This is a genomic window from Bradyrhizobium sp. HKCCYLS3013 (assembly GCF_051167615.1).
In the GTDB taxonomy this organism is placed as follows: domain Bacteria; phylum Pseudomonadota; class Alphaproteobacteria; order Rhizobiales; family Xanthobacteraceae; genus Bradyrhizobium.
The window spans coordinates 1-55,765 of sequence record NZ_JBNPTK010000012.1 but is presented as its reverse complement, the minus strand read 5'-3'; the positions used below and the strand labels follow the sequence as shown (position 1 = coordinate 55,765).

Sequence of the window (55,765 nt, the reverse complement as noted above, 5' to 3'; positions counted from 1 at the left end):
AGCGGCTGCGCGAGGGCGGCCATCAGCCATTCGGCAAGTGCGACGGATCGGCTCGCCACATCGTCGCCCTGCATGACGACGACGAACTCGTCGCCGCCCAGGCGGACCGGCAGATCCTCACCGCGGCAGGCGGATTGCAGCAGCGCGGCGATGGCCTGAATGACCCGGTCGCCGGCATCGTGGCCGCGCGCGTCGTTGATGGTCTTGAAGTTGTCGACGTCGATCAGGAGGAATGCGACCCCGCGTCCGGACCGGCACGCCGCGGCGGCCACGCTGCGGAAGTGACTGCGATTGGCGAGCCCGGTGAGCGAGTCCGTGCGAACCAGACGCTCCAGGGCGTGATTGGCCTCGGCCACCGACTCCGCGAGCACCGTCGCTTCGATGGCGGTATTCTGGCTCGCGATGAAGTTGCGCTCGCCGAGCCGCGAGGCGCGGAACAGCATGAAGGTCAGGAACGCGACGTCGGCCGCGACGACGTAGTCGACGTCGCTGCCCGAGATCAGCATCCGCAGCACGGTCGCGCCCATCAGTGGCGCGCCGAAGGCGATCGCCATCGGCGAATAAGCGAGACTCTGGATGATGGCGCCGGTGGTGGTGCCGGCCATGATGAAGACGACGTCGTTGACGTTGTGCGCGCGGGAGAAGGCCGGCAGCGCGATCGGGACGATCGCCCACAGCACGCCGCTGGCGAAGGCCATGATGGTGAGGTTGCGCAGCACGCGCTGTGCATCGCGCTCGATCCGTCCGGATGCCTTCAGGTACGACACCCATCCGGCGCGGAATGCGGCGAAAACGATGGCGGCGCCCAGCCAGCCGAAGATGAGGGTGCCGCCCTCCCTGAGATACAGCAGCAGCGCCAGCGAGGTTGCGATCGCCACGTTGGCAAACAGGGTCAGGGAAATGTTCTGCAGCGAGCTCGCCGCCTGGGCTTTCGCGAGCGCCGCCGCCTTGCACTCGGGGATTGCGGTCTGCATGCGCGGAACGGACAGCCTGCTCGAACAATGACGGAAGCGGGCAGCCATGATGGGGCCCACGCGGCAACGCGCGATCATGCTGAACAGGGGCCTAAGGCGGGGTTAATCCAGTCCATTATACCGCCGGACGGCCGCGCCATTCGGCCAGCGGATCGGGCGGCGGGGCATGCGCGGGCAACAGCCAAAGCGTCGCCGCGCCCAGGGCGACGTCCGCACCAGCTCCGACGACGTGCCGATCTGCTACGGATCGAGCTCGGTGTCCCAATAGAGATAGTCGAGCCAGCTATCATGCAGGTAGTTCGGCGGGAACAGCCGGCCGTTGCGATGGAGCTGGTGGACGGTCGGCGCATAGGGCGCCTGCTTGGGGAACATCTTGGCCTGCTGCGGCGTCAGATTGCCCTTGCGCAGATTGCAGGGCGAGCAGGCGGCGACGACGTTCTCCCAGGTGGTCTGGCCGCCCTTGCTGCGGGGAATGACGTGATCGAAGGTCAGGTCGTCGCCGGAATGGCAGTACTGGCAGGCGAAACGGTCGCGGAGGAAGACGTTGAAGCGGGTGAAGGCCGGATGCGTCGACGGCTTCACGAAGGATTTCAGCGAAACCACGCTGGGCAGCTGGATCTCGAAGGATGGACTTCGGATCGCGCGGTCGTAGTACTCGACGATATTGACGCGATCGAGGAACACCGCCTTGATCGCGTCCTGCCACGACCAGAGAGACAGCGGGTAATAACTCAGCGGCCGGAAGTCCGCGTTCAGCACCAACACCGGCCAACCGCCTTGCGAGACATGTGCGTTCAAGTAACGCTCCTGGCCTCCATAACGGCTGCGAAGCAGCATGCCTTGACATACTACATGCAGCGTGACGGGATTGTGAAGCCCCAAGAATGGCTTGACACATGGTTTGACCTGGCTTCTCCCGCCTTTCGAGCTGCGGTCAAAGCGCGTCAGAACCGTGGCAGAGCGCTCAGCCGCTGCACTGCAAATCAGTTGCATGTCCTCGGCCGGGGCCAGCATCCGCTGGTGGCCAAGGTCAGCCAGGGACGCGCTCCAGCTTCTGCAGACAGCGATGGATCCTGACCTCGTCCGGCATCGGCCGGTCCGGAAAGCTCGTGCTCCAATTGGTGACGCCGACCTCGCCGACATAGATGTCGCCGCGGCTGTCGATCGCGAGGCCGTGCGGCGCCAGGAAACGCCCGGTTTCCAGGCCCGGGCCATGCTCGCCGCCGAGCCGGGCGATGCGCCGGCCGGTGGCGTCGGTGATGGTCAGCCGCGGTCCGAGGTTGGGAACGTTGAGGTTGACCGGCATGCCCGGACCGAGCTCGCCGATGATGAAGGTCTTGCGCCCGGCGCCGCAGGCGCATAGCGCGCAGGGCCGATGCAGATTGTTCCACTGCGTCTCGTAGCGGCCGTCGCCGTCGAAGATCTGGATGCGGTGGTTCTCGCGGTCCGCGACATAGACGAAGCCGTCGGCATCGGTCGCAATGTTGTGAACGATGTTGAACTGGCCGGGATCGGAGCCGGGCTCGCCCCAACTCCTGATGAGCTTGCCGTCCGGCGTGTATTTGTGGACCCGCGCATTGCCGTAGCCGTCGGAGACGTAGATCTCGCCGGATGGCGACAGCGCGGTGTGGGTGCAGCGGTTGAATGGTTCGCCGCTCATGAAGGGCGTCGGACGCTCCGGCAGGCCGATGGTCAGCAGCACCTTGCCCTCGGGCGTGCATTTGCGCACGGTGTGGTCGCCGTCGTCGGTGCAGTAGAGATTATCGTCCGCGTCGATCGACAGGCCGTGGGCGCGGCTGAACAGCCCCTCGCCAAAACTCCTGATGAAATTGCCGTCGCGGTCGAACACGATCATCGGATGGGCGCCGCGATTGAAGGCGTAGACGCGGTCCTTGCTGTCGACGGCAACCGAGGCGACGTCGGTCAGCGCCCAGCCGTCGGGCAGCCTGGCCCAGCCCTTGACGACGCGATAGCTGTGCTCGCCGGAGCCGAGAGTGATGGACATGAAGCAGCCTCCGGGAATGCGCCTGATCTGAGCTGCCGCAAGGCTACACGCGACCGGCACCCGGCGGAAAGCGCCTCATGCCGTCATTGTCAGCATGTGCCCCTGATCCGGCGGAATGCGTCCTTGCAGCGTGTCGAGATAGATCCGCTGCACCGCGTCGGGACCGCGTCCATCCACGATCGTCAGCCAGCCGTCGAGCCGCGGGGAAAAGTCCTGCCACGCCGCGCCGAGCCGCTTTTCGATGCCGCCGGGTCCCCATTCCCTGGCGCGCTTCCTGATCTGGTCGGGCGCGAAGAACCAGGTGGGCCGGGCACCGGGAAGCGCGTCTGCGTCGTCGATGACGTCCTGATGAGTCAGCCCGACACGGCCGGAATAGACCAGGTTGTCGCCATAGTGCCGGTGCAGCGCGGCGCGCAGGCTGGCATTGCCGGCCATGTCGACGAAGGCCGCGCTCGTCCCCGCGTCGAGCCTGTCGACCGCATCGTAGGTCACCACCTCGTCATAGCAGCCGAGCGAGCGGACGAAGGCTGCATTCGATGGCGAGGTCAGCCCGATCACGCGGATGCCCTGGCGCCGCGTATGCAAGAGGTGCGCGAGGCCGAACGCGGTCTTGCTCGAGGCCGAGGACAGGATGACGGTCGTGGCGCCGAAATGCGCCTGTTCGGCGAGGAAGTCGTCGACCAGGAACGAGAGCATGAACAGCGGGCGCAGCAAAGCCTGATAGTCGCCTTGCCGTCCGGCGAACGCCGGATCGTCGCCGACCCGCGCATAGGCGTTGTAGACCGGCGCGACGCCCTGGCGGTGTGCGGCCGCGTCGCGCAGGCCGCGCTTGCTCACATCGGCGGCCTCGATGACGAGATGCGTCGCTATCGGGAAGTAGCCGAACAGGCGCTCGCCTTCCGCCACGGCAGGATGGCGAGAGGCGATCACGTCGCCGAAGCCCCACACGGGGATGATGCCGAAGCCGCCGGGCGCAGGAAACAGTTGCCAATATTTCAACTGCTCGCCGAGCAGGGCATAGGTGATGTTGTTGGCGGTGAAGGCGAAGCGGTCTACCTTGACCAGCAGCGCGTCGGCCGGAAGCGCGTCGCTGCCGGGAAGCTCGGTGACGATCGTCTGGCACTGCTGCAGATCGCTGCGTGCGACGATGAAATCGGACGATTGCATGATGAAGACCCCGGCCATGCGATGATGTGCGTCGTGGTGCGATCCTGGCCGACATCGATGACCGTTTTGCAACCCCAACTTTGTTTGAAACGGCGTTCACCGAAGTTGTTAGTTCGCCTGCGTGATGACGCCCTCGCGTTTCTTGAGCACGCGGTAATAGCTCCACCACAGATGCGCGGCCGCGCCGCGCAGCGGCCGCCAGCCTTCTGCAAGCGGCATCATCTGCTTCGCCGTCGGCCGCGCCGCAAGGCCGAGCCCGACCTTGACGGCCTCCTGCACGGCGAGGTCGCCCGCCGGCCAGGCATCGCCATGGCCAAGGCAGAACAGCAGGTAGACGTCGGCTGTCCACGGCCCGATGCCGGGCAGCGCGGTGAGGGTTGCATGCGCGGCGTCGGCGTCCTCATTGGCGAGAACGTCGAGATTGAGGCGCTCGGCGCCGAGTTCGCGCGCAATGTGCTTCAGCGTCTTGATCTTGGCCGCTGAGAGCCCGAGCCGGCCCAGCCGGTCGGCACGGGCGCGGCGGATCGCGTCGGCATCGAACGGATCGAACGCCGCCTGCAGCCGGCCCCAGATCGCCGCCGCGCTCGCGGTCGACAATTGCTGGCCGCAGACGATGTGCGCGATCCCGGCAAAGCCCGGCTCCCGCCGCCGCAACGCCGGCATGCCGGTGGCGGCGAGGATCGGAGCGAGGCGGTTGTCCTGCTTCACCAGCTCGCGGACCGCGTCCTCGAGAATGTCCTGGCTGTCGAGATGGAGGGTCATGTGTCTAAAGCTTTCTGCGTCGTCATGCGCGGGCTTGACCCGCGCATCCATCTCGGATCGAACGTAATTGAAGGATGATTGTCGGATCGCGCCAGCTCAAGTCCGGCAATGACAAGATGTCATGCCACCCGTTTTCCGATTTGCCCCCAGTCCGAATGGCTATCTGCATCTCGGCCACGCTTATTCGGCGCTGTTGAACGTCCGATGCGCGCAGCAGAGCGGCGGCCGCTTGCTGCTGCGCATCGAGGACATTGACCCCACCCGGTGCCGGCCGGAGTTCGAGCAGGCGATCTATGAAGACCTCGCCTGGCTCGGCATCACCTGGGAGCAGCCGGTGCGGCGGCAATCGGAGCACCTTGCCGAGTACCGCGCTGCGCTGGAGCGGCTGCAGGGTATGGGGCTCGTCTATCCGAGCTTCGAGAGCCGGGCCGAGATCGCGCGGCTGGTCGCACAGCGGGATGCGGACGGAGCCTGGCCGCGCGACCCCGACGGGGCGCCGCTCTATCCGGGGACGGCGACCTCGCTTTCCGAAGCGCGACGTGCGGGGCTGATGGCCGGTGGCGTGCCCTATGCCTTGCGGCTGGACATGGCCGCGGCGATCGCGCGCGTGGGCAGGCTGGCCTGGGACGAGCACGGCGCCGGGCCTTCGGGCGAGAGCGGCAGGGTCGAAGCAAGGCCGGAGGCGTGGGGGGATGTGGTTCTGGCGCGCAAGGAGACGCCGACCAGCTATCACCTGTCCGTCGTGCTCGACGACGTCCTGCAGGGGGTGACTGAGGTGGTGCGCGGCCAGGACCTGTTTCATGCCACCAGCGTCCACCGGCTGCTGCAGGTTCTGCTCGGCCTGCCGGCGCCGGCCTATCGGCATCACCAACTGATTCGCGACGCACAGGGCCACAAGCTGTCCAAGTCCACCCAGGCGACGGGATTGCGCGCCTTGCGCGCGGAAGGCGTCTCGCCGGCGGAAATCCGACACAGGATCGGCATGGTCTAGCCGCGTCCTGCCGCAAGCCCGATGTCTTCCCACGTTTCCGGCGGGGACAACCTCCGGGGCATCGTGACACCCGGAAACGACCGTGCCATGCTGCTCGATGGCGCGGGTAATCGGGAGCTTCAATCGAAAGCGGCACGACGAGACATGACAGTAGAAGTGCCCCTTCGTTTTTCGGAGTTCATGTCACAGGGGCCATGATGAAGCGCGTTCGGAACATGAGTACGGGGCGCCGGGCCCGACCGGCCAAGCCTGCTGCGCCCAGGCCCGCCGCGGCGTCGAGGCCGGCCGGTGGAAAGACGCCCTCTGGAATGGCGCCGTCGAAGGTCTCGTCCAAAGCAGGGAAGCCGAAGACGCCCGCCGCGAAGGCGCCGCCGGTCAAGGAGCGCGCCAAGGCGCGACCGCTCAAGAAGCACGTTCCTCAGGTCACGGCGATGGCGGGGAGCCGGCGCAGCGCGGCCAAGGCCGGATCAGCCAAACCTGGATCAGCCAAGCCCGTCTCGGCGAAAGGGGCGGCGTTCGGGCCTGGCGGACCCGGTGCGGGAGTCGTCGAAGCCGCCTTGGCGGTGTTCGCCCACGAGGTCCGCACGCCGCTGACAGGCATTCTCGCCATCAGCGACCTGCTCGCCACATCCGAACTCGGCGAGCGCGAGCGGCGCTGGGTCGACACCATCAAGGCTGGCGCGGAGCACCTGTCGAGCCTGGCGACCCTGTTCGTCGATGCCGCCAAGCAGGAGACCGCGGGGACGCTGCTGCGCGAGGATCTGTTCGACCTGCGCGTGCTGGCGCGCGCCGCCGGGGACTCGCTGTCCGGCCGCGCCGCCGCCAAGGGGCTGGAGGCCAAGGTCCGTGTCTCCGACGATTTGCCGGGGCTCGTCGTCGGTGACCCCGTGCGGCTACGCGCCGCACTCGAAAATCTGATCGATAATGCGGTGAAGTTCACCGAGCAGGGGGGCGTGGCGCTGGACATCGCGCTGGCCGGCAAGGCCGGGCGCGGCAGGCCGATCAGGCGCGCCGCCAAGGGCAAGGTCGCGGTCGCCTTCCGTGTTTCCGATTCCGGCATCGGCCTGACCCTGCAGGAGATCAAGCGGCTGTTCCGCCCGTTCAGCCAGGCCAATGTCTCGATCGCCTCGCGCTTCGGGGGCGCCGGCCTCGGCCTGTCCTCGGTTCGGCAAATCGCGCGCGCCATGGGCGGCGACGTCGCGGTGGCGCCGCATGAAGGCGGCGGCACGACCTTCACGCTGACCGTGGCGCTGACCGTGGCGGCCGCGCCGCACACCACGGCGGGCGGCTCGGAAGATGGCGTCACCCTGGGGCCGACGCGGCCCTTGCGCATCCTCGGCGTCGAGGACAATCCGTTCGGCCGCGTGGTGCTCAACACGATCCTCAACGAGCTCGGCCACCAGGCGGAGTTCATCGGCCGCGGCGAGGCCGCACCGGAGCGGATCATGGCCGGCAGCTACGATGCGGTGCTGATGGACATGGTGCTGCCCGGCATCAATGGTGTCGAGGCGATTGCCCGTATCCGCAAGCTGGATGCGCCCCACGGCACGATCCCGATCATTGGCGTCTCCGGACGCGGCGAGGACGAGGCGGCCTCGCGCGCCGCCGGCGCCGACGCGTTCCTGCTCAAGCCCGTTTCGCCGCGGGCACTAGCGACTGCGCTTCTTGGAGCGACACGCCGCGCGGCAGCCGCGACTTGATGATCGAGGCGTTCAACTCGCCGCCATACACGAAGATCGCGGCGATGAAATACAGGAACACCAGCGCGATGATCACCGATGCGAGCCCCGCATACATCGTGACGTAGTTGTTGGCGAACCGCGCCAGATACTGGCCGAACACGATGCCCGACACCAGCGAGGCGACGAAGGTGAAGACGATGCCGGGCATGATCTGCATGAAGCTGCGCCGGCCCGCCGGCAGCCAGGCATGCAGGATGAACAGCGCCACGATCAGCGCGCTGATGGTGATGCCGTAGCGCGACAGGTTGACGAAGCGCTCGTTGGCTTCGACCGCAAGCGGCAGGTAGCGCCGGGCGGTGGCCAGCATCAGCGGCCCGAGCACGATCAGGAACGACATCGCCAGCGCCGTGATCGCGGCGACCAGGGTGTAGCCGATCGATTCCAGCCGCAGCCAGTACCAGCGGCGCTGCTCGATCACGCCATAGGCGCGGTTGAGCGCGACCCGCAGCGCCTCGACGCCGTTCGAGGCGAAATAGACCGCGAGCACGGCGCCGATGGTCAGCGCGTCGGTCCGGGTCGTGGTCAGCACGTCGTGGATCTCGCCGGTCAGCGCATCCGCGACCTGGGCCGGCCAGGTCTGCAGCATCAGGGTGGCAGCCTGGTCGGCCAGATCCTTGGAGCCGAGAAAGCCGGCGAGCGAGGTCAGGACGATCAGAAACGGAAACAGCGCCATCAGGGTTGACAGCGCGATATGGCTGGCGATCGCCCAGCCGTCGTCGGCGAGGAAGGTGTAGAACGCGTCCATGACGACGTGGAAGATGTAGCGAAGCGCCTTCACCTGTTCCTGCACTCCGCGAAACGATGTGATTTGTACAATCCGATATTACGGGCCCAAAAGCCAGAAGTTGCAGCCCCTGGCGGTCCGATCCGGCATGGCGCTCCTGCGTCTGCGGTGTTATCTAGCCCGAATGGCTTCACTTCTCGGTAAATTCATCCTTCCCATCGCCGTCGGCGCGGTCGCGCTGGTGCTGTTTCTCGGCCTCGTCAACATGACGCGGGGCGGCTCGCCCAACCTGTCGCAGAAGCTGATGCGCTGGCGGGTGATCCTGCAGTTCGTCGCGGTCGTCATTGCCATGGCGGCGATCTGGGCGATGGGGCGCTGAGACCGAGACGCCGAGGCGTCGAGAAACGGACGTTGAGAACGCAGCATGGTGGTCCTGAATCGCATCTACACGCGGACCGGTGACGACGGCACGACCGCGCTCGGCAATGGCGAGCGGCGTCCCAAATACGATCTGCGCGTCTCCGCCTATGGAACCGTGGACGAGACCAACGCCGCGATCGGCGTGGTCCGGCTGCATCTGGCTGATGCGCCCGAAATCGATGCGATGCTCGGCCTGATCCAGAACGATCTGTTCGACCTCGGCGCCGATCTCGCGGTGCCGCAGCGCGAGGGCAAGGCGGAGCGGCTGCGCGTCGTCGCCAGCCAGGTCGACCGTCTGGAGCGCGACATCGACACACTGAACGAGCGGCTCGCGCCGTTGACCTCGTTCGTGCTGCCCGGAGGGACCGCGGCGGCGGCGCATCTGCATGTGGCGCGTACCATTTGCCGCAGGGCGGAACGGATCATGACGGAACTCGCCGGCAAGCCGGACGAGCCGGTCAGCGAGGCCGCCATTCGTTATATGAACCGGCTGTCGGATTTCCTGTTCGTCGCCAGCAGGGCGGCGAACCGGAACGGCGCCGGCGACGTGTTGTGGGTGCCGGGGCAAAACCGTTAACCCGGGGGCGTGCGGGCCTGCTTTTTTCGCCCGTCGCGCGTTGACCGGGGGGGATGGGCGCTTTAGGTTCCGCGCCCGAAAGGTCAACCCCGGACAATTTAGAGCGAAAGAGGATCGATGAAGGTTCTGGTGCCGGTCAAGCGGGTGGTCGATTACAACGTCAAGGTCCGCGTCAAGAGCGATGGATCGGGCGTTGAACTCGCCAACGTCAAGATGTCGATGAATCCGTTCGACGAGATCGCCGTCGAGGAAGCGCTGCGGCTGAAGGAAGCCGGCAAGGCGACCGAGGTGGTGGTGGTCTCGATCGGGCCCGCGCAGGCCTCGGAGACGATCCGCACCGCGCTCGCGATGGGCGCCGACCGCGGCATCCTGGTCAAGGCCGAAGGCAATGTCGAGCCGCTCGCAGTCGCCAAGATCCTCAAGGCCGTGGCGCAGGACGAGCAGCCGGGCCTGATCATCCTCGGCAAGCAGGCGATCGACGACGACTCGAACCAGACCGGCCAGATGCTGGCGGCGCTGCTCGGCTGGGCGCAGGCGACCTTCGCCTCCAAGCTCGAGGTCGAAGGGTCCGACTTCAAGGTGACCCGCGAGGTCGATGGCGGCCTGCAGACCGTGAAGCTGAAGGGACCGGCGATCGTCACCACCGATCTCCGCCTCAACGAGCCGCGCTACGCGTCGCTGCCGAACATCATGAAGGCGAAGAAGAAGCCGATCGCCGAGAAGACCGCCGCCGACACCGGCGTCGATCTCACGCCGCGGCTCGAGGTGATCAAGACCGCTGAGCCCGCGGGCCGCAAGGCCGGCGTCAAGGTCAAGGACGTCGCCGAGCTCGTCAACAAACTCAAGACCGAGGCGGGGGTGCTCTGATGGCCACGCTGCTGATTGCCGAACACGACAATGCCGCGATCAAGGACGCGACCAACAAGGCGCTGACGGCGGCTGCAGCCCTCGGCGCCGATGTCGACGTGCTGGTCGCGGGTCAGGGCGCCAAGGGCGCGGCCGACGCCGCCGCCAAGCTCGCCGGCGTCAAGAAGGTGCTGCTCGCCGACGATGCTGCCTATGCGCATGATCTCGCCGAGCCGCTCGCGGATCTCGTGGTCAAGCTCGCCGCGAACTACGACGCGATCGTCGCGCCGGCGACCTCGCGCTTCAAGAACGTGATGCCGCGCATCGCCGCTTTGCTCGACGTGATGCAGGTGTCGGAGATCATCAAGGTCGTGGCGCCCGACACGTTCGAGCGGCCGATCTATGCCGGCAACGCGATCCAGACCGTGAAGTCGAAGGACGCCAAGAAGGTCATCACCGTGCGCACCTCCACGTTCGCAGCCGCGGGCGAAGGTGGCAGCGCGTCGGTGGAGACCGTGGCGGCGGCCGGTGATCCGGCGCTGTCGAGCTTCGTCGGCGAGGAGGTCGCCAAGAGCGACCGCCCCGAGTTGACCTCGGCCAAGATCATCGTCTCCGGCGGCCGCGCGATGCAGAGCCGCGAGAACTTCGCCAAGTACATCGAGCCGCTCGCCGACAAGCTCGGCGCCGGTGTCGGCGCCTCGCGCGCCGCGGTCGATGCCGGCTATGCGCCGAACGACTGGCAGGTCGGCCAGACCGGCAAGGTCGTCGCGCCGGAACTGTATGTGGCGGTCGGCATTTCAGGCGCCATTCAGCATCTGGCCGGCATGAAGGACTCCAAGGTGATCGTCGCGATCAACAAGGACGAGGACGCGCCTATCTTCCAGGTGGCCGATTACGGCCTGGTGGCGGACCTCTACCAGGCGGTTCCCGAGCTGACCGACGCGCTCGGCAAGCTCGGCAAGTAACGCTCAAGACACCGGCCGCATGGGACCGCGGCGGCCGGTGTTCTCACTTCCAAGGGCATGGACGGGCGCAGCAGGCGTGCCGTTCGGGTGGATGACAACATGGCTCAGATCAACAAGCTCGGAGTGATCGGCGCAGGACAGATGGGCAACGGCATCGCGCACGTTGCCGCGCTGGCCGGGCTCGACGTGGTGCTCAACGACGTCACCGCCGATCGGTTGAAATCGGGCATGGCGACCATCAACGGCAATCTGACCCGCCAGGTCGCGAAGAAGGTGATCTCCGAGGACGCCCGCAATCAGGCGCTCGGCCATATCTCGATCAGCGAAACTCTCGATGGCCTCGCCGATTGCGATCTCGTCATCGAGACCGCGATCGAGAAGGAGGACGTCAAGCGCAAGATCTTCCACGATCTCTGCGCGGTGCTGAAGCCGGAGGCGATCATCGCCTCCAACACCTCGTCGATCTCCATCACCCGGCTCGCCGCCTGCACCGACCGGCCCGAGCGCTTCATCGGCATTCATTTCATGAATCCGGTGCCGCTGATGGAGCTGGTCGAGCTGATCCGCGGCATCGCCACCGACGACGCCACCTTCGAGGCGGCCAAGGAGTTCGTCGGCCGGCTCGGCAAGCAGGTCGCCGTCTCCGAGGATTTTCCGGCCTTCATCGTCAACCGCGTGCTGCTGCCGATGATCAACGAGGCGATCTACACGCTGTATGAGGGCGTCGGGAATGTCGAGGCGATCGACGCGGCGATGAAGCTCGGCGCGCACCATCCGATGGGGCCGCTGGAGCTGGCCGACTTCATCGGCCTCGATACCTGTCTGTCCATCATGCAGGTGCTGCACGAAGGGCTGGCGGATTCGAAGTACCGGCCGTGCCCGCTGCTGGTGAAATATGTCGAGGCCGGCTGGCTCGGCCGCAAGACGCAGCGCGGCTTCTACGACTATCGCGGCCCCAAACCCGTGCCGACCCGCTGATTTTACCGCTGTCGGGCGCCGCCGATACGCTTCGTTAAGGCTCCTCGGTTAGCGTGCCGGTAGCGAGGTATATGCGTATGGACATGAGCTTGGTGGCTGCGGTCATGGCGCAGCAGGCGAGTGCGACACAGCAGCAGGTCGCCACGTCGGTGCTGAAGCAGAACCTGAACGCCCAGAAGGACGCCGTCCTGACGCTGCTCGGCGGCGCGCAGCAGACGCTGTCGCTCGCCAATGCCGGCCCCGGCGTCGGCGGCAACCTCAACATCGCCGCCTGATAGTCCCTGATTAAAGCCCCGCGGCGGCCTTCGTCGTCGCCGCCTGGATCAGCTTGACCGCGTCGGCGCTGTCCCACTCGGCAGGTCCCGCGATGGTCGCGATCTCGCAGCCCTGGGCATCGACCAGCACCGAGGTCGGCATGCCCAGCGCGCGGCCGACCGCCTTGAGATCCTGGAACACCTTGGCCTTCGGGTCGCTGAAATAGGCGAGCTGCGTCAGCTTGGCGTCGTTCAGGAACGCCCTGGGCTTCTCCGGATCGCGGGTGTCGATGTTGACCGCGACCACCTGGAAGGCGTCGCTGCCGAGCTTGGCCTGCAGGCCGTCCAGCGCCGGCATCTCCTTGCGGCAGGGCACGCACCAGGTCGCCCAGAGGTTCAACAGCACCGTCTTGCCGCGGAAGTCCGACAGCTTCCTCGCTGCCCCCGTGCCGTCCTCGAAAGCGAGGTCCGGCAGTCGCAGCGGCACGGTTGCCGCCGTCAGCGCCGCCACCTCGCCCTTGATCAGCGGCGAGATCCGCTTGGCGGTGGCGACCGCCGCCTGACAGGCCTGGTCGCCCGCCGGCCGTCCCCTGAGCAATCCGCCAAAGGTCACCGCGGCGATGCCGGCCACGGCGACCACCGCCACGGCACCGGCCGCGAGCAGCGTTCGCCGCGAGGATGCGGGGCGGGCAGGGGACGTATCCGGCTTATCGTTTGTCATCTCGGGTCGGTTGCGGCTATCAGAGGCGCGAATTTCGGGAGTCCGGACGGTATGTCCCATCCCGTGGCGATCAGCAAGGTCTTGGAAGCGGTTCAGGCATGAGCAACACGATGTGGGGCGGACGGTTCTCGGAGCGTCCCGACGAGATCATGGAGGACATCAACGTCTCGATCGACGTCGATCGCCACCTTTACGCGCAGGATATCGCCGCTTCCAAGGCGCACGCCGCCATGCTCGCCGCCCAGGGCATCATCACGGCGGGTGATGCGAAAAATATCGGGAAGGGTCTAGACACGATTTTGTCAGAGATCACCAAGGGTTCGTTCGAGTTCAAGCGGGCCCTGGAAGACATCCATATGAACGTCGAGAGCCGGCTGTCCGAGCTGATCGGCCCCGCCGCCGGCCGCCTGCACACCGCGCGCTCGCGCAACGACCAGGTCGCGACCGATTTCCGCCTGTTCGTGCGCGACGAGATCGACGACATCGACGCGGCGCTCGCCGCCTACCAGCACGCGCTCGCCTCCCGCGCGCTCAACCATGCCGGCACGGTGATGCCCGGCTTCACCCATCTGCAGACCGCCCAGCCCGTCACCTTCGGCCACCACCTGCTGGCCTATGTCGAGATGGCCGGGCGCGACCGCGGCCGCTTCCTCGATGCCCGCAAGCGCCTCAACGAATCCCCGCTCGGCGCGGCCGCGCTTGCCGGCACCTCGTTCCCGATCGACCGCCACGCCACGGCGGAAGCGCTCGGCTTCGACCGCCCGATGGCCAATTCGCTCGACGCCGTGTCCGACCGCGACTTCGTGCTGGAGACCTTGTCGGCCGCCTCGATCTGCGCCGTGCACCTGTCGCGCTTCGCCGAGGAGATCGTGATCTGGACCTCGCCGCTGGTCGGCCTGATCAAGCTGTCGGACAAGTTCACGACCGGCTCCTCGATCATGCCGCAGAAGCGCAATCCGGACGCCGCCGAGCTCGTCCGCGCCAAGACCGGCCGCGTCATCGGCGCGCTGAACGCGCTCCTGATCGTCATGAAGGGCCTGCCGCTCGCCTATCAGAAGGACATGCAGGAGGATAAGCAGGGCGCGATGGAGGCGTTCGCGGCGCTGTCGCTTGCGATCCGGGCCATGACCGGCATGGCGCTCGACCTGGTGCCGGACGAGGCCCGCATGAAGGCCGCCGCCGGCGAGGGCTACGCGACGGCGACCGATCTCGCCGACTGGCTGGTGCGCACCCTGAAGATGCCGTTCCGCGAGGCCCATCACGTCACGGGGCGCATCGTCGCGCTCGCCGCCAGGCAGGGCGTGGCGCTGCACGAGCTGCCGCTGACGGCGATGCAGGAGGTCGAGCCCAAGATCACGGCCGACGTGCTCGGCGTGCTCTCGGTCGAGTCCTCGGTGAAGAGCCGCACCAGCTTCGGCGGCACCGCCCCGAAGAACGTGGCCTCCCAGGCCAAGGCCTGGCTGAAGCGGCTGGAAAAGCAGCGGAAGTAGGGCTCGGTCCGAAATTTGATCGCCGCAATTTGATCGTCCTGGCGTGGCACTCCCGCACTCGTCAGGCCGGTTCAATCTCTGTATGGTGCCGCCCGCATGGGGATTTCACACGTGAATCGCGCTCGCCGTCCAACCTCCGCCGCCCGGGTCGTCCTCGTCCTGGGCGCCACAGCCCTTCTGCTGGCCGCCTGCGGCCGCAAGGGCCCGTTGGACCTGCCGGCCAACTCCCCGCCGGCACCGCAGATGTCGGCCGCGCCCACCGACACCGCGACGGACGCCGCCAACAAGCCCGGCCTGTTCAACTCCGGCTACGGCGCTGATGCCGCCCCCGCCGCCACCCGCGGCCAGAAAAAACCCTTCATTCTCGACCCGCTGCTCGACAGCAAATAGCGGCTGCGGCCTTCCTCAACTGACCAGCTGGGCATCCGAGATCGAGCCCGCCTAATTCCACCGTCATGGCCGGGCTTGACCCACGGCTGTCCGGTTCAGACAGACTGGACATGGTGCATGGCGTGGATTCTTCTGCGGTCTTGAGCATCGCCAAATGTTCGAGACACACCAGGAAGGTCCCGCCATGCCGCATCAGAATACAGTATTCCGAGACATTCTGAAGTTGGTCCCCTGGCATCGCTTCGAGGCGCTTGTGGACGAGCATGGCACGGACGCGCGGATTCGACGGCTTTCCACCAAAGACCAATTTGTGGCGCTGCTGTACGGTCAGCTTTCGGGGGCTTCCAGTCTGCGTGAGATTGTCACCGGGCTGTCGAGCCACACCGCGCGGCTTTATCACCTGGGTGGGGGCCCTGTCCGCCGCTCGACTTTCGCGGACGCCAATATGAATCGGCCTGCGGAGATGTTTGCCGCCCTGTTGGCCATCATGATGAAGCAGGCCCATCGCCGGTTACGCCGCAAGCTTGCCGAGACGACGTATTTGATTGATTCGACCAGCGTACGGCTGACAGAAGCCAGCGCTGGCTGGGCACGGTTCTCTACCGGTGTCTGCGGTGCCAAGGTGCATGTGATCTATGATGCCGACGCCGACCGGCCGATTTATGCGGCAATCAGCGGAGCCAACGTCAACGACAATACTGCAGCGCATCAGATGCCCATCGAGCCGGGAGCAACCTACGTCTTCGATCTCGGCTATTATGAATATGCTTGGTGGGCTCAACTGGACGCCGCCGGTTGTCGAATCGTGACCCGGTTCAAATCCAATACGCCGCTGCGGGTCGTGGAGGAGTTGCCTGTCATCGCGGATGGCAACATCCTCTCCGACCGCATCGGCTTCCTTCCACAACGCCAAGCCTACAGCCGCCGCAATCCAATGCAGACTGCGGTGCGCGAAGTGCGCGTCACCTTGGAAACGGGAAAGATCCTGCGCATCCTGTCGAACGACCTCGATGCCAGCGCTCAAGAGATCGCCGACCTCTATCGTCGCCGCTGGGCCATCGAGTTGTTCTTTCGTTGGGTCAAGCAGACCCTCAAGATCACCAGGTTCCTCGGGACTTCTGAGAACGCCGTTCGTATCCAGATCGCCGTTGCCCTGATCGCCTTCCTCTTGCTTCGCCTCGCGCAAGACCTTCAGAAGGCAATCCAAAGCCCCTTGGTCTTTGCCAGATTGGTCCGCACCAACCTCATGCATCGCCGCCCCATCGATCAATTGCTCACGGGGCCACCCCAACTTGCCAAAAACCCACAACAGTTGAGCCTCGCAATATGCGGAAGCTGAACCGGACAGCCGTGGGCTTGACCCGGCCATCCACGTGGTGTGGCATCCTGGGACGGACGTGGATGCCCGGGCCTTCGCCGCGCCGAAGCGGCTACGGCCGCGCAGGCGGGTCAAGCCCGGGCATGACGCCGGAGAGATAGCCGGCCACAAGCGAACTCCGCGGGCGATCGCCCCTCCCCCTCCTCGAGGGGAGGGTGGCACCTCAATTGACAATCCCACCCATTTCCCGGCAATTCGCCGCCACAATCACTCAATCTCGCAGCCCCGCGCGCGGACCCGACCCATGAACCATTTCGACTACCGCGACGGCGTGCTGCACGCTGAGGACGTCAATCTCGCCGAGCTTGCCTCAACCGTCGGCACGCCGTTCTACTGCTACTCCACCGCCACCCTGGAGCGGCACTACCGCGTGTTTGCCGACGCCTTCGCCGGCCAGGACGTGCTGATCTGCTACGCGATGAAGGCCAATTCCAACCAGTCGGTGCTGCGCACCCTCGCCAAGCTCGGCGCCGGCGCCGACGTCGTGTCCGGCGGCGAGCTGAAGCGGGCGCTGGCGGCTGGCATCCCCTCGCGCAAGATCGTGTTCTCCGGCGTCGGCAAGACCGAGGCCGAGCTGCGCGCCGCGCTGGCGGCCGACATCCACTGCCTCAACATCGAGTCCGAGCCCGAGCTCGACCTGCTGGCGCGCCTCGCCGTGGAGACCGGCCACACCGCCCGCATCTCGGTCCGCGTCAATCCGGACGTCGATGCCGGCACGCACGCAAAAATCTCGACCGGCAAGTCGGAGAACAAGTTCGGCATCCCGCTGGACCACGCGCGCCGCGTCTACGCCCGTGCGGCGAAGATGAAGGGCATCAAGGTCACCGGCGTTGACGTCCATATCGGCAGCCAGATCACCGATCTCGGCCCGATGGAAACCGCGTTCCGCATCCTCACCGAGTTCGTGCAGACCCTGCGCGCCGACGGCCACGACATCTCCCATGTCGATTTCGGCGGCGGCCTCGGCATCCCCTATCACATGGACCGCGCCGTGCCGCCGGAGCCGGCCGCCTACGCCGCGATGGTCAAGCGCGTCAGCCACAATCTCGGCTGCACGCTGATGTTCGAGCCCGGCCGCATGATCGTCGGCAATGCCGGCATCCTGGTCGCCAAGGTGATCTATGTGAAGCATGGCGAGGCCAAGAACTTCGTCATCATCGACGCCGCGATGAACGATCTGATCCGCCCGACGCTCTACGAGGCCCATCACGACATCTTGCCCGTGAAGCAGGCCGCGCCGAACGCGCCCGCCTTCACGGCCGACGTCGTCGGCCCAGTCTGCGAAAGCGGCGACTACCTCGCCCTCGACCGCGCGCTGCCCGAGCCAAAGCCCGGCGACCTCCTCGCCATCATGACCGCAGGCGCCTACGGCGCCGTGCAGGCCTGCACCTACAACACCCGCGCTTTGGTCCCCGAGGTGCTGGTCAAGGGCGACCAGTCCGCCGTGATCCGCCCGCGCATCGAGGTGGAGCAACTGATCGCGATGGACACGCCGGCGCCGTGGCTGTGAGGGCAGGCTGAGGCGCTCGCAGCTCGCGCGGTCACGCTCATCCTTCTCCACCATCGTCATGGCCGGGCCTGTCCCGGCCATCCACGTCGTCCGGCATCCTGGGAAGGACGTGGATGCCCGGGCCTTCGCCGCGCCGAAGCGGCTACGGCCGCGCAGGCGGGACAAGCCCGAGCATGACGGAGTAACTCATTGGCAGGCGTTGCTGCCGCGATTGCCCTGTTCAGGCTCGCACATCCCGCTCTTGTGCGTCTGTAATCCATAGATTACAATCCTCGCATGGTCGACGTTCGCGAAACGCCCGGCTTCTCGCGTTGGCTGGCCGCGTTGAGCGATCAGCGCGCCCGTTTGCACATCGTCCGGCGGATCAGCCGGGTGGCCGCGGGAAACTTCGGCGATGCCAAGTCGGTCGGCGGTGCGGTCAGCGAGCTACGCGTCGACTACGGCCCCGGCTATCGCGTCTATTTCACGAGGCGCGGCAAGACCGTCGTGATCCTGCTCTGCGGCGGCGACAAGCGGACCCAGGACAAGGACATCAAGAAGGCCCAGGACCTCGCGGCGACATTGGAGGATTGAGGATGAAAATCAGCAAGCTCAAGACATTCGACGCCGCTGAGCACCTCCGAACTCCGGCCGCCCGCGCCGAGTATCTCAACCTCGTGCTCGCCGACGGCGATCCCGCCGAGGTCCGCGACGCGCTCAATCTCGTCGCCCGCGCGCAGGGCATGAGCCAGGTCGCCAAGGCCGCCGGCGTGACGCGGGAGGGTCTCTACAAGACCCTCGGCGAGAACGGCAACCCGGAGTTCGCGACCGTCCTGCGGATCATCAATGCGATGGGAATCCGGTTGACGGCCGAGCCGGCCCGCGCCAAGCCGAAGACGAAAGCCGCGGCGTCGCGGTGACGATGACCGGCTGAAGCGCAACTTCGGCCGCGCATCTCAGGCAGCGCCGCAACTCTTCATTCTTTCCATCAGGACCCCACCCATGAGCATTCGCGTCGGCATCGTCGGCATCTCCGGTTTTGGCGGCGGCGAGGCGATGCGCCTGGTCGCGGGGCATCCCGCATTCGAGCTGGTCTACGCCGCCGGCGAGGGCAGCGCCGGCCAGCGTCTGGCGGAGCGCTTCCCCGGCGTGCCCGCAAAACTCGCCGATCTCGTGATCGAGAAGTGGGACCCCGCGCGCCTGCCGCCGCTCGACGTGCTGTTCGCCTCGCTCCCCACCGGCGCCTCGCGCGAGGCGCTGGCGCGCGTGCCAGCTAGCGTGAAGATCGTCGACATCGGCGGCGACCACCGCTACGCCGACGGCTGGACCTACGGCCTCGCCGACGTCTGGCCGAGCGAGATCGCGGGCAAGACCCGCATCGCCAATCCCGGCTGCTTCCCGGCGGCGGCGCTGACCCCGCTGGCGCCGCTGCTCGCCGCGAAGCTGATCTCGCCCGACAACATCGTGATCGATGCCAAGACCGGCATCTCCGGCGCCGGACGCGGCGGCGACAGCAAATTCGGCTACGCCGAGAGCAACGAGAACCTGATCCCCTACGGCCTGCTCAGGCACGTCCACATGCCCGAGATCGAAAGCACGATCGCGCGCATCAGCGGCGGCAGCGCCACAGGCCTCGTGTTCACGCCGCATCTGGTGCCGATGACCCGCGGCATCCTCGCCACCATCTACGCCCGCGGCCGCGCCACCACGGCGCAATGCCTCGACGCCGCCCGCCGCTTCTATCGTGACAGCGCCTTCGTCCGCGTCACCGACACGCCGCCGCAGACCAAATGGGCCACCGGCTCCAACCTCGCCTTCGTCAGCTACGCGGCCGATCCGGAGCGCAACCTCGTGATCGCGCTCGGCGTCGTCGACAATCTCGGCAAGGGGGCGGCGGGGCAGGCGGTGCAGAACGCGAATTTGATGTGCGGGCTGGAGGAGACCGAGGGACTGGAGGGGGCGCCGGTTTGGCCGTGAGGGTCAGGGCGGGTCGAGCCCGCGATTATAGTCTGAGAATGATCGGACAAATCACTAGCGTACTGTTTGACGCGTTAGCCGGTTTGCCGCCTCCAATAAGGTTCAGTGCCTGGGAGGCACGAATCTAGGTAGTCAGATCGCATTTTTGGAATAGACATGCATAGCTTTTGCAAGGAGAACGTGCATTAATCTATATATTCCTATCTAGCGTTTGGCCGCACTCTCATCCTTTGCACAGCCATGCTCACTGAAATTTTCAATCAGATCATCGCGGTCCTATCATCTCCCAGCGGAACTGCGATTGTCGGCGTTACCGGCATCATTCTTGGCGCGATTCCGTTAGCGCTTTACGCCAAAGAAAGACGCTCCAACGAGGCGATCAAGCAGATAACCGAACAATTTGGTCTCGCTCAGAAGATCAAGGCTACTCTTGACGAAGCGCAAGCACAGAACAAAAGCCTAGAGCAAGAGCGCGCGGCTCTTTTGGATAGTGTGAAAGATTTCGAGGCAGACATCAAAGAGCGGCTACCGCGAGAGGCTAAAATCGCATTTCTCAAGAATGCCATCCCAGCTATCGAAGATCAGATCCATGCGTTGGTTGTCCAGAAAGACAACATGGTCCAATCATTGGCCGAGTTGAGTGGGCCAACTTTGGCGTCGCCCGCCGCTAAACAAATTCTTTCGTCCGAATCGGATGTGCGCCTGTCGGCAAAGCGAAAGATCGAAACGCTTCAGATACAACTGTCAATCTTGACGGGATTAGCCAGTATCATTCTCTATTCAGTGCCATCGCCACTAGACCGGTTTATTGTTTTGATTCTTGCTGTTCCACTCGGCGTCTTGCTGTTCAACATTGCGACGTTTCTGCCATATGTCTATCCCGATGCGCTTGTTTCACGGTTTGTAATTACCGTAAGAGCGAGACGTCTGTTTGTACTTCTTGCCGCCGTGGTCGGTAGCTCGATCATAATTTTCGGCCTTTTTCTTCTCTATCTAAGGTACTTCCGTTACGGAGTCTCTTCGCTGTCGGGGTAGACGCGAAGACTCTCCCTAATATCTTGGACGCATGCTGCGCATGTCTTGTAGCTAACAATAGTAGCGTCGCAAGGTGCTGGAATATGCGGTTACGTCATCTGATGGTGAGAACTTTTCGTGGAATTCATGAGCTCAATTGGACCATCGCCGACGGAAATACTCTTTGTCTAATTGGAAGAGGTGATTCGACAAAGTCGACCATCTTCGAGGCCCAAGGAGGTCGAACGCATCAAAAGACCATGTGGGACTGGTTTAAGGTCGTTGCCCCATAGATAGGCCAACGGAGGAGACAATGCGGAAGTTCAATCCGAAAGCAACCCATCCTGCCCGCGCTGTTCAGGCGTGGCAGATATTGATTGGAATGGCAAAGAACAGGCAGACCACCACTTATCAGGGGCTCTCGGTTCTGATGTTTGGGAAAGAGGCTGCCGGAGTCTTGGCGCAGATTTTAGGTCATCTTGCGTTCTACTGTATGGACAATGACCTTCCACCTCTCACGTCCATTGTCGTTGACAAAGGACGGGGGACTCCGGGACATGGTTTTCCGATTGAAGCGCCCAGCTTGGATCAGAGACGCGAGCAAGTCTACGCGTATGATTGGTTCGATGTTTATCCGCCTTCGGAAGAGGAGTTGGCGAAATCCTACTCCGATCATCAGTAGCTTCTCTTCGATAAGATTCGGTGGAAGTGCAGCCGATCGAGGCGGTGCGATGTAGAGCTTGAGTGCGCTGTCACCATGATCTTAAGGAGATGCAATGGCCGCGCCAGAGGCAGCCGGAAATAGGTTTACCCTGCTACTTACGAGCGGCTCTATCCACGTCTGTGGAGCGCTCATCAGAATAAATTCTCGTCGTCGATTGTCGTAGCCCCCCAGGGTGCACGTTTATTGACGGGCGCGTTATCTTTGCAACTCGGCGGATTATTGAGATTCGAGGTCCTGCATGTCCAACATAGTTCTCAAGAAGACTAACGAGTTAATCGATCCCCAGGCGCAAATGATCGTCAACTTTTTGCAAGCGATGGGGTTGCCAGCCGACAACGTCATTGCCGCTCAGGATGAGCGGAAGATAATTGGAGACAATATCGAAGGCCTGATCCGCGATCTTCCCGCAGAAGTAAAAAAAGATGCGCGCTACCTCTCTAAATTTGTGATCGGCGCAGGCTTCGGTCTGTTTGACTATTCGCTGAACGCGGTGTGGAACGAGGTGGTCATCAACCTCCGGCGTAAAGCGGCGGTCTATGGCTTGGAGATATTTTATGACTCGGCAGTTGGCGGCAGCAAGGCTCGCGAACACTACAAGACAGAAGATGACCTGGCGTCTCTGAAGGATTCGGTGCTGCTAGATACCTGTCGAAAATTAGAGCTGATTTCTGACGCGACCTACAAGAAGCTTAAGCACATCTTGGAGATGCGAAACGACATCGGAATTTCGCATCCGACCAACTACACAATCAATGCATTCGAATTGCTCGGGTGGCTCAAGACTTGCGTTTCCGAAGTCTTAAACGACAATCCGACGGAGGCGGCGCTTCAAGCGCAGGCATTTATTAAGAATCTGCGTGAAGCAACCGATCCGCTGGACAAAGCTCAGGCTCAGAATATCGCTACCCGCTTTCAACAATTGCCCACCCACCTTTGCGGGAGTCTGCTTCGAACGATCTTCGGCTTGTATGTGGCGACGGATACTCATCCGGGCGTTCGGAAGAATATTTCGCTTATCGCTCCTGCGCTGTGGACGGCCTGTCAAGACGAGGCAAAGTACAAGCTGGGAATTGTTTTAGAGGGGTACAACGTAAATCTTTATAAGGACAAGCACGCTCTCGGTGAAGAATTCTTCGGAGTGGTTGGTGGGAATGCTTTTCGCTCTCCCTCTGAGCGCGTGATAATAGTAGACGAGCTGATTACAGAATTACGAGACAAGCATGACGGTTGGGATAATTTTCACCACGAGCCGCCTGTAGCGGCGCAGCTCTATTCTTACGTGCCAGATCAGCAATCAATCTTCGATAATCTGGCGCAGAGACTTTTTAAGATCGTGCTCATGTGTCGGATTGGTCGAGGCGTTTCTTACTGTGAGGGCGTGTCACCGGGCGGTAAGGGATACTATGATGCTATACTTTCTCTGGCGGGAGACAAGTTTGCAGCTTACGTGATGGCGGCGCTATCCGATTTCGAGGTGCGCGCGAAGCTTGGCAAGTCGCTGTGCCGCAGACATGCAAAGGTGGCTCTTACGATTGTTAAGGCAAATGTAATCAATCAACGTTTGATTGAGTGTCTCGATTATTTGATAGCAAACATAGAAACGGATGCCGGATGTGCTTCCAGTGCAGAGTTTAAGAAGTTGACGGTCGGCTACATCAATTGGGGCTAATCATCTCCGATATCATCGGTGGCGCGCTTACCTTCGCCTTGGTGATAACGCTCAAGACCTTGGCAAAATCGCAGATCGCGACGGGCGCAACGGGGAGCCGGTCATCGGGCGCGGCGACAGGCTCGGTCGTATTCGGTGTCGAGCTGCGCTTCGAATTCGCTGAGCGGGACACCCTCGCCGCGGTCGATCTCTGCGATGGCCTCGGCCAGCAGCGGCTTGGTCCAGTCCAGTTCGTCATGCGCGTAACCGAGCGCGGCGGCCCGCTGCGCAAGCTCGGCTTCCTGCGCTGGGGTCAGCCTCACGCCTTCCGCGGCCAGACTGTCCCAGAGATCGGTCAGGAGGTCGAAGCGCTCCTGAGGCGTGAGGGCGGCAATGTCTTGGGGCGTCATGCGTGCAGAGCCTCCGGTCTCGTCGTTGCGCAGGACTCTACCGCCTTCGGCGCGGACACGCGAGCGGCTCGCAGCGCATGAAAAACAATCGTCGCCGTACGCGAGATCTTTGTTGCGCTTTATCCGAAATCATGCTCTACTCCCTGCATCCCGTCCCGCTGAGGGGGCGCTTCGCGATCGTCACGGACGTCGGGTGCGGGATGCGGTGGGCGCATGGGGACGCAGCGCGGGCTTGCTCGCGCGGACGAACGATCCCGATGCGACGATGAAGTCGCGTGGTTCTGGCATCCCGGTGCTGATGCCAAGTGGGCGATGACGTGTCGTCCGCGACGGGGCCAACAAGCCGGTCCCCGGGAAGAGCGCGTATAAGTCGTAACACCATCGCGCAGGGAAGGCCGGGTGATCTCGGCTGAGCCTGTGGTTCTGCCGCGTGCTTTTTGTTGCACGCGGACCATGGGCGCCGGCCGGCGCCCGGTCTTCCCTGCGCCCTCTGTTCGAGGAGGGTGAAATGTCGGGCATCACTCGGGCGCGGATGGCGTCGCGGGAGCGATGGGGCTTGTCTTGCTGATGATTTCTCCGCGGAGTGTTTGATGATGCGCGGCGGGATGTTCGCCACAGGCGTCATTGCGAGCGCAGCGACCTGTCCGCCGAAGCCCATCGGGCGAAGGCGGAAGCTCGCTGCGCTCGCAATGACGGAGTTTGAGGCCGCGCCTGCGCCACACATTCGGCCGCCGCACCCGTAACTCCCCGGGAACCCGCCCCGGTCACACTCCCGTGTGGATCGGCTGCGCAGGCGGGAAAGTCTTGGCACGGCGCGTGCCTCATGGATGCCTTTGTGATAGGGTGAACATCCGGGCAACCTGGAGAAATCGTTGAGCGGCCTCAGCAACGAGCCGGCCCCGCCGGCAAGCAGCACTCCCGACGGCCTTGCGCGGCTGAAGCTGACGCAGGCGCTCAAGCGGGCGCAATACGCCATCGCCTGGGAGCGCGGCTGGCCGCATCTGGCGCGGCTGTTGATGGTCGTCGGCCTGTTCCTGATCGTGTCCTGGGCCGGGCTGTGGCTCGGCCTGCCGTTCGCGGCGCGCATGATCGGCGTCGCGCTGTTTCTGCTGCTGCTGCTCGGCGCCGCCGCGCCGATGCTGCGCTACCGCTGGCCGAGCCGCGAGGAGGGCCTGTCGCGGCTCGACCGCGGCTCGGGCATCGCGCATCGACCGGCCACCGCGCTCACCGATACGCTCACCACCAAGGATCCGATCGCGCAGGCGCTGTGGCAGGCGCAGCGCGAGCGCACGCTGGCCTCGGTCAAGCGCATCCGCGCCGGCACGCCGCGACCGCGGCTGTTGCTGCACGATCCCTGGGCGGTGCGCGCGCTGGTCGTCGTGCTGCTGGTCGCGACCTATTTTGCCGCCGGCGACGAGCGGCCGATGCGCATTGCCTCCGCGTTCGATTGGAACGGCGTGCTGACGCCGGTCACGATCCGCGTCGATGCCTGGATCAAGCCGCCGCTCTACACCGCGAAGCCGCCGATCATCCTCTCCGCCGCCAACAAGGAAGGCGCGGTGCCGGCGAGCGGTCCGATCGTGGTCCCCGCGGGCTCGACCCTGATCATCCGCTCCAGCGGCGGCAATCTCGATGTCATCACCTCGGGCGGTGTCGCCGAGGCCGCGGCGAGCGAGGTCGCCGCCGGCGAAGCGGCGCCGAAGGGCACCACCGAGAAGCACTACACCATCAAGGCCGACGGCACCGTGCATGTGCGCGCGCCGTCGGGGCAGCCGCAATGGGTGTTCGCGGCGACGCCGGACAAGCCGCCGGTCATCAGCATGGCCAAGGACCCGGAGCGCCAGGCGCGTGGCTCGCTGAAGCTGTCCTACAAAATCGAGGACGATTACGGCGTGACCGAAGCCCGCGCCAAGGTCGCCGCGCGCACGCCTGAGGCCAAGCCGGACGCCAAGACGACTGATACGCCGGCGGCGCGGCCGCTGTTCCAGCCGCCGGAGTTTCCGCTGGTGCTGCCGAACGCGCGCACCCGCAACGGCGTCGGCCAGACCGTCAAGGATCTCAGCGAAGACCCCTATGCCGGTGCTGACGTCACGCTCACCTTGACCGCCAAGGACGAGGCCGGCAACGAGGGCACCAGCGAGCCGTTCGAGACCAGGCTGCCGGAGCGGCTGTTCACCAAGCCGCTCGCGCGGGCGCTGATCGAGCAGCGGCGCCTGCTGGCGCTCGACGGCAACCGCAACGGCGACGTCTTCACCGCGCTCGACGCGCTGGCGATCGCGCCGGAGCTGTTCTCGCCGGAGCTCGGCCAGTATCTCGGCCTGCGCGCGGTGACGCGGCAGCTCGAGGCCGCGCGCACCGACGATGCGCTGCGCGAGGTCGTCGCCAGCCTGTGGGCGCTCGCGGTCACCATCGAGGATGGCAACATCTCCGACGTCGACAAGGCGCTGCGCGCGGCCCAGGACGCGCTGAAGCAGGCGCTGGAGCGCGGCGCCAGCGACGAGGAGATCAAGAAGCTCGCCGAGGATCTGCGCAAGGCGATGGACAACTACATGCGCCAGCTCGCCGAGCAGCTGCGCAACAACCCGCAGATGGCGCAGCGGCCGCTCGATCAGAACACCAAGATCCTGCGCCAGCAGGATCTGCAGAACATGATCGACCGCATGGAGCGGCTGTCGCGGCAGGGCGACAAGGAGGGCGCGCGCGAGCTGCTCGAGCAGTTGCAGCAGATGCTGGAGAATTTGCAGATGGCGCAGCCCAACCAGGGCGGCGACAACGACATGGAGCAGGCGCTCAACGAGCTCGGCGACATGATCCGCAAGCAGCAGCAGCTCCGCGACAAGACCTTCAAACAGGGCCAGGATTCGCGCCGCAACCGCAACAAGCAGCAGGGCGACCAGGACCAGGGCATGGGCGACCTGCAGCAGGACCAGCAGGCGCTGCGCGACCGGCTGAAGCAGTTGCAGGAGCAGCTCGCCAAGCGCGGCATGGGCCAGCAGGGCGAAAAGGGACAGAAGGGTCAGAAAGGCCAGAAGGGCCAGCCCGGCCAGCAGGGCGAGCAGGGGGATCAAGGCGACCAGGGCGATTCCGGCGACGGGCTCGACGATGCCGACAGCGCGATGGGCGATGCCGGCAGCCAGCTCGGCGACAACAATGCCGATGGCGCGGTGGAGTCGCAGGGCAAGGCGCTCGATGCGCTGAAGAAGGGCGCGCAAAGCCTCGCCGAGGCGATGCAGCAGGGCGATGGCGACCAGCCGGGCGACGGTCCGGGCCAGCGCGCCGGCCGCCAGCAGGGCGCGCAGCAGACCGATCCGCTCGGACGTCCGATGCATCCCGGCCGCGACATCGACGATTTCTCGCAGAAGATTCCCGGCGAGATCGACGTGCAGCGCGTCCGCCGCATCCTTGAGGAGCTGCGCCGCCGGCTCGGCGATCAGTCGCGGCCGCAGCTCGAGCTCGACTACATCGAGCGGCTGCTGAAGGACTACTGAGGCGCGCTCAGTGCCGCCGTCAGTAGCGCTTCTCCGACAGGATGCGCGCCGCGTGCTGCAGCCTGTCGACGGAGCGCTCGGTGTCGGTCAGCGCGCAGCAGCTGACCAGCGTGTCGATGATCGCGAGCTGCGCGACGCGGCTGCTCATCGCCTCCGGCCGGTAGCGCGTCTCGTTGGCGACGGTGTAGAGCAGCACCTCGCAATGCGCCGCCAGCGGCGACTTGCCGAGCCGGGTGATGCCGATGGTGCGGGCGCCCGCCGCCTGCGCCAGCCGGGTCGCCAGCACCGTCTCGACCGTGCTGCCCGAATGCGACACGGTGACGGTCGCGACCTCGGGCCCGGTCATCCCCGCGCTGACCGCCTGGACATGCGAATCGACGATGGCATTGGCCGCGAGCCCGAGCTGCAGCAGGCGATACGACAGATCCTGCGCGATCGGCGCCGAGCTGCCGATGCCGTAGATCTCGACCCGCCGCGCCTGCCGCAGCAGCGTCGCCGCCTGCGCCAGCGCGTCCATCGACAAGAGCCGCCGCGTCTCCTGCAGCGAGGCGGCATGCGCGGCGAAGATGTGGTCCGTCACCGTCGCCGGATCGTCGCCGCGATGCAGGTCTTCCTGGATCAGCCTGACAGGCTCGATCAGGTCCCGCGCGAGCATGATCTTGAGCTCCTGGAAGCCCCGCACCCCGACCCGCCGGCAGAACGAGACGATCGTCCCCTCGCTGACGCCGCAGGCTTCCGCGACCTCGGTGATCGACATGTGGATGAACGGCTCCGGCCGGGCGATGACCAGCTCCGCGATCTGCCTGGCCTTGGGCGGCAGCTCGTTCTGCAGCTCACGCACGCGGGCCAGGATGCCGTTCACGCCCGGTCCAGAACGAAAGGTCGATTCCGTCACGCTGCGCCCCGATACTGAGGAAATCTCATTCAGACTCATTTCGTAAATAAAAATTTCACAGCGCTGTCAAGCCGCGCTGATACGCCAGGGACGTTCGCAGGAGCAGGCCGGGCTCGCCCCGCCAATCCTGACGATGGTCTTCGGGATTTCAAAAGGTCGTATCAGCATGACAACACGTCGCGATTTCTTGGCAGGCGCCACGGCGGCGGCTGCCTTCGCCAGCATCCGCCAGGCGCTCGCCATTCCGGCACGGCGCCGGACCGGCACCATTCAGGACGTCAAGCACATCGTCATCCTGATGCAGGAGAACCGCTCGTTCGACCATTACTTCGGCACGCTGCGCGGCGTGCGCGGCTTCGGCGACCGCTTCCCGATCCCGCTCGAGAGCGGCAAGCCGGTCTGGTTCCAGTCCGACGGCAGCCGCGAGATTCCGCCCTATCACCGCGACTCCACGACCTCCAACGCGCTGGTCGGCTATGGCACGCCGCACTCCTTCGGCGACAGCCAGGCGGCGTGGAATCAGGGCAAGATGGGCTATTGGGCGAAGTACAAGACGCCCTATGCGATGGGCTATTTCGGCCGCGACGACATCCCGTTCCAGTTCGCCCTCGCCGAAGCGTTCACGATCTGCGACGCCTACCACGCTTCCATCACCACCGGCACCGATCCGAACCGCATCGTGTTCTGGTCCGGCTCCAACTTCAACCCGGCGCTGCGCGCCCAGGGCATCAACTCCACCACCAACGATTCCGAGCCCAACAACCTGCGCTGCTGGCCGAACCCGCACAATTGGGTCGCCGGCCAGCCGCAGCCGCAGGCCAACTACAAATATGTCGGCAGCGACTTCGCCTGGGATACGCTGCCCGATCTGCTCAACAAGGCCGGCGTGAGCTGGCACATCTATCAGGACATGAACGACAACTGGACCGGCGCAATGCACGGCTGTCTGGCGTTCTCCAGCTTCCGTCACGCCCAGCCGAACGATCCGAACTACGTGCACGGCCTGACCGGCGGCCCGGACTATCTCGACCGGCTGAAGGCCGACGTCATGGCCGGCACCCTGCCGCAGGTGTCGTGGATCCTGCCGACGCAGGCCAATTCCGAGCATCCCGGCGGCGGCAGCCCGACCCGTGCCGGGAATTTTACCGACCAGGTGCTGGAAGCGCTGACGGCCAATCCCGACGTCTGGAGCCAGACCGTCTTCTTCCTGACCTTCGACGAGAATGACGGCTTCTTCGATCATCTGCCGGCCCCCGCGGTGCCGTCCTACGACATCAACGGCAAGCTGATGGGCAAGGCGACCCTGCCGCTCGACGGCGAGTATTTCTCCAACACCGTCGGCAACGTGCTGACCGCGACCGACACGGTCAGCGGCAACATCCGCCCCTGGGGCCTTTCCGCGCGGGTGCCGATGTATGTGGTGTCGCCGTGGAGCAAGGGCGGCTGGGTCAACTCGCAGGTGTTCGACCACACCTCGGTCGGCCGCTTCCTGGAGAAGCGCTTCGGCATCAAGGTCGAGGCGATCAGCCCGTGGCACCGCGCCGTCTCCGGCGATCTCACCTCAGCGTTCGATTTCGCCAGCCCCAACGATCCGCGCTTCCCGGAGCTGCCCGACCAGAGCAACTGGCAGGCGTCGGACGCGCATCAGAAGACCTTGCCGGCGCCGGTTGCGCCCGCGACGCCGCAGCCGCTGTTCCAGGAGAGCGGCGCGCGCTATTCGCGCCCGCTGCCCTACATCCTGCACGCCACCGCGAAGGTCGACGCCGCCGCGGGCAAGGTGAAGCTCTTGTTCGCCAACACCGGCTTTGCCGGCGCCGTGTTCCACGTCTACGACAAGCAGCGTCTCGATCTCATTCCGCGCCGCTACACCGTCGAGGCCGGCAAGATGATCGACGACGAATGGAGCGTCGGCAGCGATGGCCTGTATGATCTCTGGGTGCTCGGCCCGAACGGCTTCCACCGTCACTTCAAGGGTGACCTCGACAAGGTCAGGCCGTCGAATGCCGCCAACCCCGAGATCTTCGTCGGTTACAACGTCTTCGAGGGCGGCCTGCACATGCAGCTGCGCAATGACGGCCATGCCCGCGTGAGCTTCACGGTGAAGTCGAACGAGATCTACGGGCCGTTGCAGGCCGTCACCGCCTCGGTCTCGGCCGCGCTGGAGCCGCAATGTCCGGGCTTCGGTCCGCTGCCCGGCTTCCATCCGGTGGGCTTCGGCGCGGTGCCCGGCTTCCGCTCGGCGCCCGACTTCGATGCTCCGGGCTTCGGCTTTGGCGCGCCGACGTTCTTCCCGGGGCCGAGCCATGGCGGTCCGTCGACCTCGTGGACCGTCAAGGTGTCGGCACCCGGACGCCACGGCGAGCTGTACTGGCACCTGCGCAAGTCCGGCCTGTGGTACGACTTCGTCGTCACCAGCGACACCGACGACAGCTTCTATCGCCGCGTCGCTGGCCACGTCGAGACCGGCCGTCCCTCGTTCAGCGATCCCGGCATGGCGCTGGCCGATCGCTTCTGATCGCGGTGTTCCTAATCAGTTACGGAGGGCGCCCCTGGGCGCCCTCTTGCCATTCAGCCGCCGCCGAGATCGTGGATCACGGGCGGCAGACTGCTTGAGGAGATATCGAGCGTTGCCAGCGTGATCGGCAGCTTGAAGCGACGCGGTCCCGCGCTGCCGGGATTCAAGTAGACCACGCGATCGCGGGTCTCGATGCGGGCGCGATGCGAGTGGCCGGAGACGACCATGTCGATGCCCTCGGCGGCCGGATCGATTGTGAGATCATGGACGTCATGCACGACGTGGAAGCATCGTCCGCCGAGAACCACAGTCACGGTTGCGGGATAGGCCTTCGCCCAATCCGCGCCGTCGATGTTGCCGCGGATCGCGGTGACCGGTGCGATGGCGCGGAGATGATCGATGATCTCAGGACGGCCGATGTCGCCGGCGTGGATGATGTGATCGACGCCGCCGAGGCGTTGCTCCGCTTCCGGGCGGAGCAGGCCGTGCGTGTCCGAGATGATGCCGATGCGCATGGCGGAAGCTCACCTGATGCGTTGAGCCCTCACGCGATGCTCAGGATTTCCAGCTCCTGGCCCGATGCTTCGATCTCGTCGCCGACGGCCTTGCCCATCAGCAGCCGCGCGACCGGCGCGACGTGGGAGATCATGCCGAACTTCGGGTCGGCTTCGTCCTCGCCGACGATTGCGTAGGTCTGCACGCGGCCGTCGCCGCGCCTGAAGGTCACCGTGCTGCCGAACGCGATCGTCTCGGTTGAGGAGGGGGGAGGCATCAGTTGCGCGGTGCGCAGCCGCGCCGAGAAATAGCGTGCATCGCGCAGCGGCAGCGCCTGCTCGCGCCGGCGCTCATTGACGTCCTCGATCGCCTGCGCCGCCTCGTAGGCCGCCTGCGCCTGGTGCAACTGATCCTGAAGCGCCTTCAGCCCCGCCTCGGTGACGAGGTTCGGATGCGGCGAGACCGGCCGGTCCGGCAGCATCGTCTCCGCAGCCGTCTCGGCGCTCTCTTCCTTGGTGAATGCAACGCTCACGCGGGTCTCCTGCAGGCGCCGCCGGATGCGCGGCGCGTCGGGGAGAGATCATGCGGCGGAGAGGAAATTCAAGCGGCCGTGAGCGCCATGCGCTGGCGACGTCGCGCCCCTTGACAGGCGTCGGCAAGACAGCTTGAATATACGAACTATAGTTCGCAATCCGAACTATAGCAAGTCGAAAATGCCCGCCATCGAGACGGGCGTCAAGCAGGAAACGTCGGAGCCTCCGGTGGACGAGGATACCAAGGCTGGGAAAAGCATCGTGCAGTCGCTGGCCAAGGGCTTTCAGGTGCTCAACGCCTTCACCAGCGAGGAGCCCGAGCTGGTGCTCGCCGACGTCGCGCGCCGCGCCGCGCTCGACAAGGGCACCACGTTCCGCCTGCTCAACACGCTCGTCATGCTCGGCTACGTCGAGAAGGTCGGAGAAACGCGCCGCTTCCGCCTGACGCTGAAATGCCTCGACATCGGTTTCAACGCGATCGCGCGCTCCGAGCTGCGCGACCAGGCGCGGCCGATTCTGCGGAGTCTGGTCGGCGAGATGAACGAGGCGGCCTCGCTCGCCGTGCTCGACGGCAGCGACATCGTCTATGTCGAGCGCATCCAGGCAGGCCTCGTCCGGCTCGGCGTCGACGTCCGCATTGGCAGCCGCGCGCCGGTCTATTCCACGGCTGTCGGGCAGGCGCTGCTGGCGCTGCTGCCGGTGGAGACGCAGATCGAGGTGCTCGAGGCGCAGCCGCGCATCAAGCGCACGGAGACCACGATCACCGATCTCGACGCGCTGTTGCAGCGCCTGCGCCACGTCAAGACCGCCGGCTACGCACTCTCGAATCAGGAGAACGCGCCGGGGCTGTGCGTGCTCGCAGCTCCCGTCGTCGATCGCGACGGCGTGCCGCTCGCCGCAATCAGCGTCGCCGCGCCGACCATGCGCATCTCGGCCGAGGCCTTCGAGCGCATGGGCGTCGCGCCGCTGCTGCGCGCCGCCGCGCAACTGTCGCGCGCGCTCGAAGCCATGGGCGGCGCCACCGCCACCGTTTCCAACCGATGACACCAGAACTCACGAGGAGTCCGACATGAGCGTCATGACCAACTTCAAGGGGATCATCCCGGCGATCGCCGTTCCCTTCAACGCCGATCACGCGATCGACGAGGCTGAGCTGACGCGCTATGCGGCCTGGCTCGGCAAGCGCCGTGGCATCGTCGGCATCATGACCAACGGCCATACCGGCGAGGTGTTCAGCCTGACCGCGAAGGAGCGCGCCGAGGTCACGCGCATCGTCGCCAAGGCGCTCACCGGCATCTGCCCGACCATCTCCTCGGTCGTGTGCGAAGGCATCAAGGACGGCATCGAGCATGCGTTGATGGCGAAGGAGGCCGGCGCCACCGCGCTCGACATCATGCCGCCCCACCACTGGCTGCGCTTCGGCTTCAAGCGCGAGCACTGCCTCGATTACTTCAGCGCGATCGGCGAGGCGACGAGGCTGCCGCTGATCGTGCACGTCTATCCGGCCTGGACGCGCGCCTCGTTTTCGTCCGAGCTGCTCGCCGAGCTCGCGCGCCTCGATCACGTCCAGGCGTTCAAGATCGGCACCCGCGAGATGAACAAGTACGCTCGCGACCTCAAGGCGATTCGCGCGGCGGCGCCGCACAAGGCGCTGCTGACCTGCCACGACGAATATCTGCTGGCCTCGATGGTGCAGGGCGTCGACGGCGCGCTGGTCGGCTTCGCCTCGCTGATTCCGGACCTGATCCACGATCTGTTCGCCGCCGTCACTGCCGGCGATCTCAAGCTCGCGATGAAGCTGCAAAGCATGATCGATCCGCTGAAGGACGCGGTGTATGGCGCGGGCGAGCCGACCGGCGAGGCCCATGGCCGCATGAAAGCCGCGATGCAGGTGGCCGGCGTCATCCGCGACGCCACCGTGCGTCCGCCGACCCATGCGCCGAGCGCCGATGAGATGGCCGCGATCCGCGCCGCGGTCGCCGCGGCCGGACTGACGGTGCAGGCGGCGGCCTGAGTTTGCGACGACGCGGCAGCCGGGCCTGGCCCGGCTGTTGTCGCTAAATCAACGAACAAGATTCCGGGTGGACGCTCATGCTGATGATGGATGTCGAGACTGCACCCCGGCGCGCTGCTGACACGCCGGACGATGTGCTGATCGCGATCGACCAGGTCTCGAAGACCTATGTCTCGGCCTCCGGTGCGGCGGTGCATGCGTTGAGCCGCGTCTCGCTGGATATCAAGCCGGGCGAGTTCGTGTGCGTGGTCGGCCCGTCCGGCTGCGGCAAGAGCACGTTGTTGCGTCTGCTCGCCGGTCTCGACGGCTACAGCGATGGCCGGCTGCTGCTCGATGGCGAGCCCGTCGCCGGTCCCTCGCGCAAGGTCGGCGTCGTGTTCCAGGCCGCCAACCTGCTGCCGTGGATGACGGTGCGCGACAATGTCGGGCTGCCCTTGCGCGTCGGCGGCAGACATACGCCGGCCGGCGATCGCATCGAACGTCTGCTCGCCGTCACCGGTCTCGGCGATTTCGGCGACAAATATCCCTATGAGCTGTCCGGCGGCATGCAGCAGCGCGCCGGGATCTGCCGCGCCCTGGCGCGCGATCCCGAGATCCTGCTGATGGACGAGCCGTTCGGCGCCCTCGATGCGCTGACCCGCGAGCGTCTGAACCTCGAGCTGCAGCGCATCTGGCAGGAGAACCGCAAGACCATCCTGCTGATCACCCACTCGATCTCGGAAGCCATCTTCCTCGCCGACCGCGTCATCGTGATGTCGGCGCGTCCCGGCCGCATCCTGGCCGATCTCGCCGTTCCCATTCCGCGGCCGCGGTCGTTCGACGACATCGTGCTGCATCCGGACTATGCGCGGCTCGCCAGGGAGGTCCGCGGGCTGCTCAATGCGCAGGAGCATGGCCATGACTGATCTTGCCAACGTCGCCGTGTCAGCCATGTCGCAGAAGCCAGCGAGTCCATGCCGCGGCATCAGCCTGGGATCGCCGATCGCCTGGACCGGTCTCGCGGTGCTGATCCTGAGCTGGATCGCCGCGGTCAACCTGCTGAACATCCCGTCCTACATCCTGCCGAAGCCCGAAGCGGTGGTCCGCGCGCTTTGGTCGGGGCTCGCGGTCAGCCCGGCCAGTCCGCTCGGCTACTACCTGCCGCTGTGGAGCACGCTCAGCAACGCCGCTGTCGGCTGCGCCATCGGCGTCGGGCTCGGCCTCGTCATCGGCTCGCTGATGGCCGAGGTCGAGGCCATCGAACGGCTGGTGATGCCCTATGCGTTCGCGCTGCAGAGCCTGCCGAAGGTGGCGATCGCACCGCTGATCGTGATCTGGTTCGGTTTCGGCGACGGCTCCAAGATCGCGATCTCGGCGCTGCTGTCGTTCTTCCCGGTGCTGATCAACAGCTTCACCGGGCTGCGCGCCGTAGAGCCGGAGCGCATCGACCTGATGCGCTCGCTGTCGGCGTCGCGGTTCGAGACCTATCGCATCGTCAAGCTGCCCAACGCCGCGCCCTTCATCTTCGCTGGCCTCGACATGGCGGTGGTGTACGCGCTGCTCGGCGCGATCGTCGCCGAGTTCTTGGGCGCGCAGCGCGGCATGGGGGTGGTCATCACCCAGGCGCAAGCCGTCTCTGATGTCGCCGGCGTGTTCGCCGCGCTGATCATTCTCGGCGTGCTCGGCATCGTGCTGCACGGGATCGTGCGCTGGTGCGAGGCCAAGGTCGTGCACTGGGGCGCCAATCGGAAAAAATAGGACAGCAGGGAGGAACGTAGGATGGTTTCGCGCAGGTCATTCCTGAAGAGCAGCGCCAGCGCGGCGCTGCTGGTGAGCGGCGCCCCGGCCGGCCTGATGGCGGCGGACGCCAAGAAGATTCGCTTCGGTGTCGGGCTCAAGGCGCTCAACGCCACCATCATCAATTGCGTGATCGGCGAGGCGCTCGGCTACAACGCGCAGGAAGGGTTCTCGCTCGATGTCCAGGCGCTCGGCACCAATGCCAACGTCCAGGTCGCGACCGACCGCGGCTCCGTCACCATCGGCGTCGGCGTGCCGTCGACGGCGCTGCCGCTGCTCGCCAAGGGCGAATGGGGTGGCGCGAAACTGTTCTATCAATATACCTATCCGTACAAATGGGACATCGCCGTCCCGCCCGGCTCCGCGCTCAAGAGCTACACGGACCTCAAGGGCAAGAAGATCGGCGTGTCCGACTTCGGCGCCACCGAATATCCGGTGACCAAGAACGTGCTGAAGGCGCTCGGCCTCGATCCGGACAAGGATGTGAGCTGGGTCGCGGTCGGCAACGGCACGCCGGCGGGCGTCGCCCTGCAGCGCGGCGTGATCGATGCGCTCGCCTATTTCGATACGGGCTTCGGCCAGATCGAGGCGGCTGGCATCGAGCTGGCCTATCTGCCGCGCCCGACCACGATCCCGATGGTCGGCGGTCAGTTCCTGATGGCGATGCCGCAGACGTTCGAGAAGGACAGGGATCTCCTGGTTGGCTTTGGCCGCTCGGTGTGCAAGGCGTCGCAATTCCTGCTCGCCAATCCGACCGCCGGCGCCAGGGCCTTTCTCAAGATGTACCCGGAGACGGCGCCGCGCGGTGCCAGCGAGGACGCGGCGGTCAAGGCCGTGCTGCAGTCGATCAGCCGCCGGATCAAGCTCTACGCGCCGCCCTATGCCGATACGAAGATGGGCGGGATCAACGAGCAGGAGTTCCGCACCGAGGCCGCGATGAACGGGCTGGACATCAAGGACTACGCTGCGCTCTACACCAACGAGCTGATCGACAAGATCAACAATTTCGACGCCGTGAAGGTGAAGGCCGAGGCGGCTGCGTACAAGGGATGACGGTGGAGAGCCACGACAGCAGCACCGATCGCGGCCATGCCGTGGTGACCGGAGCCAGCTCCGGCATCGGCCGCGCGGTTGCCGAGCGCCTGCTTGCCGGCGGCTGGCGCGTAACCGGCATCGACCGTGCAGCCTCGGCGCTGTCGCATCCGCGCTTCGCGAGCTTGCAGGTTGATCTGTCGGACCCGCCTGTGCTCATCGAGGTCCTGGCTGAGGTTGGTACGGTCACCGCGCTCGTCCATGCCGCAGGCTACATGCGGGTCGGCCGGCTTGGCGAGCTCGCACCTGACGACAGTGAGGGCATGTGGCGCGTCCATGTTGGCGCGGCTGAAGCGTTGGCCAACGCGCTGGCGCCTGATATGCGCGAGGGCGGGCGGATCGTGCTGATCGGCAGCCGCACCGCCAACGGCGCGGCCGGCCGCAGCCAGTACGCCGCGACCAAGGCGGCACTCACCGGCCTCGCGCGCTCCTGGGCGATCGAGCTGGCGCCGCGCCAAGTCACCGTCAACGTCATCGCGCCAGCCGCCACGGACACGCCGTTCCTGCGCGACCCCAGCCGCGCCGGCACCGCGCCGGTGCTGCCGCCGATGGGCCGCTACGTCGATCCAGGCGAAGTGGCCGCGCTCACCGCCTTCCTGCTGTCGCCGGAAGCGGCTGCCATCACCGGACAGACCATCACCATCTGCGCCGGCGCCTCGCTCTGACGCGGCGCTCGCGACCACGATCAGGAGATTGACCATGACCGTTCGTATCGTCGACGTCCGCGAGGTGACGAAGCCGATCTCATCGCCGATCCGCAATGCCTATATCGATTTCACCAAGATGACGTCGAGCCTCGTTGCGGTCATCACCAATGTCGAGCGCAACGGGCATCCCGTGGTCGGCTACGGCTTCAACTCCAACGGCCGCTACGGCCAGGGCGGCCTGATTCGCGAGCGGTTTCGCGCGCGACTCCTCGAGGCGGATCCCGCCTCGCTGCTCGATGCCACCAAGGACAACATCGATCCGGACAAGGCCTGGACGGCGATGATGACGAACGAGAAGCCCGGCGGTCACGGCGAGCGCTCGGTCGCGGTCGGCACGTTGGACATGGCGATCTGGGACGCTGTTGCCAAGATCGCCGACAAGCCGCTGTTCCGTCTGCTCGCGGAGCGCCACAACCGCAAGGCCGATCCGCGCGTGTTCGTCTACGCCGCCGGCGGCTATTACTATCCCGGCAAGGATCTCTCGGCGCTGCGCCGGGAGATGCGCGGCTATCTCGAGCGCGGCTACAACGTCGTCAAGATGAAGATCGGCGGCGCGCCGATCGAGGAGGATCGCCAGCGCATCGAGGCGGTGCTCGACGAGATCGGTCCGAGCAACCAGCTCGCCGTCGACGCCAACGGCCGCTTCGACCTGGAGACAGCGATCGCCTACGCCAAGATGCTGCGCGACTATCCGCTGTTCTGGTACGAGGAGGCGGGCGATCCGCTCGACTATCATCTGCAGGCGACGCTCGCCGATTTCTATCCCAGCCCGATGGCGACCGGCGAGAACCTGTTCAGCCACCAGGACGCCCGCAACCTGATCCGCTATGGCGGCATGCGTCCGGACCGCGACTGGCTGCAGTTCGACTGCGCGCTGTCATACGGCCTGTGCGAATATCTGCGCACGCTCGACGTGCTCAGGACCTATGGCTGGTCGCCGTCGCGTTGCATCCCGCATGGCGGCCACCAGATGTCGCTCAACATCGCCGCCGGCCTAGGCCTCGGCGGCAATGAGAGCTACCCCGACCTGTTCCAGCCCTATGGCGGCTTCCCCGACGGCGTGAAGGTGATCGACGGCCACATCACGATGCCCGACCTCCCCGGCATCGGCTTCGAGGGCAAGTCGGATCTGCATGCGGAGATGCGCGCGCTGAGCGCGTGAGGCACGAGCCTCGTACCAAAAGCTGACGACCTTCACTCCGGGGCAAGACCGCAGACCTTGAACCGGGAATCTCGAGATGGCCTTGCGTCCAGTCTGAGACGCGACTGTTCGGCTGCGTCATGCTGTCGAACGAACGCCGCGATGCTCGGTCTCGACTACCCGATGGCAATCATAACAGCTTTGCTCGAACTGCCCGTCGACCTAGTTTGATGCACCGAGTCAATCTCGCTTAGCGAGTTCAGAGGGACCTTGCTTATGCAGCACGGGCACAACCAAGCTCAGCGAGCTCCTCGAAGCAGCCATCCGTGTATGTCGGGCCCAACCTGTCGTTGCTACTTCAGAAATTCTGTGTCTCGTAGGCTACTTCTCTTTGCCGTCCGCGAAGAATGGAGAACCGCGTTTCATCCGTCGCTAGCAGATGTCGCTGGACCAAGTTTCAGCGGTGGGTTGGAAGGGCACACCTGACGTCTGCCTTCAAACGAGCAGAACCGACTTGGCGGTTCTCCGCAGCGTTTTGTAAGTTCTTTATGAGAAACGCAGCGCCCGGTAGTGTCTCGCCATCCTGGTCCGCCCTTGCAGCCGCAGCCTTCGCAACGGCATGCGGCAACCTCCAGAGTTGAGCTGGCGAGAGACGCGGCCAGCATCGTGGCGGCAAATGCCGTCATGGCTTTTGAAACCTTAAGGTATACTTGGCTTCCTGATTTCCCTCTCTGAAGACTTCTTTGGCTTCGGTTTTCAAGCTGCCTTCGAATGAGATGTCTTTTTTACCGTGTAGATTGATACGGTCACCCTTTCGGAAATATGGTGACTGGGTCATCGGGGGGACCGACTCTGATGCGTTGGCCGAAAGTTTGCACTGTTCTCCTTCGCACTCCAGTGAGCCCTCAAAGGGTAGATATAATTGATTTCGACCCACGACGAACGTTATCCAGCCCACGGTCTGGGATTTGCTCGGCGTAGAATAGAAAATGCGCGCCAAGCCTTGACTGTTTCCGCCTTCGAAAGTGCCTTCCAGCCGAGTGATGCTCGAATAAGGGTCATTCGATTGGGCGGGGAGCGATGAAGAAAATGACTTAAGGTGAGCCCAACTCGTCAGTAGGTACGCTTCAAAGATCTTTTCTCTAGCCTGCAAATTGATCTGGGGATCACTGGCGTCGGACACGCCAAAAATTGATACGTCGGCTCCATAAAAAGTGGCGGGATATTTTGAGGCCAGCGAATTGATATACTTGGCCGTATCGGAGGAACTTTCCACGTCGGGATCTAGGAGGGACGCGTCAGTGTAGACGATGATGCGGTAGAAAGCTGAGCGTTCCGCGAACCGGTTCTTGTCGAACGCGAGCGCTCCCAAAATATTCTTCCGTTTTCCGCTTTGGAACTTTCCTGCGCTCACCAAGAGTTTGTCCAGCGCATTTCTCAATCGTGCATCAAACGTCTGCAGGTTCTCGCGCTGTTGGTCTTCCGGGTCTGGTGACGTCAATTTGTCCCACTGGCTGCGGCCTATGCGGGTAGACTCAATTTCGGACTTGGTGAGCGTCGGGTAACATAGGTCGAATGCTTGGTCGGTCTCGAACGTATTTGGATTTACCGCGAGTATCGTTAGTGGTTCTCTGGCGCCAAGCTCAAGCCGGTTGATAAGCGTCAATCCCCACTCCGTACGTGCCTTTGAAATTGACGATATGTCGACGTACACAAGCGTTCGTCTATGTGTCGCGGGTGGCGACTTGCATATCTGTTCAATGTTGTTCTGGTTAAGTATTTGCGCGTCTGCGACTGATGTAAGAGAGGCCAGTAGGCAAAGAAGCGCAATAAATCGTCCAATTGCACTCATGAGGGGGTCCCTACGTGTCTAGGCGCGCCAAAGTACCTCTAATTTCTTCCGATAGGTTCTTGTATTCCTTGAGAGCGACTTCGTTTTTTTTGCGCTCCCGTTGATAAAACGCCGTTACGCGTGTCTGTTCACGCTCAAACGGTTGGCGCGCCTTCTGCAGTCTCTTGTTGGATCGAAGTAACTCTCGATACGCGTCGCGCAGATGCGGTACTTTCTCGCTTGCGAGATAGGAATACAGAACTCCCAAGCCCCAAACGAACATATTCAGCCCGATAGTTGGTCCGAGGTTTTGCCAAACCATCGATGCGTTGGATCCACCAAACGTGCCAGGGGCATCCGAGCCGAGTCCGAGTTGCTCGGAGATGGCTTGATATCGCAGCCAGACGACGACACCCAAAGCGCATATCAAGAGAATGGTCGCGATTAGCACCGAGAGCTTGCGTCCGATCTCGTTTCGATATTCGACCGATGGATGCAGGATCTCAGCAAGCTGCTTTAGGTATTCGCCATGAAAGTGGCTCGCGATAGCGAAGATCATTGCAACCAGAATGGTTCCAGCTCCAGCCACCAGCGGCACAAACTTGGCCATGAAGGTCGATAGATTGACGTACCACTCTGCAACGCCAATGCCGATGAGCGGTATGACATAGAGCACGGGCGAGAGATTTCGAGGGTACGCTCCCCCGTTGACTTGGCGTAGTTCTTGGAATGTTTGATCTCTCGCCTTTTGCTCGGCGTTGGCGCGCAAGTATTTCTGATTGTTGTTCAGCTGAGACCAGTTTGCGCTGATCTCCGCATTCTCCCTTTCGTCTAGTTCGGCTAAGTAGTTGCTTGCCCTAATTTCGATGTCGCTGGAAAGGCGGTCGTCGAAGTTCTTTAGTTGTACAATCAACTGGCGGCGAGCGTCAGCATCAACGCGCTTCGTGCGAAGCATTTGGTTTGCGGCCTTCAGGCCGAATTGAGCTTCTTCAGCGAGCGTATCGGACGGCATTATCTTGGGATCCAAAAACCTATTCTTGCATAAGTTCCTTAAGAGAGGGCCGAGCGAGGACCTCGTTCGGTATCAATGGACGACTGATCGGAGTTGATCCGGTCTGAATCGCGTCGCGGCTCAATTCAATATATGCGGTTGCGCTTCTTCCAGTGGGGCCGTCAAAGACTGGAATGCGGACTTCTTTGTTGCATTCGGGGTTTGGCTGCCCTGCCGGGACATCTTGGTCGTTGCGATGGCACGGATCGAATTTTATCGTTTCGGCTGCCTTGCGTGTTGCGCCTGGAACATCGGACACGAAAAATTCGACGCGACGGTTCTGCGCTCGTCCCTCGCTGGTCTTGTTTGTCGCGATGGGTTGCGCTTCTCCCATGGGCACCAATCCAAGAAGCGTCTCAGGGACGCCGTTCTCCTTTAGCTTGATCGCAACAGCGCGGGCGCGCAAATCTGATAGTGTGCTATTGTATTCGTCGGAGCCAATGGAGTCGGTGTGACCAACAATGAGGACTGACCGCGCGGATTTATCTGCAATGACTGTCTTCGCCAGATCAAGGATGGCTTTCTCGGCAGCCATTTCGATTTCGGATTTGTTAAACGCGAAGAAGACCGTGCTCCTAAATCTGATGTGCGAAACCGGTACGGGGATCTCGATACCAGGTAGCGAGCCCGGAGGTATCAAGATGACCACGTATTCGAAATTGTACTCGGCGGACGCTGCTTTTAGGGTGCGAAAGGCTTGATCGCGAGCGCGTTGGTTCTGCGTCAAATCGCGAATATTTACACCGGCATATCCCAATGTTGCACCGCAAATAGAAGCTCCCGCCACTAGGATGGCGACTGGCCAACGAAGCTTCCGCCCATTCGCTCTTACGTGCACCAATGCTGGTTTCCTCCCCGACCGCAGATTACTCATACTATCTTTACGAGCAAACGCTTTCTTTGCTCTCCGGGCTGGTGGGTAGCATTTCCGGTAGTCTTTTCTGTTCTTGGCGCTTCAGCACGTTGCACGTCCCGCTCTGCGCAAAAAATAGATCTTCTGTTTTCCGGAATTTATGCTATATATGGTTATCCCGCCTCACTCGGAGGGGCGTTGCGCGCGATCGTCACGACACGCGAGGCGGGGAGGCGATGGCCGTGAGAGCTCGCAGCATGTCCTGACGGATATGCGGACGAACGATGTTCTTGCGGACGGTCAAGTCGCGTGGTCCTGGCCTCCCGACGCTGAGGTCAAGTTCGCGAGGGTGCTGGTGCATCACGTGGACGACGGTGGCCAACAAGCCCGGCGCACCGGGGAGATCGCGAAGCAGCCGTAAGCCCATCGTGCAGGGAATGCCGGATGATCGGCTGAACCTGTGGTACCTGCCGCCTGCATTTTTTTCGCAGGCGGGCCATGGGTGAGGCCTTCACCCGGCATTCCCTGCGCCCTCCGACTTCTTGGAGGGTGAATAGGATCAGCAGAACTCGGGCGGGATACGCCGCGGGAATGCGAGCGCGTGCCACAGTATGAGTTGGGAGACGAGATGCCCGCCCCCCGCATCATTGCTCTGCGCTCGCGATGACGGATGAGAGAGGGTCGTGCGCCTTCGACGACCATTCAAGAGCTGCAAAGCGTCAGCTGACCCCCTCGTGTTCGCGCTGCATTCCAATGTCGTCCCGGGCAAGCCGCCAGCGCGCGCAAGCGCGGCGGCGGCGCCGACCCGGGACCCAAAACCATAGGGAGGTGGGATTGCGCAAGATGGAGGACCAGCAGCGCGTCTCAACGATCGCCGGTGGTTATGGGCCCCGGCGTTCGCCGGGACGGCAGCGCAGAGTGGAGCGCCATCGAGGATCGCTGCGAACGATCCGCGCAGCCGGTGATGCGATGCGCCGGCGATGCCCGCGCCAAGGCGATGGCCACGCGTCCGCCCTACGCCTTCGCCGCCTTCGACGCCAGCGCGTCGGCCACCGCGGTGCGGATGTCGGCGACCGAGAATGGCTTGGTGATGACGTCGTGAGCGATCGCGCTGAGATTCGACGCCCGCTCGCGCTGATGGGCAAAGCCCGTCATCAGCAGGATCGTCAGGTCGGGAAAATCGCGTGCTGCCGACAGCGCCAGCGCGATGCCGTCCATGATGGGCATCTGGATGTCGGTCAGCAGCAGGTCGAAGGCGCCGGCCTCGCGCGTCAGGATGTCGAGCGCCTCGGCACCGTCCTGCGCCGTCACGATCTCATGTCCATCCATGGCAATGGCGCGCGCGACCAAGGTCCGCATCGAATCTTCGTCGTCGGCGATCAGCACGCGCGACATGTCGTTTCGTCTCCGTGTCGTGGGCCCCGCGGGCGACCCACGAGACCGGAACCATCATGCACTGCCGGCAGCGAGGTCGCGCCGGTTGAAGAAGCGTATATCGATATTGCGGCCTTCGGGAGGGGGCGAGGCGAGCCGCGACTTGAACGTCGTGCGCTCGCCGGGCTTGAGCGCGGTCTGCTCGAGCAGCGTATTCCAGGCGTAGATCTCGGTGCCCTGCGCGTCGCGCACGCTGAAGCGCAGCCGCGGCAGGTCGACCGGTTTCTTCGTCAGGCTGACGATCGTCCCCTCGATCACCAGCACCGGCTTGCCGTCGACGGTTTCGGTCGCGACCTTCACGTCCTTGAAGCTCAGGCCGCGCAGGTTCACCTCGAGCCCGACCAGCTTGTAGAACGACGCCGTCTGCGGCAGCAGCCTGACGACGTCGGCGCGCCACACCACCAGCGCAATCGTGAGCGCCGCCATGGCGGCCGTCAGCACCGGCAGGTTCAACAGCCTATTGCCTGGGACATCCGGCAATTTCGGGCGCCTGATGAGCGTGCGGAGACCGGCGAGGCGCGAAGCCCCGCTCTGCACCGGCTGCTCGGCCTCTTCGGTGTCGTCCTCGGGCTCGGCGAGCGCGTCCTCGGGCCAGCCGGCGGCCAGCGGCGGACTTTCCACCTCGGGCTGGCGTCCGTCGTCGTCGTCTTCCTGGCGGGCGAGGGCTTCCCACTCGTCGGCGGCGTCACGCGGCGCGGCGGCCGCGCCGGCCTCCGCCATGGCAGGCATGGGGGCGGGCGCCTCGACCGCATCCTCCGGTCGCGCCAGCCAGACCTCCTTGCAACGGGAACAGCGTACGCTGCGGCCGGCCATACCCAGGGTTGCCAAGTCGATGGCATAAGATGTCGTACAATGAGGGCAAACGATGAACATCGCGCCGGTTCTCCAACGGCCATTGCCGCTTTGTTTCCGACAGTTCGTGCTACAAGGACCGCCATGTCGACGAACTTCGGAACTCAATCGCGCCAATGGTACACGGCGACCGTTAACGAACCGGAAACCATAACGGGCGCTCAATCGGGCCATCGTACCGCTGAGCTTGGAGCGTGCGGGTCTGCCGCGCACGCGGTCGAACGGAGCTGACGCTTTGGTTCGGTTCGAAAATGTTGGGCTGCGCTATGGACTGGGGCCGGAGATTCTCCGCGACCTCAGTTTCCAGGTTCCGGCCCATTCCTTCCAGTTTCTCACCGGCCCGTCGGGCGCCGGCAAGACCTCGCTGCTGAAGCTGCTGTTCCTGTCGCTGCGGCCGACCCGCGGCCTGGTCAATCTGTTCGGCTACGACATCTCGCTGCTCAGCAAGGAGGAGATCGCCGATCTGCGCAAGCGCATCGGCATCGTGCTGCAGGATTTCCGGCTGCTCGACCACATGACGACCTACGAGAACGTGGCGCTGCCGTTTCGGGTCATGGGCCGCGATGAGTCGAGCTACCGCAAGGAGGTCATCGACCTCCTGAAATGGGTCGGCCTCGGCGAGCGCATGGATGCGCTGCCGCCGATCCTGTCGGGCGGCGAGAAGCAGCGCGCGGCGATCGCGCGCGCCGTGATCTCGCGGCCGCAGCTGCTGCTCGCGGACGAGCCGACCGGCAACGTCGATCCGACACTGGGTCGCCGCCTTCTGCGGCTATTCATCGAGCTGAACCGCTCGGGCACGGCGGTGATCATCGCAACCCATGACATCACGCTGATGGACCAATACGAGGCCCGCCGGCTGGTGCTGCATCAGGGACGATTGCACATCTATGAGTAGCGTAGACGATCGCGGCCTTCTGGTCGATCTCGGCGACGACCGCCCGCAACTGCCGGCGCAGGCCCGCATCGTGTCGCCGATCGTGCCGCGCGCCTCGATCGCGGGCCGCGCGCTGGTCGCCGTGGTCGCGATCATGACCTTCCTGGCCTCGATCACGACCGGTGGCGTGCTGCTGGTCAGCGAGTCCGCGGCCGAGTGGCAGTCGGAGGTGGCGAGCGAGATCACGGTCCAGGTCCGTCCCAAGACCGGCCGCGACATCGAGCGTGACATTGCCCTGGTGACGGACGCGATGCGGGGGCAGTCGGGCATCGTCGAGGTCCGGCCCTTTACCAAGGAGGAATCCAGCAAGCTGCTGGAGCCGTGGCTCGGCAGCGGCCTGTCGTTCGACGAGCTTCCGGTGCCGCGCGTGATCATTGCGCGCGTCCAGCCCGGCACCAGCTTCGATCTCAACGCCCTGCGCACCCGCGTGACCCAGGTTGCGCCGACCGCCAGCGTGGACGACCATCGCGCCTGGATCGAGCGGATGCGCTCGATGACCGGAGCGACCCTGTTTGCAGGCTTCGGCATTCTCGTGCTGGTGATCGCGGCCACCATCATCTCGGTGTCGTTCGCGACCCGCGGCGCGATGGCCGCGAACCGGCCGATCGTCGAGGTGCTGCACTTCGTCGGCGCCGGCGACCGCTACATCGCCAATCACTTCCTGCGGCACTTCCTGCAGCTCGGACTGGAGGGGGGCGTGATCGGCGGCGGCCTTGCGATGCTCGGATTCGGATTCTCTGAGTCGATCGCCAACTGGTTCTCCGGCACCCCCGTCGGCGATCAGTTCGCGGCGTTGCTGGGGACGTTCTCGCTGCGCCCGCTCGGCTATGTCGCGATCGCGCTGCAGGCCGTGGTGATCGCCGCGGTGACCGGCTGGGCCGCACGCCGGACCCTGTTCACGACGCTGGCGAGCATCGACTGATGGTGGCTTCTATCCCCAGCCGTCTCGTTGCGGATTTCACTTGGCCCGAAAACCGCCTAAAATCGTCTGCGCCGGGATGAGGCAGGACGGGGTGAGCTGGGTCACGAACACGGCGGAGGTCGCGCGCCAGGATCGGCGGCGAGCGAACGTGATCGGGAGGCCGGCGAAACCTGCCTGCGTTCCCGGACTTGAACGACGGGATCGCGCGACGGCATGGCGCCGCGCGCAGGCAGGCAAGGACAAGCCAGGCGTTGCATGGAGCCGGAGACCGACCATAGCAGGCGAAAGCTGCCGCTCACCGTGGCGGTGTGGCGGACGCTCGCGGGCGCCGTGGCGACGCTCGGGGTCGGTTTTTTCGTCGCGGCGGTCGGTTTCGTCGGCTTCCTTTCGCAATTGCGGGGCGCCGAGATCCAGCCCGAGCGCAAGGCGGACGGAATCGTGGTCCTGACCGGCGGCTCGTCACGCGTATCGGACGCGGTGGAACTCCTGGCGGGAGGCTATGGCCGGCGGCTGCTGATCTCCGGCGTGCACCCGACCAACGAGGCCAGCGACATCACCCGGTCGCTGCCCGAGGCGCGATCATTCATCAACTGCTGCGTCGATCTGGATTATTCGGCGATCAACACCCGCAGCAACGCCGCGCAGACGCGGCGATGGGCCAGCGAGCGCGGCTTCAAGTCGCTGATCGTGGTGACGTCGAACTATCACATGCCCCGGGCCATCGTCGAGCTCTCGCATGCGATGCCAAGCATGGATCTCATTCCCTATGCCGTCGTCGGCGAGAAATGGCGCGATGAGCCGTGGTGGACCAGCGCGCCGACGGTGCGACTTCTGCTGTCCGAATACGCCAAATATGTCGCCGCCGAGATGCGGCTGCGGCTGGCCGATCTCGGCCTCGATCTCGTGCCCGAGGTCGATCCGCCAACCGGCTCGGTGTCGCGCCGACCGACGACGGCGCAAGCCAATTGAACTGGGTTTCTGATGGTCTCGATCTTCCTGCGTTCGCTGCTGTTCAACATCCTTTTCTACCCGAACTTCGTGCTCTGGGCGCTGATCGCGTTGCCGACCCTGGCGATGCCCCGCAAGGCGCTGCTGCGCGTCGCCAACTGGTGGGCGCAGAGCAACATCGTGTTGATGCGCGTCGTCTGCAACATCCGCGTCGAATATCGCGGCGTCGAGAAGATCCCGAAGGGGCCGCTGATCGTCGCCGCCAAGCATCAGTCGATGTGGGAGACGATCTCGCTGCTGCATTTCTTCGATGCGCCGTTCTTCGTTCTCAAGCGCGAGCTGCTGCGGATTCCCTTGTTCGGACAGTATCTCGTCAAGGCGGACATGATCGCGATCGACCGCAGCTCCGGCGCCCGCGCGTTGAAGCAGGTGATGCGGCGGGCGGCGGAGGAGGTGAAGCATGGCCGTCAGTTCGTGATCTTCCCGGAAGGCACCCGGCGCCCGGCGGGCGCACCGCCGGACTACAAGGGCGGCGTCGGTTTGATCTACACGGATTGCGGCGTACCCTGCCTGCCGGTGGCCCTGAATTCGGGTTTGTTTTGGCCACGCCGCACATTTCTGCGCTATCCGGGCACGCTCGTCGTGGAGTTTCTCGATCCGCTGCCGCCTGGCCTGCCGCGCGATGAGTTCATGGCGCGGATTCAGAGTGTCATCGAAGAGGCGACCGGCCGGCTCGTCGCCGCGGGGCAAGCGGAACAGGCGCAGTTGTTTGGCGGGGTGCGGGCGCCGGTGAAGGCTTGAGGGCTATGTCTTGCCTGGCGCAGGATGCAGCGAGTGGCCGTCATCGTGCAGCATCGTCGCCAGCCGATGCAGCTGCGTGTCGCGAAAGCCCTGCGCCTCGATCGCCTTCACGGTCGAGATCACGTAGTCGCGATTGGCGCCGGACTGGCCGTGACCCTGGCGCACATGGCGCAACTGCTCCTGCGGCGACAGCCGGCCTGCATATTGCACATGGCCGCGATCGACCACGTAGACCAATGCGCTCACCCGCTCGCGCGCTTCGTTTTCAAGCCAAACCGAGCGCGTCACTTCGCGATAGACCGAGGTCACCTGCTCACGCGCCCGCAAGTAGGCGATGGTCTCGTCGCGCTTGTCTGCTGCGACCCGAAACGCAATGCCGCGACACGCGCCGCCGCGATCGAGACCGAGCACGAGGCCCGGCTTCTCCGGCGTTCCGCGGTGGACGAACGAATACACACAGAGCGCGCGATGCTCGCCGATCAGCCGCGCCGGCACCTGCTCGAGAAAGGCGAATCCGGGCCGCCACATCAGCGAGCCGTAGCCAAAGACCCAGAGGTCGCCGTGGGGAAGGTCGGGTTCGGAGAGGGTCATTGCGGACATCAATGCGGAAGCCTAAGTACGGTGCTCGCGAATTGTTAATTTAGATACACAATCCGTGATCGCCGAATTGCCAAAATTGCTGCCCAAAGGGTGTCCTGCATGTCTCGTTCGCCGCAACCGCCGCGCAGGCGCTCTCGCTGGGGGCTTTTCATCGCTCCCGTCCTGCTCCTGATCGCCGCTGTTGCGTGGAGCGCATTCTGGTTCTTCGCCGCTTCGCAAGTGGATGTCCAGGCCGACGCCTGGCGTGCGCGCGAAGCAAAATCGGGACGCGTCTATGACTGCGCGAAGCGCTCGGTCGCGGGCTTCCCGTTCCGGCTCGAGGTCCGCTGCACGGATCCAAGCGTGGCGCTGTTTTCGCAGGCGGCCGGTACGCCCTTGATGAATGCGAAGCTCGACGAGATCCTCGTCGTCGCCCAGGTTTGGGACCCGAAGCGGATCATCGCGGAGTTCAAGGGACCCGCGACGATTGCCGATGGTCGTGGAACGGCGTCGTTCTCCGTGAACTGGCGCGTCGGCGAGGCCAGCGTCCGCGGCCTCCCGGGGCCGCCGCAGCGCGCCGACCTCGTGTTCGAACAACCGACCATCGACCGCATCGAGGGCAACACCGCCGTGCCCGCAGCGCGCGCCGATCATGCCGAATTGCACGGCCGTCTCGCCGAGGGCACGCCGTCGGATCATCCGGTGCTGGAGACTGCGCTGCAGATCGAAAACGGCAGCATCCAGGGCGGTCATCCGCTGCTTGCCGAGCCGTTCAATGCCGACATCCAGGCCCGCGTCACCGGTCTCAAGGACTTCCGGCCCAAACCCTGGCCGGAGCGGTTTCGCGAGATCCAGGCGGCGGGCGGTCATGTCGAGATCGTCCAGTCCCGCATCCAGCAGGGCGAACTGCTGGCGGTCGCGTCGGGCACGCTCAGCCTGACCGCCAATGGCAACATCGATGGCGAGGTGCAGATGACGGTCGCCGGGATCGAAAAGGTCATCCCGGCGCTCGGTCTCGACAAGATGCTCGAGAACGGCGTGCCGCAGGGTGCGCTTGATCGCGTGGCGCCCGGCGTGAAGTCGCAGGATGTCAACAACCTGCTCGGTGCGCTCGATCGCGCCATTCCCGGCCTCGGCAAGGTCGTCAAGCAGAACGCCAATGTCGGCGTCGCGCTCGGCATCAATGCGCTCGGCAAGGAGGCCACCCTCGAAGGGCGCAAGGCGCGGACCTTCCCGCTGCGCTTCTCCGATGGTGTCGTCGTGCTCGGTCCGTTCAAGGTCGCCCGCGTCCCTCCGCTGTTCTGACCTCAGGGCTTCTTCAACTGCGGCAGCGGCCGGCCGAAGTCCGGCGCCGCCGAATCCTGGCCGATATCGACGATGCCGCGGCGGATCGCGCGGGTGCGGGTGAAGTGATCGAACAGCGCCTCGCCGTCGCCGCGGCGGATCGCCCGCGTCAGCTTCGAGAGGTCCTCGGTGAAGGTGCCGAGCATGTCGAGCACGGCATCCTTGTTGCTCAGGAAAATGTCGCGCCACATCGTCGGATCGGATGCGGCGATGCGGGTGAAATCGCGGAAGCCGCCGGCGGAGAACTTTATCACCTCGGACTCCGTCACCTGCGCCAGCTCGTCGGCGGTGCCGACGATGGTGTAGGCGATCAGATGCGGCAGGTGGCTGGTGATCGCGAGCACGCGATCGTGGTGATCCGGCGTCATGATCTCGACCTTGGCGCCGAGCGCCGTCCAGAACCCGCGCAGCCGATCGATCGCGTCGGCATTGACGCCATCGGGCGGCGTCAGGATGCACCAGCGGTTGATGAAGAGCTCGGCGAAGCCGGAGTCAGGCCCCGAATTCTCGGTGCCCGCCACCGGATGTGCCGGGACGAAATGAACGTTGCCCGGCAGATGCGGCGCCATGTCGCGGACGATGGCGCCCTTCACCGAGCCAACGTCGGAGACGACGGCGCCGGGCTTCAGATGCGGCGCGATCTCTTCGGCCACGGGACCGCAGGCGCCGACGGGAATGCAGAGGATGACAAGATCGGCATCCTTGACCGCCTCTTCATTGCTCGCGACGACGCGGTCGACGATGCCGAGCTCCGCGACGCGCGCGCGCGTCCTCTCCGAACGCGCCGTGGTGACGATCTCGCCGGCCACCCCCTGCAGCCGCGCCGCGCGCGCGATCGAGCCGCCGATCAGGCCGAAGCCGATCAGCGCGACGCGTTCGAATCGCCCCGCGACGCTCATGTCGCCCTCATGAATTCGCTGAGAGCCTCCACGACTAGACGATTGGCCTCCTCGGTGCCGATCGTCATGCGCAACGCGTTCGGCAGCTTGTAGTTGGCGAGCGCGCGCAGCACGAGGCCGCGCCGGGTCAGGAATTCGTCGGCCTCGACCGCGGTCTTGCCCTTGTCGGTCGGGAAGTGGATCAGGATGAAATTGGTGACACTCGGCGTCACCTTCAGCCCAAGCTTGCCGATCTCCTCGGTCAGCCAGTTGCGCCACGCTTCCGTGTGCGTTTTCGACATCTGCTGATGCGCGGTGTCCTCGATCGCGGCGACCGCCGCGAGCATCGCCGGCGAGGAAACGTTGAACGGCCCGCGGATGCGGTTGATCGCATCGACGATATGCGCCGGGCCGAACATCCAGCCAACGCGGAGCGCCGCGAGCCCGTGGATCTTCGAGAACGTATGGGTGACGACGGTGTTCTCGGTCGTGGCGACCAGCTCGAGCCCGAACTCGTAGTCGTTGCGCGAGACGTAATCGGCATAGGCGGCGTCGAGCACCAGCACGACCTGCGACGGCAGGCCGGCGCGCAGCCGCTTGACCTCGTCGAACGGGATGTAGGTGCCGGTCGGGTTGTTCGGGTTGGCGAGCCAGACCAGCTTGGTGCGCGGCGTCACCGCGGCAAGGATGGCGTCGACGTCGGTGCGATACTCCGTCTCCGCGGCAACCACGTTCCTGGCGCCGCAGGCCATGGTCGCGATCGGATAGACCAGGAAGCCGTGCGCGGTCGAGATCGCCTCGTCGCCTTGGCCGAGAAAGGTGTGTGCCAGCAGATTGAGGATCTCGTCGGAGCCGGCGCCGCAGACGATGCGGTCGGGATCGAGGCCGTAGGTGCGGCCGATCGCCTGGCGCAGCACCCGTGAAGTCCCTTCCGGATAATCTTCCAGGTGAGTGGCCGCACTCTTGAATGCCTCGATCGCCCTCGGCGAGGGGCCGAACGGGGTCTCATTGGCCGACAGTTTGAAAACCTTGCGGCCCGGCTCCGGCTGGGGACTCTTGCCCGGTGTATAGGGCGCGATATCGAGGATGCCGGGGTTCGGCACGGGGCGGTTCATCGTCAACTCCGGAAAATCATCACTGGCGCGGGGCGTCTCAGCTCGGAACCGTATAGCGTTTCGCATGGCCGCCGACGAGGGCGGCGGAGCGTACCGAGGCGCCCGCCGCGATCAGGGCAGCCCTGATCTTGTCGAGGTTCGACGGCGACTCGATCGATACCAGCAGTGCGGCGCCGTCGAAGGCGGTATCGGGCACCGCGATGACGTCGGCGAGCGGCGACAGCGCCCGCGACACCTGCGCATTCCAGCCGGAGACGCGGATGCTCCAGGTCTCGACCTCGAGCACCAGCGCATCGTCGGCGACGCGCGACACCGCGAACACCGGCAGCGCGGCGGGATGGTCGGCGCGCTCGATGAACGGCATCCGCGCGATGATCTTTGGTGCGCCCACGGGCTCGAGCGTGATCCACCACGGCGTATGGCCGGAGGTCGTCGACACCAGCGCGAGATCGCCCTTCGAGCGCGCCACAGCCTCGACTGCGGCTTGCGCGCTGAAATGCGGCACGTAGGGCACCACGAATCCGAAATGGAACCTGGCGGAATCGCGCATCGCGGATTCTCCGACCGACACGTCGGCATGAACCGAGAACGGCGCCTGCACATAGGTGAAGGTCGAGACGATCACGCGCCAGATCCCCTCGACGGTGTCGAGCGGCAGGATGCCGCGATGGCGCTGCACCAGGCGGCGCATCATGTCGGCCTCGCGCGCGGGCCTGAACGCCGAGCCGACCTCCTGGGTCTTCTTGACCTTGATCAGCCGGTCGATGATGTCGGCCCTGTTCATCAGCAACTGATGGACCTGCTCATCGATGGCATCGATCTCCTTGCGCAGATCGGCGAGCGAGGGCGGGGCGGGCGGCGGGTTCGACATGGTCCGTGTCACTCTTCGCGAGGCCACGGGAAAACCTGCGGCCAAAGGAACGGATGCCGTTCTCTCCGATGCCGCGGACCTGCGCAACAGCAAGTTTACCTTGCGCCATCCAGGCTTGGCTGACCTGCGGCAGAGCGCCCGACCAACGGTCAACCCCAGCTTGCCTTGACGAATAGCGCCCGCGGGACTAGTTTCTGCCCGTTCCGTGGTCATTTGAGCCGGCCGGCTTGCAGCCACGTTAAAAAACTCGCTAAACAGGCCGGGGACGTTATCGATCCCGGCCGAACCCCAGTTCAGGCCGGGTTTTTCATGGCCTGATGTGTCACGTGGTTCGGGAGCCCTGGCCGGATGGCTGGGGTGAGAGACATGACAGGTCTGACGCCGAAGTCCAAATCTGCGAAGTCCAAATCTGCGACGCCTACATCCGCGTTGCGCACGGTCGCGCCCGACGAGCGCTCGCACGAGGTCGATCATCCGAGCTCGCCGGTGGCGCAGTTCGGCGCCGACAAGCCGCTCAGGCTCGATTGCGGCGTCGACCTGTCGCCGTTCCAGATCGCCTACCAGACCTACGGCGAGCTCAATGCCGACCGGTCGAACGCGGTGCTGGTCTGCCACGCGCTGACCGGCGACCAGCACGTCGCCAACCGCCATCCCGTCACCGGCAAGCCCGGCTGGTGGGAGACGCTGGTCGGTCCCGGCCGCCCGCTCGATCCCAGTCGCTATTTCATCATCTGCTCCAACGTGATCGGCGGCTGCATGGGCTCGACCGGGCCGGCCTCGCTGAACCCCGCCACCGGCAAGGTGTGGGGGCTCGATTTCCCGATCATCACCATCCCCGACATGGTGCGGGCGCAGGCGATGCTGATCGACCATCTCGGCATCGACACGCTGTTCGCCGTGGTGGGCGGCTCGATGGGCGGCATGCAGGCGCTGCAATGGACGGTGGCCTATCCGCAGCGCGTGTTCGCCAATCTCGCGATCGCCTGCGCGACGCGCCACTCGGCGCAGAACATCGCCTTCCACGAGCTTGGCCGCCAGGCCGTGATGGCCGATCCCGACTGGGATCACGGCCGTTACGCCGACAAGGGCACGCATCCGCATCGCGGCCTGGCTGTGGCGCGCATGGCTGCGCACATCACCTACCTCTCCGACGCCGCCTTGCATCGCAAGTTCGGCCGCCGCATGCAGGACCGCGAGCTGCCGACGTTCTCCTTCGACGCCGATTTCCAGGTCGAGAGCTACCTGCGCTACCAGGGATCGTCCTTCGTCGAGCGCTTCGACGCCAACTCCTATCTCTATCTGACGCGGGCGATGGATTATTTCGACATCGCCGGCGACCATGACGGCGTGCTGGCGGCGGCGTTTCGCGGCATCAAGACCCGTTTTTGCGTGGTGTCGTTCACCAGCGACTGGCTGTTTCCGACTGCGGAGTCGCGCGCGCTGGTGCATGCGCTCAACGCCTCCAGCGCGCGGGTGTCGTTCGCCGAGATCGAGACCGACCGGGGCCACGACGCGTTCCTGCTCGATGTCCCCGAGTTCTTCGAGATCGCCAGCGCGTTTCTCGATTCCGCCGGCAAGGCGCGCGGGCTTGCCCATGCGAAGGGAGACTGAGCCATGAGCATGCAGGGTGTGCTGCCGCTGAACGGCTTCACTGGCGGCGAGGTGCTGGCCTATCGGCCTGATCATCTGCTGGTCGCCGGCATGGTCGAGCGCGGCTCCAAGGTGCTCGACATCGGCTGCGGCGATGGCGATCTGCTGCAACTGCTGGAAAGCCGCGGCATCGACGGCCGCGGCATCGAGCTGTCCCGCGAGGGCGTCAACCATTGCGTCGCCAAGGGGCTCGCGGTGGTGCAGGGCGACGCCGATACGGATCTCGTCGATTATCCGGACGACGCGTTCGACTACGTGATTCTGTCGCAGACCCTGCAGGCGACGCGGCAGCCCAAGGTCGTGCTGGAGAACCTGCTGCGCATCGGCCGCCGCGCCATCGTCACCTTTCCGAATTTCGGCTTCTGGCGGCTGCGGCTGCAGTTGCTGGTCGGTGGCCACATGCCGCGCACCGACAATCTGCCCTTCACCTGGTACGACACGCCGAACATTCATTTCTGCACCATCAAGGACTTCGTGCAGCTCTGCGACGAGATCGACGTCAAGATGGAACGCGCCGTCGCCCTCGATAGTTACGGCCGTCCCCTGCGCGTCGCCATGCCCTGGTGGTTCTGGAACATGTTCGGCGAGCAGGGGGTGTTCCTGCTGAGCAGGGGTGAGCGGCGGTAGGGAACCGAGCGCAGCCCCGGGGTGCTGCCGAAGTTTGGTCCTCGCTCTCTCCCCACGTCATGGCCGGGCTTGTCCCGGCCATCCACGTCTTGCAGTATGACGACATGGCGAGCGGCTACGTGTATTTCATGACCAATCGTCCGAATGGCACGCTGTACGTCGGTGTGACCAGTGATCTCGTGCGCCGGGTGTATCAGCACCGATCTGGCCTCGTCGACGGCTTCACTAAGCGATATGGTTTGAAGCGGCTCGTTTACTTCGAAGTCTTCGACGACACATTCAGAGCGCGATCCAGCGCGAGCACAACATCAAGCATTGGTCACGTGCCTGGAAGGTCGGGCTGATCATTGCAACTAATCCAGATTGGGACGATCTCTTCGATACGATCACAATGTAAATCGTATTTGCGGAGCGACGTGGATGGCCGGGACAAGCCCGGCCATGACGAGCTTGGGGTTGGCGGTTTCCACTTTTCAAAGAGCGGTTAGTCTGAGACATGCTGCCTTATCCTCGCGGCGCATCCGCGCCCGAGCTTTGCGTCACGCGTCGCCTCCGGATAACGCAGAGGCGCAGGGAAGGCCGGATGCTGGCCGCACCCATGGCCCGCCTGCGAAAAAAATGCAGGCGGCAGGAACCACAGGTACGAGCCGGAACACCCGGCCTTCCCTGCGCGATGGTTGAACGGCTGCTTCGCGTTCTTGTGTGTTCGAAACCTGCCAGAATGTGCGAACGGGCGGTTCTGACCAACCGCCCGTCGCTGGATCTGAGCCCGA

55 protein-coding genes, 1 pseudogene and 1 riboswitch (1 of these 57 cut by a window edge) are annotated in these 55,765 nt (G+C 64.7%); of the genes and pseudogenes, 36 read left to right on the top strand and 20 right to left on the bottom strand.

Annotated elements, in window-relative coordinates; all coding sequences use genetic code 11:
- The 5 genes from ACQR1F_RS21390 to ACQR1F_RS21370 form a co-directional block, all read right to left on the bottom strand.
- A protein-coding gene (locus ACQR1F_RS21390) for a putative bifunctional diguanylate cyclase/phosphodiesterase (protein ID WP_434913806.1) crosses the window boundary here: on the bottom strand, window positions 1-974 show its beginning. Its footprint begins 988 nt before the window's first position; 974 of the gene's 1,962 nt are visible here — the first part of the coding sequence; its start codon is at window positions 972-974; its stop codon lies beyond the left edge, outside the window.
- 240 nt (window positions 975-1,214) lie between these two features.
- Window positions 1,215-1,772 (bottom strand): HNH endonuclease, encoded by a 558-nt coding sequence (locus ACQR1F_RS21385; RefSeq protein ID WP_042340571.1) that lies wholly within the window; start codon window positions 1,770-1,772, stop codon window positions 1,215-1,217.
- A 232-nt stretch (window positions 1,773-2,004) separates the two neighbouring features.
- Window positions 2,005-2,979 carry a peptidyl-alpha-hydroxyglycine alpha-amidating lyase family protein gene (locus ACQR1F_RS21380; protein ID WP_434913805.1) on the bottom strand — a complete coding sequence of 325 codons (975 nt, stop codon included), beginning with the start codon at window positions 2,977-2,979 and terminating at the stop codon, window positions 2,005-2,007.
- A 75-nt stretch (window positions 2,980-3,054) separates the two neighbouring features.
- Window positions 3,055-4,146: a DUF2855 family protein gene (locus tag ACQR1F_RS21375; RefSeq protein WP_434913804.1), complete on the bottom strand. Its 1,092-nt coding sequence runs from the start codon at window positions 4,144-4,146 to the stop codon at window positions 3,055-3,057.
- A gap of 108 nt (window positions 4,147-4,254) precedes the next feature.
- Entirely contained in the window at window positions 4,255-4,908 is a 654-nt protein-coding gene (locus ACQR1F_RS21370) for a DNA-3-methyladenine glycosylase family protein (protein ID WP_434895758.1), read from the bottom strand.
- A 121-nt stretch (window positions 4,909-5,029) separates the two neighbouring features.
- On the opposite strand from ACQR1F_RS21370, the gene gluQRS reads away from it, so the two are divergent.
- Both gluQRS and ACQR1F_RS21360 read left to right on the top strand, forming a co-directional pair.
- On the top strand, window positions 5,030-5,899 hold the full coding sequence (gluQRS, locus tag ACQR1F_RS21365) for a tRNA glutamyl-Q(34) synthetase GluQRS (RefSeq protein WP_316237109.1): 870 nt from the start codon (window positions 5,030-5,032) through the stop codon (window positions 5,897-5,899).
- A gap of 308 nt (window positions 5,900-6,207) precedes the next feature.
- Window positions 6,208-7,599, top strand: coding sequence for an ATP-binding protein (locus tag ACQR1F_RS21360; protein WP_434913803.1), 1,392 nt, complete (start codon window positions 6,208-6,210; stop codon window positions 7,597-7,599).
- On the opposite strand, the gene ACQR1F_RS21355 is transcribed toward ACQR1F_RS21360, so the two are convergent.
- Entirely contained in the window at window positions 7,526-8,419 is an 894-nt protein-coding gene (locus tag ACQR1F_RS21355; RefSeq protein WP_316217986.1) for a YihY/virulence factor BrkB family protein, read from the bottom strand. The two genes, ACQR1F_RS21360 and ACQR1F_RS21355, sit on opposite strands and share 74 nt — an antisense overlap.
- A gap of 130 nt (window positions 8,420-8,549) precedes the next feature.
- Here ACQR1F_RS21355 and ACQR1F_RS21350 point away from each other — a divergent pair, with 130 nt between their 5' ends.
- From ACQR1F_RS21350 to ACQR1F_RS21325, 6 genes are all read left to right on the top strand, one after another.
- Window positions 8,550-8,744 (top strand): twin transmembrane helix small protein, encoded by a 195-nt coding sequence (locus ACQR1F_RS21350; RefSeq protein ID WP_015664263.1) that lies wholly within the window; start codon window positions 8,550-8,552, stop codon window positions 8,742-8,744.
- Window positions 8,745-8,789: 45 nt separating this feature from the next.
- Entirely contained in the window at window positions 8,790-9,362 is a 573-nt protein-coding gene (locus ACQR1F_RS21345) for a cob(I)yrinic acid a,c-diamide adenosyltransferase (RefSeq protein WP_315805679.1), read from the top strand.
- A gap of 117 nt (window positions 9,363-9,479) precedes the next feature.
- Entirely contained in the window at window positions 9,480-10,229 is a 750-nt protein-coding gene (locus ACQR1F_RS21340) for an electron transfer flavoprotein subunit beta/FixA family protein (RefSeq protein ID WP_316217985.1), read from the top strand.
- Window positions 10,229-11,173 carry an electron transfer flavoprotein subunit alpha/FixB family protein gene (locus tag ACQR1F_RS21335; protein ID WP_434913802.1) on the top strand — a complete coding sequence of 315 codons (945 nt, stop codon included), beginning with the start codon at window positions 10,229-10,231 and terminating at the stop codon, window positions 11,171-11,173. Before ACQR1F_RS21340 ends, ACQR1F_RS21335 begins: the two co-directional genes overlap by 1 nt.
- A gap of 99 nt (window positions 11,174-11,272) precedes the next feature.
- Window positions 11,273-12,151: a 3-hydroxybutyryl-CoA dehydrogenase gene (locus ACQR1F_RS21330; RefSeq protein ID WP_315718147.1), complete on the top strand. Its 879-nt coding sequence runs from the start codon at window positions 11,273-11,275 to the stop codon at window positions 12,149-12,151.
- 77 nt (window positions 12,152-12,228) lie between these two features.
- Window positions 12,229-12,426, top strand: a complete 198-nt coding sequence (locus ACQR1F_RS21325; protein ID WP_315718145.1) for a putative motility protein — start codon at window positions 12,229-12,231, stop codon at window positions 12,424-12,426.
- A 10-nt stretch (window positions 12,427-12,436) separates the two neighbouring features.
- Here the strand turns inward: ACQR1F_RS21325 and tlpA are convergent, their stop codons facing one another.
- The gene (gene tlpA / locus ACQR1F_RS21320; RefSeq protein WP_434838000.1) at window positions 12,437-13,126 is read right to left on the bottom strand and encodes a thiol:disulfide interchange protein TlpA; all 690 of its coding nucleotides are present in this window, start codon (window positions 13,124-13,126) and stop codon (window positions 12,437-12,439) included.
- Window positions 13,127-13,224: 98 nt separating this feature from the next.
- Between tlpA and argH the strand changes: the two genes are divergently transcribed.
- From argH to ACQR1F_RS21270, 10 genes are all read left to right on the top strand, one after another.
- The gene (gene argH / locus ACQR1F_RS21315; RefSeq protein ID WP_434913801.1) at window positions 13,225-14,616 is read left to right on the top strand and encodes an argininosuccinate lyase; all 1,392 of its coding nucleotides are present in this window, start codon (window positions 13,225-13,227) and stop codon (window positions 14,614-14,616) included.
- A 96-nt stretch (window positions 14,617-14,712) separates the two neighbouring features.
- Complete coding sequence (gene lptM / locus ACQR1F_RS21310) at window positions 14,713-15,006, top strand: LPS translocon maturation chaperone LptM (protein ID WP_316181243.1); 294 nt, start codon at window positions 14,713-14,715, stop codon at window positions 15,004-15,006.
- Between the two features lie 184 nt (window positions 15,007-15,190).
- Complete coding sequence (locus ACQR1F_RS21305; protein ID WP_315800429.1) at window positions 15,191-16,345, top strand: IS4 family transposase; 1,155 nt, start codon at window positions 15,191-15,193, stop codon at window positions 16,343-16,345.
- Between the two features lie 283 nt (window positions 16,346-16,628).
- A complete protein-coding gene (gene lysA / locus ACQR1F_RS21300; protein ID WP_434913800.1) occupies window positions 16,629-17,894 on the top strand; it encodes a diaminopimelate decarboxylase in 1,266 nt (421 codons plus the stop codon).
- A 276-nt stretch (window positions 17,895-18,170) separates the two neighbouring features.
- The gene (locus ACQR1F_RS21295; protein ID WP_315805687.1) at window positions 18,171-18,467 is read left to right on the top strand and encodes a type II toxin-antitoxin system RelE/ParE family toxin; all 297 of its coding nucleotides are present in this window, start codon (window positions 18,171-18,173) and stop codon (window positions 18,465-18,467) included.
- A gap of 2 nt (window positions 18,468-18,469) precedes the next feature.
- The gene (locus ACQR1F_RS21290; RefSeq protein ID WP_434913799.1) at window positions 18,470-18,793 is read left to right on the top strand and encodes an addiction module antidote protein; all 324 of its coding nucleotides are present in this window, start codon (window positions 18,470-18,472) and stop codon (window positions 18,791-18,793) included.
- An 82-nt stretch (window positions 18,794-18,875) separates the two neighbouring features.
- Complete coding sequence (gene argC, locus ACQR1F_RS21285) at window positions 18,876-19,850, top strand: N-acetyl-gamma-glutamyl-phosphate reductase (RefSeq protein ID WP_434913798.1); 975 nt, start codon at window positions 18,876-18,878, stop codon at window positions 19,848-19,850.
- A 240-nt stretch (window positions 19,851-20,090) separates the two neighbouring features.
- Complete coding sequence (locus tag ACQR1F_RS21280) at window positions 20,091-20,885, top strand: hypothetical protein (protein WP_434913797.1); 795 nt, start codon at window positions 20,091-20,093, stop codon at window positions 20,883-20,885.
- Between the two features lie 292 nt (window positions 20,886-21,177).
- Window positions 21,178-21,546, top strand: a complete 369-nt coding sequence (locus ACQR1F_RS21275; protein ID WP_434913796.1) for a hypothetical protein — start codon at window positions 21,178-21,180, stop codon at window positions 21,544-21,546.
- Window positions 21,547-21,826: 280 nt separating this feature from the next.
- Complete coding sequence (locus ACQR1F_RS21270) at window positions 21,827-23,257, top strand: hypothetical protein (protein ID WP_434913795.1); 1,431 nt, start codon at window positions 21,827-21,829, stop codon at window positions 23,255-23,257.
- Window positions 23,258-23,358: 101 nt separating this feature from the next.
- Here the strand turns inward: ACQR1F_RS21270 and ACQR1F_RS21265 are convergent, their stop codons facing one another.
- On the bottom strand, window positions 23,359-23,646 hold the full coding sequence (locus ACQR1F_RS21265) for an addiction module protein (RefSeq protein WP_434913794.1): 288 nt from the start codon (window positions 23,644-23,646) through the stop codon (window positions 23,359-23,361).
- Window positions 23,647-24,518: 872 nt separating this feature from the next.
- On the opposite strand from ACQR1F_RS21265, the gene ACQR1F_RS21260 reads away from it, so the two are divergent.
- Window positions 24,519-27,134: a TIGR02302 family protein gene (locus tag ACQR1F_RS21260; protein WP_434913793.1), complete on the top strand. Its 2,616-nt coding sequence runs from the start codon at window positions 24,519-24,521 to the stop codon at window positions 27,132-27,134.
- 19 nt (window positions 27,135-27,153) lie between these two features.
- Here ACQR1F_RS21260 and ACQR1F_RS21255 read toward each other — a convergent pair whose 3' ends face one another.
- Window positions 27,154-27,996, bottom strand: coding sequence for a MurR/RpiR family transcriptional regulator (locus ACQR1F_RS21255; protein ID WP_434887574.1), 843 nt, complete (start codon window positions 27,994-27,996; stop codon window positions 27,154-27,156).
- A 199-nt stretch (window positions 27,997-28,195) separates the two neighbouring features.
- Here ACQR1F_RS21255 and ACQR1F_RS21250 point away from each other — a divergent pair, with 199 nt between their 5' ends.
- Entirely contained in the window at window positions 28,196-30,544 is a 2,349-nt protein-coding gene (locus tag ACQR1F_RS21250) for a phosphocholine-specific phospholipase C (RefSeq protein WP_316181255.1), read from the top strand.
- A 53-nt stretch (window positions 30,545-30,597) separates the two neighbouring features.
- On the opposite strand, the gene ACQR1F_RS21245 is transcribed toward ACQR1F_RS21250, so the two are convergent.
- The gene (locus ACQR1F_RS21245) at window positions 30,598-31,059 is read right to left on the bottom strand and encodes a metallophosphoesterase family protein (protein ID WP_434913792.1); all 462 of its coding nucleotides are present in this window, start codon (window positions 31,057-31,059) and stop codon (window positions 30,598-30,600) included.
- 29 nt (window positions 31,060-31,088) lie between these two features.
- Window positions 31,089-31,571: a transcription elongation factor GreA gene (gene greA / locus ACQR1F_RS21240; protein ID WP_434913791.1), complete on the bottom strand. Its 483-nt coding sequence runs from the start codon at window positions 31,569-31,571 to the stop codon at window positions 31,089-31,091.
- Window positions 31,572-31,752: 181 nt separating this feature from the next.
- Between greA and ACQR1F_RS21235 the strand changes: the two genes are divergently transcribed.
- The 7 genes from ACQR1F_RS21235 (at window position 31,753) to ACQR1F_RS21205 (ending at window position 38,323) form a co-directional block, all read left to right on the top strand.
- Window positions 31,753-32,616, top strand: coding sequence for an IclR family transcriptional regulator (locus ACQR1F_RS21235; RefSeq protein WP_434913790.1), 864 nt, complete (start codon window positions 31,753-31,755; stop codon window positions 32,614-32,616).
- A 25-nt stretch (window positions 32,617-32,641) separates the two neighbouring features.
- Window positions 32,642-33,586, top strand: coding sequence for a dihydrodipicolinate synthase family protein (locus tag ACQR1F_RS21230; RefSeq protein ID WP_434913789.1), 945 nt, complete (start codon window positions 32,642-32,644; stop codon window positions 33,584-33,586).
- 77 nt (window positions 33,587-33,663) lie between these two features.
- Window positions 33,664-34,491 (top strand): ABC transporter ATP-binding protein, encoded by an 828-nt coding sequence (locus tag ACQR1F_RS21225; RefSeq protein ID WP_434913788.1) that lies wholly within the window; start codon window positions 33,664-33,666, stop codon window positions 34,489-34,491.
- Complete coding sequence (locus ACQR1F_RS21220) at window positions 34,484-35,323, top strand: ABC transporter permease (protein WP_434913787.1); 840 nt, start codon at window positions 34,484-34,486, stop codon at window positions 35,321-35,323. Before ACQR1F_RS21225 ends, ACQR1F_RS21220 begins: the two co-directional genes overlap by 8 nt.
- 21 nt (window positions 35,324-35,344) lie before the next feature.
- The gene (locus ACQR1F_RS21215; protein WP_434913786.1) at window positions 35,345-36,415 is read left to right on the top strand and encodes an ABC transporter substrate-binding protein; all 1,071 of its coding nucleotides are present in this window, start codon (window positions 35,345-35,347) and stop codon (window positions 36,413-36,415) included.
- Window positions 36,412-37,119 carry an SDR family NAD(P)-dependent oxidoreductase gene (locus ACQR1F_RS21210; protein ID WP_434913785.1) on the top strand — a complete coding sequence of 236 codons (708 nt, stop codon included), beginning with the start codon at window positions 36,412-36,414 and terminating at the stop codon, window positions 37,117-37,119. Before ACQR1F_RS21215 ends, ACQR1F_RS21210 begins: the two co-directional genes overlap by 4 nt.
- A gap of 34 nt (window positions 37,120-37,153) precedes the next feature.
- Entirely contained in the window at window positions 37,154-38,323 is a 1,170-nt protein-coding gene (locus tag ACQR1F_RS21205) for a mandelate racemase/muconate lactonizing enzyme family protein (protein ID WP_434913784.1), read from the top strand.
- Window positions 38,324-38,984: 661 nt separating this feature from the next.
- On the opposite strand, the gene ACQR1F_RS21200 is transcribed toward ACQR1F_RS21205, so the two are convergent.
- The 5 genes from ACQR1F_RS21200 to ACQR1F_RS21180 form a co-directional block, all read right to left on the bottom strand.
- Entirely contained in the window at window positions 38,985-39,968 is a 984-nt protein-coding gene (locus ACQR1F_RS21200) for a hypothetical protein (protein ID WP_434913783.1), read from the bottom strand.
- A 196-nt stretch (window positions 39,969-40,164) separates the two neighbouring features.
- Window positions 40,165-41,145: a hypothetical protein gene (locus ACQR1F_RS21195; protein WP_434913782.1), complete on the bottom strand. Its 981-nt coding sequence runs from the start codon at window positions 41,143-41,145 to the stop codon at window positions 40,165-40,167.
- 19 nt (window positions 41,146-41,164) lie between these two features.
- Window positions 41,165-41,941 carry an OmpA family protein gene (locus ACQR1F_RS21190; RefSeq protein ID WP_434913781.1) on the bottom strand — a complete coding sequence of 259 codons (777 nt, stop codon included), beginning with the start codon at window positions 41,939-41,941 and terminating at the stop codon, window positions 41,165-41,167.
- A 1,110-nt stretch (window positions 41,942-43,051) separates the two neighbouring features.
- Window positions 43,052-43,432, bottom strand: coding sequence for a response regulator (locus ACQR1F_RS21185; protein WP_315805711.1), 381 nt, complete (start codon window positions 43,430-43,432; stop codon window positions 43,052-43,054).
- A 54-nt stretch (window positions 43,433-43,486) separates the two neighbouring features.
- Entirely contained in the window at window positions 43,487-44,344 is an 858-nt protein-coding gene (locus tag ACQR1F_RS21180) for an MJ0042-type zinc finger domain-containing protein (protein WP_316183690.1), read from the bottom strand.
- 214 nt (window positions 44,345-44,558) lie between these two features.
- On the opposite strand from ACQR1F_RS21180, the gene ftsE reads away from it, so the two are divergent.
- The 4 genes from ftsE to ACQR1F_RS21160 all read left to right on the top strand — a co-directional run bounded on the left by ftsE (window position 44,559) and on the right by ACQR1F_RS21160 (window position 47,928).
- Complete coding sequence (gene ftsE, locus ACQR1F_RS21175; protein ID WP_315805713.1) at window positions 44,559-45,218, top strand: cell division ATP-binding protein FtsE; 660 nt, start codon at window positions 44,559-44,561, stop codon at window positions 45,216-45,218.
- On the top strand, window positions 45,211-46,179 hold the full coding sequence (locus ACQR1F_RS21170) for a cell division protein FtsX (RefSeq protein ID WP_315805714.1): 969 nt from the start codon (window positions 45,211-45,213) through the stop codon (window positions 46,177-46,179). The genes ftsE and ACQR1F_RS21170 overlap by 8 nt, the downstream gene beginning before the upstream one ends.
- Window positions 46,180-46,434: 255 nt before the next feature.
- Window positions 46,435-47,148, top strand: a complete 714-nt coding sequence (locus ACQR1F_RS21165; RefSeq protein WP_434837984.1) for a YdcF family protein — start codon at window positions 46,435-46,437, stop codon at window positions 47,146-47,148.
- 12 nt (window positions 47,149-47,160) lie between these two features.
- Entirely contained in the window at window positions 47,161-47,928 is a 768-nt protein-coding gene (locus ACQR1F_RS21160; protein ID WP_434913780.1) for a lysophospholipid acyltransferase family protein, read from the top strand.
- A gap of 3 nt (window positions 47,929-47,931) precedes the next feature.
- Here ACQR1F_RS21160 and ACQR1F_RS21155 read toward each other — a convergent pair whose 3' ends face one another.
- Window positions 47,932-48,528, bottom strand: a complete 597-nt coding sequence (locus tag ACQR1F_RS21155; RefSeq protein WP_434887582.1) for a gamma-glutamylcyclotransferase — start codon at window positions 48,526-48,528, stop codon at window positions 47,932-47,934.
- A gap of 99 nt (window positions 48,529-48,627) precedes the next feature.
- On the opposite strand from ACQR1F_RS21155, the gene ACQR1F_RS21150 reads away from it, so the two are divergent.
- Entirely contained in the window at window positions 48,628-49,812 is a 1,185-nt protein-coding gene (locus tag ACQR1F_RS21150) for a DUF2125 domain-containing protein (RefSeq protein WP_434913779.1), read from the top strand.
- 2 nt (window positions 49,813-49,814) lie between these two features.
- Here the strand turns inward: ACQR1F_RS21150 and ACQR1F_RS21145 are convergent, their stop codons facing one another.
- The 3 genes from ACQR1F_RS21145 to ACQR1F_RS21135 are packed head-to-tail and all read right to left on the bottom strand — an operon-like array spanning window position 49,815 to window position 52,715.
- Entirely contained in the window at window positions 49,815-50,750 is a 936-nt protein-coding gene (locus tag ACQR1F_RS21145) for a prephenate/arogenate dehydrogenase family protein (RefSeq protein WP_434913778.1), read from the bottom strand.
- Window positions 50,747-51,844, bottom strand: a complete 1,098-nt coding sequence (gene hisC / locus ACQR1F_RS21140) for a histidinol-phosphate transaminase (RefSeq protein ID WP_434913777.1) — start codon at window positions 51,842-51,844, stop codon at window positions 50,747-50,749. The genes ACQR1F_RS21145 and hisC overlap by 4 nt, the downstream gene beginning before the upstream one ends.
- Window positions 51,845-51,881: 37 nt before the next feature.
- Window positions 51,882-52,715, bottom strand: a complete 834-nt coding sequence (locus ACQR1F_RS21135; RefSeq protein ID WP_315805721.1) for a chorismate mutase — start codon at window positions 52,713-52,715, stop codon at window positions 51,882-51,884.
- Window positions 52,716-52,910: 195 nt separating this feature from the next.
- Window positions 52,911-52,990: riboswitch (SAM riboswitch) on the top strand.
- An 82-nt stretch (window positions 52,991-53,072) separates the two neighbouring features.
- Here ACQR1F_RS21135 and metX point away from each other — a divergent pair.
- From metX to ACQR1F_RS21115, 4 genes and pseudogenes are all read left to right on the top strand, one after another.
- On the top strand, window positions 53,073-54,326 hold the full coding sequence (metX, locus tag ACQR1F_RS21130; protein ID WP_434848285.1) for a homoserine O-acetyltransferase MetX: 1,254 nt from the start codon (window positions 53,073-53,075) through the stop codon (window positions 54,324-54,326).
- 3 nt (window positions 54,327-54,329) lie between these two features.
- Complete coding sequence (gene metW, locus ACQR1F_RS21125; protein WP_315805723.1) at window positions 54,330-54,992, top strand: methionine biosynthesis protein MetW; 663 nt, start codon at window positions 54,330-54,332, stop codon at window positions 54,990-54,992.
- Window positions 54,993-55,051: 59 nt separating this feature from the next.
- A pseudogene (locus ACQR1F_RS21120) lies at window positions 55,052-55,389 on the top strand (GIY-YIG nuclease family protein).
- A gap of 186 nt (window positions 55,390-55,575) precedes the next feature.
- Window positions 55,576-55,765, top strand: a 190-nt coding sequence (locus ACQR1F_RS21115) for a hypothetical protein (protein ID WP_434913776.1), incomplete at its 3' end; no start/stop codon positions are given.

Excerpts from the sequence above, each read along its gene's own strand:
- ACQR1F_RS21345 (WP_315805679.1), top strand. The coding sequence starts at position 8,790 with ATGGTGGTCCTGAATCGCATCTACACGCGGACCGGTGACGACGGCACG.
- ACQR1F_RS21170 (WP_315805714.1), top strand. The coding sequence starts at position 45,211 with ATGAGTAGCGTAGACGATCGCGGCCTTCTGGTCGATCTCGGCGACGAC.
- tlpA (WP_434838000.1), bottom strand. The coding sequence starts at position 13,126 with ATGACAAACGATAAGCCGGATACGTCCCCTGCCCGCCCCGCATCCTCG.
- ACQR1F_RS21155 (WP_434887582.1), bottom strand. The coding sequence starts at position 48,528 with ATGTCCGCAATGACCCTCTCCGAACCCGACCTTCCCCACGGCGACCTC.
- ACQR1F_RS21230 (WP_434913789.1), top strand. The coding sequence starts at position 32,642 with ATGAGCGTCATGACCAACTTCAAGGGGATCATCCCGGCGATCGCCGTT.
- ACQR1F_RS21195 (WP_434913782.1), bottom strand. The coding sequence starts at position 41,145 with ATGCCGTCCGATACGCTCGCTGAAGAAGCTCAATTCGGCCTGAAGGCC.
- ACQR1F_RS21330 (WP_315718147.1), top strand. The coding sequence starts at position 11,273 with ATGGCTCAGATCAACAAGCTCGGAGTGATCGGCGCAGGACAGATGGGC.
- ACQR1F_RS21160 (WP_434913780.1), top strand. The coding sequence starts at position 47,161 with ATGGTCTCGATCTTCCTGCGTTCGCTGCTGTTCAACATCCTTTTCTAC.
- ACQR1F_RS21225 (WP_434913788.1), top strand. The coding sequence starts at position 33,664 with ATGCTGATGATGGATGTCGAGACTGCACCCCGGCGCGCTGCTGACACG.
- ACQR1F_RS21135 (WP_315805721.1), bottom strand. The coding sequence starts at position 52,715 with ATGTCGAACCCGCCGCCCGCCCCGCCCTCGCTCGCCGATCTGCGCAAG.
- ACQR1F_RS21280 (WP_434913797.1), top strand. The coding sequence starts at position 20,091 with ATGCTCACTGAAATTTTCAATCAGATCATCGCGGTCCTATCATCTCCC.
- ACQR1F_RS21305 (WP_315800429.1), top strand. The coding sequence starts at position 15,191 with ATGCCGCATCAGAATACAGTATTCCGAGACATTCTGAAGTTGGTCCCC.
- ACQR1F_RS21265 (WP_434913794.1), bottom strand. The coding sequence starts at position 23,646 with ATGACGCCCCAAGACATTGCCGCCCTCACGCCTCAGGAGCGCTTCGAC.
- ACQR1F_RS21250 (WP_316181255.1), top strand. The coding sequence starts at position 28,196 with ATGACAACACGTCGCGATTTCTTGGCAGGCGCCACGGCGGCGGCTGCC.
- ACQR1F_RS21325 (WP_315718145.1), top strand. The coding sequence starts at position 12,229 with ATGGACATGAGCTTGGTGGCTGCGGTCATGGCGCAGCAGGCGAGTGCG.
- ACQR1F_RS21335 (WP_434913802.1), top strand. The coding sequence starts at position 10,229 with ATGGCCACGCTGCTGATTGCCGAACACGACAATGCCGCGATCAAGGAC.
- gluQRS (WP_316237109.1), top strand. The coding sequence starts at position 5,030 with ATGCCACCCGTTTTCCGATTTGCCCCCAGTCCGAATGGCTATCTGCAT.
- ACQR1F_RS21245 (WP_434913792.1), bottom strand. The coding sequence starts at position 31,059 with ATGCGCATCGGCATCATCTCGGACACGCACGGCCTGCTCCGCCCGGAA.
- ACQR1F_RS21270 (WP_434913795.1), top strand. The coding sequence starts at position 21,827 with ATGTCCAACATAGTTCTCAAGAAGACTAACGAGTTAATCGATCCCCAG.
- ACQR1F_RS21235 (WP_434913790.1), top strand. The coding sequence starts at position 31,753 with ATGCCCGCCATCGAGACGGGCGTCAAGCAGGAAACGTCGGAGCCTCCG.
- ACQR1F_RS21360 (WP_434913803.1), top strand. The coding sequence starts at position 6,208 with ATGGCGCCGTCGAAGGTCTCGTCCAAAGCAGGGAAGCCGAAGACGCCC.
- argH (WP_434913801.1), top strand. The coding sequence starts at position 13,225 with ATGAGCAACACGATGTGGGGCGGACGGTTCTCGGAGCGTCCCGACGAG.
- metW (WP_315805723.1), top strand. The coding sequence starts at position 54,330 with ATGAGCATGCAGGGTGTGCTGCCGCTGAACGGCTTCACTGGCGGCGAG.
- ACQR1F_RS21185 (WP_315805711.1), bottom strand. The coding sequence starts at position 43,432 with ATGTCGCGCGTGCTGATCGCCGACGACGAAGATTCGATGCGGACCTTG.
- ACQR1F_RS21215 (WP_434913786.1), top strand. The coding sequence starts at position 35,345 with ATGGTTTCGCGCAGGTCATTCCTGAAGAGCAGCGCCAGCGCGGCGCTG.
- ACQR1F_RS21290 (WP_434913799.1), top strand. The coding sequence starts at position 18,470 with ATGAAAATCAGCAAGCTCAAGACATTCGACGCCGCTGAGCACCTCCGA.
- argC (WP_434913798.1), top strand. The coding sequence starts at position 18,876 with ATGAGCATTCGCGTCGGCATCGTCGGCATCTCCGGTTTTGGCGGCGGC.
- ACQR1F_RS21275 (WP_434913796.1), top strand. The coding sequence starts at position 21,178 with ATGCGGAAGTTCAATCCGAAAGCAACCCATCCTGCCCGCGCTGTTCAG.
- ACQR1F_RS21165 (WP_434837984.1), top strand. The coding sequence starts at position 46,435 with ATGGAGCCGGAGACCGACCATAGCAGGCGAAAGCTGCCGCTCACCGTG.
- ACQR1F_RS21205 (WP_434913784.1), top strand. The coding sequence starts at position 37,154 with ATGACCGTTCGTATCGTCGACGTCCGCGAGGTGACGAAGCCGATCTCA.
- ACQR1F_RS21375 (WP_434913804.1), bottom strand. The coding sequence starts at position 4,146 with ATGCAATCGTCCGATTTCATCGTCGCACGCAGCGATCTGCAGCAGTGC.
- ACQR1F_RS21380 (WP_434913805.1), bottom strand. The coding sequence starts at position 2,979 with ATGTCCATCACTCTCGGCTCCGGCGAGCACAGCTATCGCGTCGTCAAG.
- ACQR1F_RS21340 (WP_316217985.1), top strand. The coding sequence starts at position 9,480 with ATGAAGGTTCTGGTGCCGGTCAAGCGGGTGGTCGATTACAACGTCAAG.
- ACQR1F_RS21295 (WP_315805687.1), top strand. The coding sequence starts at position 18,171 with ATGGTCGACGTTCGCGAAACGCCCGGCTTCTCGCGTTGGCTGGCCGCG.
- ACQR1F_RS21210 (WP_434913785.1), top strand. The coding sequence starts at position 36,412 with ATGACGGTGGAGAGCCACGACAGCAGCACCGATCGCGGCCATGCCGTG.
- ACQR1F_RS21145 (WP_434913778.1), bottom strand. The coding sequence starts at position 50,750 with ATGAGCGTCGCGGGGCGATTCGAACGCGTCGCGCTGATCGGCTTCGGC.
- ACQR1F_RS21350 (WP_015664263.1), top strand. The coding sequence starts at position 8,550 with ATGGCTTCACTTCTCGGTAAATTCATCCTTCCCATCGCCGTCGGCGCG.
- ACQR1F_RS21180 (WP_316183690.1), bottom strand. The coding sequence starts at position 44,344 with ATGTTCATCGTTTGCCCTCATTGTACGACATCTTATGCCATCGACTTG.
- ACQR1F_RS21220 (WP_434913787.1), top strand. The coding sequence starts at position 34,484 with ATGACTGATCTTGCCAACGTCGCCGTGTCAGCCATGTCGCAGAAGCCA.
- ACQR1F_RS21150 (WP_434913779.1), top strand. The coding sequence starts at position 48,628 with ATGTCTCGTTCGCCGCAACCGCCGCGCAGGCGCTCTCGCTGGGGGCTT.
- hisC (WP_434913777.1), bottom strand. The coding sequence starts at position 51,844 with ATGAACCGCCCCGTGCCGAACCCCGGCATCCTCGATATCGCGCCCTAT.
- ACQR1F_RS21370 (WP_434895758.1), bottom strand. The coding sequence starts at position 4,908 with ATGACCCTCCATCTCGACAGCCAGGACATTCTCGAGGACGCGGTCCGC.
- lptM (WP_316181243.1), top strand. The coding sequence starts at position 14,713 with ATGGGGATTTCACACGTGAATCGCGCTCGCCGTCCAACCTCCGCCGCC.
- lysA (WP_434913800.1), top strand. The coding sequence starts at position 16,629 with ATGAACCATTTCGACTACCGCGACGGCGTGCTGCACGCTGAGGACGTC.